The sequence below is a fragment of the Catalinimonas locisalis genome, assembly GCF_038039535.1.
GTDB lineage: Bacteria > Bacteroidota > Bacteroidia > Cytophagales > Cyclobacteriaceae > Catalinimonas.
In genome coordinates this window covers 1-57,671 of the sequence record NZ_JBBPHP010000014.1, presented here as the reverse complement: position 1 = coordinate 57,671, position 57,671 = coordinate 1, and the positions used below count along the sequence as shown (strand labels likewise).

Annotated in this window: 38 protein-coding genes (1 of these 38 running past the window's edge); 4 read left to right on the top strand and 34 right to left on the bottom strand. The window is 41.9% G+C overall.

The window, feature by feature from the left end:
- From WJR50_RS17660 to WJR50_RS17530, 27 genes are all read right to left on the bottom strand, one after another.
- Nucleotides 1-2,461: the 5' portion of a PVC-type heme-binding CxxCH protein gene (locus tag WJR50_RS17660; RefSeq protein WP_341294630.1), read on the bottom strand. The gene continues 581 nt to the left of window position 1, outside the view; the window shows 2,461 of its 3,042 coding nt (coding positions 1-2,461); it begins with the start codon at nucleotides 2,459-2,461; the stop codon falls past the left edge of the window.
- 108 nt (nucleotides 2,462-2,569) lie between these two features.
- Entirely contained in the window at nucleotides 2,570-3,334 is a 765-nt protein-coding gene (locus tag WJR50_RS17655; protein ID WP_341294629.1) for a 3-keto-disaccharide hydrolase, read from the bottom strand.
- 80 nt (nucleotides 3,335-3,414) lie between these two features.
- Nucleotides 3,415-4,731, bottom strand: coding sequence for a hypothetical protein (locus WJR50_RS17650; RefSeq protein WP_341294628.1), 1,317 nt, complete (start codon nucleotides 4,729-4,731; stop codon nucleotides 3,415-3,417).
- Nucleotides 4,732-4,794: 63 nt separating this feature from the next.
- Nucleotides 4,795-6,180: a neutral/alkaline non-lysosomal ceramidase N-terminal domain-containing protein gene (locus WJR50_RS17645; RefSeq protein WP_341294627.1), complete on the bottom strand. Its 1,386-nt coding sequence runs from the start codon at nucleotides 6,178-6,180 to the stop codon at nucleotides 4,795-4,797.
- Nucleotides 6,177-7,496 (bottom strand): DegT/DnrJ/EryC1/StrS family aminotransferase, encoded by a 1,320-nt coding sequence (locus WJR50_RS17640; RefSeq protein WP_445223471.1) that lies wholly within the window; start codon nucleotides 7,494-7,496, stop codon nucleotides 6,177-6,179. The genes WJR50_RS17645 and WJR50_RS17640 overlap by 4 nt, the downstream gene beginning before the upstream one ends.
- Nucleotides 7,497-7,619: 123 nt before the next feature.
- Nucleotides 7,620-8,966, bottom strand: coding sequence for a BNR-4 repeat-containing protein (locus WJR50_RS17635; RefSeq protein ID WP_341294625.1), 1,347 nt, complete (start codon nucleotides 8,964-8,966; stop codon nucleotides 7,620-7,622).
- A gap of 120 nt (nucleotides 8,967-9,086) precedes the next feature.
- On the bottom strand, nucleotides 9,087-10,865 hold the full coding sequence (locus tag WJR50_RS17630) for a RagB/SusD family nutrient uptake outer membrane protein (protein WP_341294624.1): 1,779 nt from the start codon (nucleotides 10,863-10,865) through the stop codon (nucleotides 9,087-9,089).
- A gap of 31 nt (nucleotides 10,866-10,896) precedes the next feature.
- Nucleotides 10,897-13,986 (bottom strand): SusC/RagA family TonB-linked outer membrane protein, encoded by a 3,090-nt coding sequence (locus WJR50_RS17625; RefSeq protein ID WP_341294623.1) that lies wholly within the window; start codon nucleotides 13,984-13,986, stop codon nucleotides 10,897-10,899.
- Nucleotides 13,987-14,099: 113 nt separating this feature from the next.
- The gene (locus tag WJR50_RS17620; protein ID WP_341294622.1) at nucleotides 14,100-16,481 is read right to left on the bottom strand and encodes a glucuronyl esterase domain-containing protein; all 2,382 of its coding nucleotides are present in this window, start codon (nucleotides 16,479-16,481) and stop codon (nucleotides 14,100-14,102) included.
- A 27-nt stretch (nucleotides 16,482-16,508) separates the two neighbouring features.
- Complete coding sequence (locus tag WJR50_RS17615; protein WP_341294621.1) at nucleotides 16,509-17,306, bottom strand: amidohydrolase family protein; 798 nt, start codon at nucleotides 17,304-17,306, stop codon at nucleotides 16,509-16,511.
- On the bottom strand, nucleotides 17,296-18,243 hold the full coding sequence (locus WJR50_RS17610; protein ID WP_341294620.1) for an amidohydrolase family protein: 948 nt from the start codon (nucleotides 18,241-18,243) through the stop codon (nucleotides 17,296-17,298). The genes WJR50_RS17615 and WJR50_RS17610 overlap by 11 nt, the downstream gene beginning before the upstream one ends.
- Before the next feature lie 84 nt (nucleotides 18,244-18,327).
- Nucleotides 18,328-19,803: a RagB/SusD family nutrient uptake outer membrane protein gene (locus tag WJR50_RS17605; protein ID WP_341294619.1), complete on the bottom strand. Its 1,476-nt coding sequence runs from the start codon at nucleotides 19,801-19,803 to the stop codon at nucleotides 18,328-18,330.
- Between the two features lie 19 nt (nucleotides 19,804-19,822).
- Complete coding sequence (locus WJR50_RS17600; protein ID WP_341294618.1) at nucleotides 19,823-22,876, bottom strand: SusC/RagA family TonB-linked outer membrane protein; 3,054 nt, start codon at nucleotides 22,874-22,876, stop codon at nucleotides 19,823-19,825.
- Between the two features lie 614 nt (nucleotides 22,877-23,490).
- The gene (locus WJR50_RS17595) at nucleotides 23,491-23,847 is read right to left on the bottom strand and encodes a high-potential iron-sulfur protein (RefSeq protein ID WP_341294617.1); all 357 of its coding nucleotides are present in this window, start codon (nucleotides 23,845-23,847) and stop codon (nucleotides 23,491-23,493) included.
- Between the two features lie 2 nt (nucleotides 23,848-23,849).
- Nucleotides 23,850-25,958, bottom strand: a complete 2,109-nt coding sequence (locus WJR50_RS17590) for a PVC-type heme-binding CxxCH protein (RefSeq protein WP_341294616.1) — start codon at nucleotides 25,956-25,958, stop codon at nucleotides 23,850-23,852.
- 463 nt (nucleotides 25,959-26,421) lie between these two features.
- Entirely contained in the window at nucleotides 26,422-28,779 is a 2,358-nt protein-coding gene (locus WJR50_RS17585) for an alpha/beta fold hydrolase (RefSeq protein WP_341294615.1), read from the bottom strand.
- Nucleotides 28,780-28,930: 151 nt separating this feature from the next.
- A complete protein-coding gene (locus WJR50_RS17580) occupies nucleotides 28,931-29,998 on the bottom strand; it encodes a Gfo/Idh/MocA family oxidoreductase (RefSeq protein ID WP_341294614.1) in 1,068 nt (355 codons plus the stop codon).
- A 516-nt stretch (nucleotides 29,999-30,514) separates the two neighbouring features.
- The gene (locus WJR50_RS17575) at nucleotides 30,515-31,741 is read right to left on the bottom strand and encodes an N-acetylglucosamine-6-phosphate deacetylase (RefSeq protein WP_341294613.1); all 1,227 of its coding nucleotides are present in this window, start codon (nucleotides 31,739-31,741) and stop codon (nucleotides 30,515-30,517) included.
- Complete coding sequence (locus WJR50_RS17570; RefSeq protein ID WP_341294612.1) at nucleotides 31,689-32,423, bottom strand: glucosamine-6-phosphate deaminase; 735 nt, start codon at nucleotides 32,421-32,423, stop codon at nucleotides 31,689-31,691. The genes WJR50_RS17575 and WJR50_RS17570 overlap by 53 nt, the downstream gene beginning before the upstream one ends.
- 10 nt (nucleotides 32,424-32,433) lie before the next feature.
- Nucleotides 32,434-33,927 (bottom strand): sodium:solute symporter family protein, encoded by a 1,494-nt coding sequence (locus WJR50_RS17565; RefSeq protein ID WP_341294611.1) that lies wholly within the window; start codon nucleotides 33,925-33,927, stop codon nucleotides 32,434-32,436.
- A gap of 26 nt (nucleotides 33,928-33,953) precedes the next feature.
- Nucleotides 33,954-35,015 carry a dihydrodipicolinate synthase family protein gene (locus WJR50_RS17560; RefSeq protein ID WP_341294610.1) on the bottom strand — a complete coding sequence of 354 codons (1,062 nt, stop codon included), beginning with the start codon at nucleotides 35,013-35,015 and terminating at the stop codon, nucleotides 33,954-33,956.
- A gap of 63 nt (nucleotides 35,016-35,078) precedes the next feature.
- Nucleotides 35,079-36,095, bottom strand: a complete 1,017-nt coding sequence (locus WJR50_RS17555) for an NAD-dependent epimerase/dehydratase family protein (protein ID WP_341294609.1) — start codon at nucleotides 36,093-36,095, stop codon at nucleotides 35,079-35,081.
- A 7-nt stretch (nucleotides 36,096-36,102) separates the two neighbouring features.
- Complete coding sequence (locus WJR50_RS17550) at nucleotides 36,103-37,296, bottom strand: Nramp family divalent metal transporter (protein WP_341294608.1); 1,194 nt, start codon at nucleotides 37,294-37,296, stop codon at nucleotides 36,103-36,105.
- A 61-nt stretch (nucleotides 37,297-37,357) separates the two neighbouring features.
- Complete coding sequence (locus tag WJR50_RS17545; protein WP_341294607.1) at nucleotides 37,358-38,578, bottom strand: Gfo/Idh/MocA family protein; 1,221 nt, start codon at nucleotides 38,576-38,578, stop codon at nucleotides 37,358-37,360.
- 363 nt (nucleotides 38,579-38,941) lie between these two features.
- A complete protein-coding gene (locus tag WJR50_RS17540; RefSeq protein WP_341294606.1) occupies nucleotides 38,942-39,979 on the bottom strand; it encodes a Gfo/Idh/MocA family protein in 1,038 nt (345 codons plus the stop codon).
- A gap of 105 nt (nucleotides 39,980-40,084) precedes the next feature.
- Complete coding sequence (locus tag WJR50_RS17535) at nucleotides 40,085-41,419, bottom strand: Gfo/Idh/MocA family protein (RefSeq protein ID WP_341294605.1); 1,335 nt, start codon at nucleotides 41,417-41,419, stop codon at nucleotides 40,085-40,087.
- A 323-nt stretch (nucleotides 41,420-41,742) separates the two neighbouring features.
- Nucleotides 41,743-42,813, bottom strand: coding sequence for a LacI family DNA-binding transcriptional regulator (locus WJR50_RS17530; protein WP_341294604.1), 1,071 nt, complete (start codon nucleotides 42,811-42,813; stop codon nucleotides 41,743-41,745).
- 247 nt (nucleotides 42,814-43,060) lie between these two features.
- On the opposite strand from WJR50_RS17530, the gene WJR50_RS17525 reads away from it, so the two are divergent.
- From WJR50_RS17525 to WJR50_RS17510, 4 genes are all read left to right on the top strand, one after another.
- Complete coding sequence (locus tag WJR50_RS17525) at nucleotides 43,061-43,297, top strand: hypothetical protein (protein WP_341294603.1); 237 nt, start codon at nucleotides 43,061-43,063, stop codon at nucleotides 43,295-43,297.
- Between the two features lie 313 nt (nucleotides 43,298-43,610).
- Complete coding sequence (locus WJR50_RS17520) at nucleotides 43,611-43,928, top strand: hypothetical protein (RefSeq protein ID WP_445223470.1); 318 nt, start codon at nucleotides 43,611-43,613, stop codon at nucleotides 43,926-43,928.
- An 887-nt stretch (nucleotides 43,929-44,815) separates the two neighbouring features.
- Nucleotides 44,816-45,040 carry a hypothetical protein gene (locus WJR50_RS17515; RefSeq protein WP_341294602.1) on the top strand — a complete coding sequence of 75 codons (225 nt, stop codon included), beginning with the start codon at nucleotides 44,816-44,818 and terminating at the stop codon, nucleotides 45,038-45,040.
- 86 nt (nucleotides 45,041-45,126) lie between these two features.
- A complete protein-coding gene (locus WJR50_RS17510) occupies nucleotides 45,127-45,588 on the top strand; it encodes a hypothetical protein (protein ID WP_341294601.1) in 462 nt (153 codons plus the stop codon).
- Between the two features lie 31 nt (nucleotides 45,589-45,619).
- Here WJR50_RS17510 and WJR50_RS17505 read toward each other — a convergent pair whose 3' ends face one another.
- From WJR50_RS17505 to WJR50_RS17475, 7 genes are all read right to left on the bottom strand, one after another.
- Nucleotides 45,620-45,991 carry an enolase-like domain-containing protein gene (locus WJR50_RS17505; RefSeq protein WP_341294600.1) on the bottom strand — a complete coding sequence of 124 codons (372 nt, stop codon included), beginning with the start codon at nucleotides 45,989-45,991 and terminating at the stop codon, nucleotides 45,620-45,622.
- 7 nt (nucleotides 45,992-45,998) lie between these two features.
- Nucleotides 45,999-46,340 (bottom strand): hypothetical protein, encoded by a 342-nt coding sequence (locus WJR50_RS17500; RefSeq protein WP_341294599.1) that lies wholly within the window; start codon nucleotides 46,338-46,340, stop codon nucleotides 45,999-46,001.
- A gap of 92 nt (nucleotides 46,341-46,432) precedes the next feature.
- Nucleotides 46,433-47,887: a RagB/SusD family nutrient uptake outer membrane protein gene (locus WJR50_RS17495; protein ID WP_341294598.1), complete on the bottom strand. Its 1,455-nt coding sequence runs from the start codon at nucleotides 47,885-47,887 to the stop codon at nucleotides 46,433-46,435.
- Between the two features lie 19 nt (nucleotides 47,888-47,906).
- Entirely contained in the window at nucleotides 47,907-51,263 is a 3,357-nt protein-coding gene (locus WJR50_RS17490) for a SusC/RagA family TonB-linked outer membrane protein (protein ID WP_341294597.1), read from the bottom strand.
- Nucleotides 51,264-51,382: 119 nt separating this feature from the next.
- Nucleotides 51,383-52,474: a FecR family protein gene (locus WJR50_RS17485; protein ID WP_341294596.1), complete on the bottom strand. Its 1,092-nt coding sequence runs from the start codon at nucleotides 52,472-52,474 to the stop codon at nucleotides 51,383-51,385.
- A 261-nt stretch (nucleotides 52,475-52,735) separates the two neighbouring features.
- A complete protein-coding gene (locus WJR50_RS17480) occupies nucleotides 52,736-53,362 on the bottom strand; it encodes an RNA polymerase sigma factor (RefSeq protein ID WP_341294595.1) in 627 nt (208 codons plus the stop codon).
- 397 nt (nucleotides 53,363-53,759) lie between these two features.
- Complete coding sequence (locus WJR50_RS17475) at nucleotides 53,760-56,231, bottom strand: ABC transporter permease (RefSeq protein ID WP_341294594.1); 2,472 nt, start codon at nucleotides 56,229-56,231, stop codon at nucleotides 53,760-53,762.
- Between the last annotated feature and the right edge of the window lie 1,440 nt (nucleotides 56,232-57,671).

Sequence of the window (57,671 nt, the reverse complement as noted above, 5' to 3'; positions counted from 1 at the left end):
AAAGGGGAACCCGCTTAGAATCTGATAAAAAAGTATTAACGGCAGCAGTACGCACTTCAGGGGTAAGAGTACTCCACCGCTCCAATACAAGCTGAGAGACCGTTTTATCAGGTATAAGGCTAAGCGCATCCAGCGCTGCAATCTGCACCATAGGCTGCTCCTGTAGGACAACTACATTTTTCAGCAGGTCAGAGTATTCGGCAGGATTTCTTAATTTCAGGAAATTAATAGCTTCTACCCTTTTTTCATCAGACAAGCTTTTGTCTGCCACCAAAGTTGCCACATTTTCCATTGCTTCATTCATCAGGCTTTCGGAGGATATGCCTATTGAACTTATAAGTTGTAAGGAAGCCATGCGTATCTGTTGGGAAGGGTGATTAAAAAAAACATCAACTAACTCATTCTGCTCTTGTTCAGCAATGGATGAGGTTGACTCTCTGTTGCTTATCCCCTGCGCCAATCCATACAATACAAAAGATTGCCACCCCTGCTCATTTCCTGTTTCTGTAGAAGTAGCTTTTTGAATCAGTTGATGAATGGTAGACGGATCTCCACTTGCCCCGACTATAGTTGTCAAGCGTTGCACCAAAGAGCCATAGGCCGCAGATTCTTTATCATAATCATTAAGCACCTCTGTCAACAGAGGAGCGGCCTGTGAAGAAGATGCCGACAAAGCAGCGATCTGTACCCACTGATCATCAATATCCTGAAAGAGCAAGTTTTTACGTACCTGTCCGGCCTGAGGTGAGTCAAATTCTCCCAGCGTACAAAGCAGCTGAAACCTAACCTTAGGATTCGGGTCTTTCTGCATAGCCAACAGGTTTCCCTGCAATTCAGGAAAATCATCCAGATGGAGTTCTGCCAGTTTGATAGCATTTTCTCTTATTCCTGCTACTGTATCTTTTAAAGCCTGCATAATCAGTTCTCTGCTGAGGGCGTTCATACCTTCCAGAGTCCAGAGGGCATGTAGCCTCCCCATGGAGGAGGTGGGATGCTGTGCCATTTTCTCCAGTGCTGGAATTGCCTGAGGATTGGCCTGGTCTACCAACAGTCGTTGTGCATTGATCCGCCACCACTTATTGGGATTGGACAGTTGTGCTACTAACTGTTCAGGCAATGCATTTCCTAATTCTAAGCCCCGCGTCCAATCGGCAGGACCTGCATCCGTCGGAACTACCCGGTAAATTCTTCCCAGGTCTTCTCCATTATAAAGATTAGCAGCTTTGATAGCTTCTTCTGACATCCACTCAGGATGTTCAATGATCTGACGATAAAAATCCACTACGTAAAGGGCTCCATCCGGCCCTACGTACATATTAACAGGACGAAACCATGCATCCGTTGAGGCGAGAAATTCTTTTTCGGGATGCATACGACTGGCGGTAAAGCTTGCGCCATTATCTTTGAGATGATCCACATGAACAAGGTTGCTGACAGGTTCGGCTACAAAAGTCGTGTTGTCATCATAAGGGTCAGGAAAAGCTCCACCCAGGTAATTGACATTTCCACAGGCGGCGGTAATGACTCCCACATTGGTAAGCAGCTGATGATCGGGATTGTGGGTGATGGGAAAAACTTCCGCTGCATCACCATGATCAGAGATAGACTGGCTGGCATTGGAGACCGGCAAATCGGGATTCCGGTTCAGGTAAGGAGCTGCCATCACTTCGTGGTAGATATGATTAGAGTTATTGCCCAGCATATGGCGACCCCAGGCATCAAAATCATGTCCAAACTGGGTTTGACCGGAAGTAGTTTCCAGCTGAAATTGATCAGGCCGAAACCTCACCGTTCTACCTCCTGAAACCAATGGCAAATGGGGGCCTTCCGGCTTTGCCGGGTAATATATATCGCTACCCAGGTCTCCAAACTCTTCTTTGTAGACCTGGTAGGTGCCCCCCGATTCAGAAGTAAGATAAATCCAATTGTCCAAACCATAAATCGGATTACTCACATCCATTTGTGCATTTGACAAAGCAAACCCGGTAAGCATTGTTTCTCTGATGTCGGCCACACCATCGCCGGTCGTATCTTCCAGATACAATATATCAGGTGCATCGGTCACTATTACCCCTTTTTCCCACCGCGAAATACCAAAAGGAAGGACGAGCCCGTCGGCAAAGACTGTACTTTTATCCATTTTTCCATCACCATCGGTATCACTCAGTAGTTTCACTTTACCTGTACCACTTTTATCAAGAGGATAGCCATGCATCTCCAGCACATACATACGGCCAAATTCATCAATCATCATATCAACCGGATCGGAAACCAGCGGTTCAGCCGCTACTAATTCAATTTTAAATCCAGGCACCAATTCAAAAGTAGATAAAGCCTCTTCTGCATCTGTAGGGCTACTAGCTGAATTAGAAGGAGCTTTACAAGCTGTTGTGATAGTATGAAGGATAAGAAATATATAAAGTAGTCGTAGCGAAGGCTTGAGATAATGCTGAATGCACATATAAGGCAGATAAGGTTTTACGGTTTAATAAATCATGTTCAATAGTAGTGGCATTCTGTTAAGCATCTTGCCAAAGTTTGTAAGCATTAGCCAAAAACTGGAATAAGCTTAACTATTTTGCTTTAGACGTTTTATCTTAATATTGCGAAAATAGACCTTGTCATGATGGTCGGTAAGCATAATATGACCATTCGGCACCTCACCATAATTAGGGTAATTTTTAAATTTGGTGTCCATTTTCTTTTGAAGAAAATCCTGACTTCCTCTCTCATAACTGACTACCTTTACTCCATTCAGCCAGTGTTCTACCTGATTATCTTTAGATACAATTCTTCCTTGGTTCCATTGTCCGGGAGGTAAAAGCTTTTTGTTTTCAGGGCTGTACAAAAGATAAAGAGCGGCCGTGGTTACTGTTTCGTCTTTACGATCCTGTATATCAGGATTATCCACATCATCAATAATCTGATATTCTGGCCCGTTCATCACTGTGTCACTACTCTTTTCGTTGGTCAACTCAGCCACATAATACTTAATGCCACTGTTAGCGCCTTCAGTGAGGTTAAACTCAAAGCTTAAGTCAAAGTCACTATACTGCTCTCTGGTTACAATGTTTCCCCCCTCGTTCAATACCAATGCCCCATTTTCTATTACCCAGCCGTTTTCAGGAAAACGGTTGGTCCCCAGTTCCACCCAGTGGTCCGTACCACTACCATCAAATAACATGGTCCAGCCTTCGGACTCACTACTGCTAAACTGCACTTTATCCTCATCTACAGCATTTTCCTGTTGGCTATTCTCCGCATTATTTTCCTGTTGACTGGAGCAGGCTAAGAGCGCTAGGGAAAAAATGAATAATATTAATGTTCTGATCATCTTGTGTTAGGTTATAGTATGGTAAAAGTGATATAATGTTAAGGGTATTGAGATAATTCTTCTTTTCAGGAAATACATGCTTAAGCAAGAGGATCAGCAAATTTTATCAGATCCTGAATCTGCTTTCCCTCATACTCAAATCTGGCAAGCATATAAACATGATCATCTTCACCTACTGCAATGGAATTTACATAAGTAGGGCTTGATCCATCTTTATAAAAAACAGGGCCATGATCCTGGTATTTTTGCTGAGGGATATTGTAGGTCACCAAATGCAAATTCTCTGGCCCTTTTGCTGCGCCTTTCGCGATGGACTTCTTACCCTCAACCCGCTTACCATTTTTGTAGATAGGCCCACCAGTAAGATAATAGATGGTTTCATCATCAGGTGCTAACTCAAATCCCAGATAGCCATAGCTAAACTGATCATACATACCACTTTTTCTGGAAGGTTCTGAGGTAATCCTCTCTACCAGTTCTACTGTCTTTTGAGTAGGATCAAACCGGAACAGGTAGCCTGAGTTACCATGAACTCCATAAGCCACTTTTTCCGGAGGATACCAGAAAATTTTTCTCCAGTTGTAACCCATACTTCCAGGTCTGTTGGTATCATATATTCCAAAATAGTCTCGCCTTAAATTCACCTCCTCCAATTTCTTTATCGTATTAGCTTCCGGGCAAAAGAAAAATATATCCCCTTCAGCAGTAGAAAAATAAACTTTACCATCACGAGGGTCAACAAACAGAGAGCGACAAAGTACCCGATAGTCCTCTCCAGGTACACCGGCTTCTCCGATAGCGGAGACAAGTCCATAGTTTGTCAAATTGTCTTTGCGGATATCATACCTAATAAAATTTCCTTTGGGCCAAGTGATTCCATAAAGCTGTTTTCTCAGCTTATCCATCGTCATGGTGAGAATACCTTCCCCTTCCGGTGCAGTTGCTAAATCTTTGTATTCCCCCCTCTTAAGGTCATATGCTAGAAAATGGCCGCCACCGTATAGTTGATAGCCCGGGGGAGGATTTTCCGGCAGGCGATCCATGCCATCAATCAGTTCATAATATCCAATATGCGTAGCGAAATAGAGCTTACCATCACATTCCTCAAAGTCTACATGACTTTTACCCTGAGGGATTCTCTTCATGTCTTTTTCGCCACATATTTCAGTTAAATCAGCAAGAAAGCTGACCTTATCGGTTTTCGGGTCATAGACATACATTTGCCCACCCACCTCTATGGACTCAGAAGAAAGAATATAATAGATTTTGCCATCACTGGCTGTAGAAATGGCATTGTAGGTATCATGTGCTTTGTCAAATCCAGAGAAATATGCCTCTGCAATAAGTTGATCACTTTCTATCTCACTTACTGCATTTAGGTTGTTAGCTTCAATCATGTTTAAGTAATTTCCCTTTACTTAATGAAGAATGGTAGTACCCTTCTTCTTTTAGCAAATTTTTTATTCATTAATTAATTTAGCTTCAATTTGTTGTACACCGGCCTGATTTGCCAGACCTACCATTCCGCTGATGATTTTAGATTCTATATCCGAAGACCAGGTAGAAGGCAGACCATAAACAATTTGGGATGTTGCTCCTTCATAACCGCCCTCACGTAGAATAGTAGTAGAGGGAATATAAGCCATGACATCGTTGGAATAACCCAAAACCATAATATCATGCCCAAAAACCTGCTTGAGATTTATGGAATATTCCACTACCAACTCACCTCCTAGGGAGAATATAGCCTGATCACCCATCTTCAACACCTGCAGTGGATAAGGATAGGTGTTTTCAAAAGCTTCCTCATTTTCCATCTTTGCAAGCATCCGTTGGGCCCACCTTTTCTGATAAGAGGATGATTCTTCTACCATCTTTTTCAATGTCTCCTCTGTCGGAGGACTGTCCAGTGGCAAATCTATCTCGGTATAAGCTGCGGTCAATTGCGGAGATAATTCCCTCATTTCTTCACTTAGCACGCTCTCTACTGCCGCAGCCAATGTTTGCCCGTACTGCTTTGCCAAGGCTACCGTTCTACGGGGTAGCGGATTCTGATCCGCACCGGCTCCCTGAAAGAACAATGCGGTAGCATTTGGGTATCTTTTTTCTAATTCTATCTGGGCGAAACCGGGATAATCACCAGACCACTGATAAAAACTGAGTACCGTTGGATGACAGGCATACCCAAACGCAATGGCCATCACCTCACCATCTTCCTTCTGCACTTTCATGACGGGTACCGCATAATCGTTAGGGCCCTTAAGATCAGTCTGCATATGCAAAGTAGCAGCATCATTATTTCTCCTGTTTACCTGAAAGCGACTTACGCCATTACCTGAGTAAATTTTTACAGGCTCCAATGATGCTAAAGCCTCACTTACTAAATCCACAATCTGATCTTCCAGAACTGTTGAATAATGTCTCACTTCATTTAACTGTGTTTCATCAAGTGGATAGATATCAGATAAAGATTTCTCAAGTACAGGACCGGAATGAGTATGAGAACTATTCAGCAGAACCTGTGCTCGGGACAAGTTCAGTTTTTCTTCCAGGCGATCTCTGATGCGATCCGATAAATCTTTAGGCATCCCAAGCAAGTCTGTAGATATCAACACTGCACGTTTGCCAGATACATCTTCTATCGCCAGGGCTTTAGCCCATAAATCATGTAACTTACCTTCTGCAGGATGATCTCTTGCACCATATCCGGCCATCCAAAGGTTTTCTTGTGGGGTAATAATTACTTTTGCTACACCTGCCTTCCAACTCTCAGACGAAGATTGTGCATATAAAATATTGGCAAGGAAAGCTGATGCCAAAACTGTTAATATTAGTATCTCTCTCATCCTGCCGCGATATAAGATTTGATTTCACCTGCATGCTGCTGGACCTTCGCAATAGCCGAGGCAATATCATCCATATCAGATTGATTTCCCAGCAACATGCTTTGTGATATCCATACTGCTTCTTCGTTGCATATGATGTCATTTTCAGGGCACTGGTTTCTTTCCAGATAAGCATCAATATCAAGCTCTTCCTGAGTGTACATCCTCTGGAAATTCTTTGTCTTAAAAGCATTTCCCAGGTAAGGCATGTTATTCAGAGGAGCGTAACCTTTGTAGCAGGGTACCCCTTCAGCGCTGAGTGCTTTGAGGAATGTTTCTCTGGGAAGTCCCTGAAAACCTTCTTTTTTGTACCTGAAAGGAAAAAGATGAAAAGCTGCCCGGGTGACATGATCATATAGCTTATAAGGCACAATACCAGGTATATCTTTGATTTGTGCCTTAAGATATTCGGCATTCTGGCTGCGGGTTTCTGTTTGTTCTTCCAAACGTTTTAACTGCGCCAGACCAATAGCGGCCTGATATTCAGTAATGCGCAGCTTAGTGCCCAGCATGATAGTTCCGGCACCCACTTCACCTACTACAGTTCCGTAAGGATTTCCATAGTTATGATAAGAGTAGCACCTGTCCATAAATTCATCATCATCGCTTACGATTGCTCCTCCTTCTCCGATAGGCAGGTTTTTTGAGTTCTGAAAACTAAAGCATCCTGCATGGCCAAAGGTGCCCATTTTTTTGTTATTAATTTCTGCAAGCCATGCCTGACAAGCGTCTTCTACGACTACCAGCTTATGTTTATTTGCAATTTGCATGATCCTCTCCATATCACTAGGTAACCCTAAAATGTGTACCGGCATGATTGCCTTGGTACGGGGAGTGATTTTAGCTTCAATTTTATCGGGATCCATTTGAAATGTTTCTGGATCTATATCAACAAAGACGGGAATCGCTCCGGTTGCCAGGATGGCCTGTGCAGAAGCAATAAATGTATAGGGAGGTAGAATTACTTCATCACCACCCCCAACATCCAGCTGTACCAAAGCTGCTATCAAAGCATTGGTGCCATTTACCACCGCCAAAGCCCGTTTAGCCCCTATAGTCTCAGCCCATTTATTTTCAAATTCTTTGGTTACGTCAGATCTAGACCATACACCACTGCGAAGCACCTCTATTACCCTGTCTTCATCTTCCTGGGGATGCCACTGGGGCCACTCAGGCCATTCTTCTTTTCTCACTGCCTCTCCACCCATCAGCGCAGGCTTACTTGTATTGCTTCTGATATGGTTAAAAATTCCAGCATTTACACTTATTGGTAACATAGCACCCAAGCCAGTTAAGGTATTTTGCTTCAAAAATTGCCGTCTTGAATAATCATTGTTTTTCATGCCACGTTCTATTTTATTTTCACACTTTTATATAACTATCGTTGTCTTTAAGGTCTTTTAAAGGTTATTAGAAATTAGTCCATACACACTCAGATCATAATTGCGATAAGTAGTATATCGCCCTTTCAGCCACAGCAGAACCTCTCTTTTGTCACTACAGACTACCATAGGACGAATATTATCTTCATCTGAATTTTCAGTAATGGCTGTCCACTGCCAGGTAGCTCCCTGGTCTTTAGTGGTGCCACGGAAAATCTCATAATGCTGAGGTCCATTGTCTCTGAGTGGATTTCCTGTTTCAGGGTGTACATTTGTAGAGATATAAACCACATTAGGATCATTAGGATGCAGGCTAATGAGGCCAGTGTATTCATTTTCACCCGCATACAGCCGGGCACCAGCATAGGCAATCTCGTATTCGTGCCACTGCTGTCCATCCCAACGGGCATAATGATAGCGATGGTCAAAGCCCCCTTCTTCGGTATCCTGGGTTTCTCCCAGTTTTATAGGATCTTTGGTCACTGAAAAGCCTACATATGGATAACCACTTTTATCTAATTCAATGTCGCTGGTCCATGCTACATTTTTCCTGGTGGTAGAGTCACCATCATAGATGCAGGTAAAATCATAGGGTTTGAGGCTGCTATTTTTCCTCTTGCCAAGAGCACCTACTTTTTGCCCGTCAGAACCAAATACTTCCTCACCTTCAATATATCCGTGATAGATGCTGTTGTTATAATGCCTGGGATGTTCTTCGGTGGTGATAAAATGAATACGATCTTTATGATTCGTAGTATACCTCAGGTAAGGGCGACCCGGAAAAGAAAACAGCTGCCCACCATAGCTCCAGGTTTCTCCATCATCTTCTGAAACCATATAATTGGGATTGTTGCCAGCTCCTCTGTGGAAGTTATAGGTTTTGCCACTTTCTAAAAGTCTGAAAACGTTTGAATAGGTAGTTCTTCCTCCTGTATCGGCAGTTTTTTCTTCACCCCACGCGCTGATATCGCCAGGATTGGTAGAGATACGGTAGCGCATTTTGGTCTCTACACCATGACCGGCATAAACCGTCAGGTATCTTCCATCTGGTCGTTTGAGTAAGGCCCCTACATTATGGTCATCCGCTTCAAAAGTTTGATCATTGATGACCACAGTCAGCTTCTCACCAGTCTTCATGTTATAGCTGGTCACTGTGTTGGCACCCTCTGAAGTAACACTTGTAAAAAGTAACTGATCCCCATCAATGATGGCTCTGTCATCCTGAAACCAGCACCAACCGGCATTATCATTTAATAGCACAGCCTGTGAAGAAGGATTAGACTTTTCATCAGTTTGCCAGGAATGAGCGAAAAAAGTAAAAAAGCTAGTGAAAAAGTAAAAGAGTAAGATGGTAAGTATATTCATATGTAGGTCGTGGAAAGATTGAATTCAAATGAAAATAGTCATTATCTTTTACAAAAAATATTAAGCTGTAGTGAGGCCTCTCCATTCTTTCAATTGCTTCACCACAGCTTGATATTAAAATTATTCTACATCCGTATTTTCTTCTATTGTTTCCAGAGGGGGAGCATTATTTTCAGCTCCAACATAGCCTTCATTTTGATTGATTACTCCTTTTGTATTGGCTGTAATGACATCCGCATCTATAGGCCAAAGCACATGATAGGGGGCAATTCTTGGACTATTCCCAATAATCACGGGCTGTATTTCGTACATGATGTTATGAGCTATCACCCGATCATACCACCAATTGTTCTCACTGAAGTTCTCCAGGCTGTAACCATCCACTCCCAAGCTAGCCATGATATAAGATGCCCTTACTAATTCTGAATGGCGAGGGGATTCAATGAAAAGTTCTCTTGCACGTTCATCAAAAATATAGTCTATGGTCACATCACCTACAGCCACAGGAACCGCATTAGCTCTTTCTCTTACCATATTGAGGTCACGGGCTGCACTGGCAAGATCACCTTTCCAATAATAAGCTTCAGCTCTCAAGAGATAGGTCTCTGCCAGTCGGAATATGTACCAGTCACCATTTCCTCCCATAGGAACTGCATTTGGATCTTGTTGAGGAGCATAAGTTTTGTAAAAAGGAAAAGGAAAAAGAAGCTGCACTGAATCCTGCGGATCAGCATAATTCATGGGGTCAATGGGCTCACCAAAATCAGCAGACGCAGGATTATTGTAGACCAGTTCATGCTTATCCACCCAATTGGTATCGCTTCTTCGCAAGTCTGGTGTAGTTGACCAGGTATAATCATCGGTAGCCCAAATGTCGTAGTAGCCATAGGGCGTACTTACCAGGTCAGGATTACCTCTCCCCAACGTATCGTACATTGGGCCAGCATCCATGGTACCTGCCAAGCCTTCACTATCACGGTTTCTGCTATGCCACCAGGAGGAATGATAATGTCTCATGGTATAAAGACCTGCTGATTGTGCACCATTAGGTGCCTCAAAACGATCCACTATAGCCAAAATAGTCTCCGTATTTTCAGGGCTATTCTTATTTTCCGGACGATGAAGATCCCAGATGAGATTTCTTACCGGATCATCTGCACTTGTGCCAAACTTTTCGGTCATTAATGCATAAGGCCCGTTAATTACTCTGGTAGCGGCTTCTATAGCCTCGTCAAATTCAAGGTTGGCAAGATATATTTTGGTAAGTAAATGATTACCTGCTCCTTTGGTAATAGCTCCAGGAACAGCCGCTTCAGGTAGATGTTGAACCGCAAATTCCATATCAGCCTGTATCTTATCTAATATAGCCCAGCGGCTGTGAGTGTAGTAGTCCAGCTTGGCTCCTTCTACTTCCTGTCCTACAAAAGGCACATCTCCATAGGCATTGACTAACCAGTAATACCAGTAGGCACGGTGCCAATAGCCTTCTGCTAGTATTGCGTTTTTTTCTTCCTGGCTATCCCATTCAATCTCATCAATGCGGCCAATAAGCACGTTGGTATTTTTGATAAATTCATATGCCTCAGAGAATAAAGGAAGAAAAGTATAATAGCGGTCAAAATAGGGCGTAGTCTGATACCAATCCATCTGAAAAGTAGGAACACCCGCTTCTGACGCTGCCCACTCTCCCACCATATAGTATCTTCTGCTGCCGGTTATGCCTTCGGTGAGTGCTTTTCTCATCGTAACCAGCGCAGCTTCAAATCCTGCCTGATCATTAAAAACACTAGCAGGAGAAAAGAAGGAGAGCGGTTTGGGTTCCAGCAAGTCATCTGAGCAGGAAACCTGCATTAGAAATACCAGGAACAGTACCAAATATCTATTGAATATACGTTTCATAGTTAAGATTTTTTACAGTGATAGCGCTACATTAAAGGGATACATTTACACCAATACTAAATGTCTTGGGCATAGGTCCGTCCATTGTACCACTCAAACCCGTTTCAGGATCCCAGCCGGGCCAGTCTGTGAAAGTGAAAAGATTACGAGCGGAAGCAAAAATACGCAGGCTATTCACATTAATCCGCTCAGCAAGGTTCATTGGTATATTATAAGCCAACGATACATCCTGTACCCTTACAAATGATCGGGACTTGAAGATTCTAAGTCCTCCCCCGTATGCACCGTGGACTTCAGATGTCCGCGCATATTCATCGTTTCCGTTAGTAGGCGTCCAGTAGGGAATGTTCCAGATATTGATCCTGTCATAGGTGGAAGATTCGTGCACCGCGTAGTCAAACTCTCCGATATGCCCCAGGTCAGCGCGAATGAATACTGAAGCCGTAAAGTTTTTCAAAAAGCTAAAATCATTTCTTAATCCCAGCCGATATCTAGGCTGTTCGTAGCCTATGAACTGCTTATCTACCAAAGCATCATAAGTTTTACTATCATCAACGTCCACTGCTTTGTAGTCTCCAGGCACCATGTTGTACTCAGCGGCTTCCGAAGCCTCATCCAGTTGCCATACACCTACAACATCATATTCCCAAACTACATCAATTGCTTCGTCAGGAAACCAAAGGTTGGTATAATCCGGAATTTCTCTGGTAATGGTTTCACCATTTACCTCTACCTCTTCGTAATCGCCAAATAAGCTTTCAATCTTATTCCTGTTCAAAGAAAAGACAAAGCCAGATTTCCAGGAAAGGTTCTGATTGCTAATATTCACGGTATTGATACTTAACTCCACTCCCCGATTGCTCAACTCACCCAGGTTAGAAATGATGCTGGTAAACCCGGTAATCTCCGGAAGTTTACGACTCATGAGTAAGTCTGTCGTCGTCATGTCATATACATTGGCAGAAAGGTCAATCCGGTCATCTAACAGCCCCATATCAATACCAATATTGAAGGACTCTGTTCTTTCCCAGCGCAAGCCAGGGTTGGCCAGTGTATTGTTATATAATCCCATCTGGACATTGGTGCCATCGTAATATAAGACAGAACCTATTTGAGCCAATGCTGAATAGATTCCTATATCTCGGTTGCCATTTACTCCCCAAGACAATCTCAATTTCAGACGATTGACAAGCTCGCTATTGAAAAAGCTTTCATCAGAAATTTTCCAGGCAAGTGCCGCAGCTGGAAAAGTAGCAGTAGGATGTTCTTGTCCAAATGCAGAATAGCCGTCACGCCTTACAGAAGCCGTTAATAAATATCTATCCAGTAAAGTATAATTCAGGCGTGCCATCAGGGCCTCCCCTCCTGCTTCTGTATCATTGGTGCTTACCAGAGGCTTAGCACCAAACTGCAAGCCGTTGTACCCAAGCTGCTGATTGGGTAGAAAAGTTTGATTTTCTCCATAAGAATTGTACGTCTTGGTCTGTTCTGCATTGTAGAGCAATGTAACATCAAAGGCATGAACACCAAATTGTTTGTTCCAACTCAAAATGTTGTCAATCATCCAGGCATTAAGGGTATTATCCTCACGTGTCCCATAGCCGTCCAAATAGGTACGTCCTCCGATGATGGTTTCAGAATCCCAGAAGTTATAATCTTTGGCAAACTCCATACGAGGCTGGAACGATACCCGATAATTAAAGCCAAAGGGTAGTGCTACATCAGCAAACATAGCAGCAAACAGGCTATGGGTCTTCTCATACTTTTCCTGACCATAATAGTTAATAAGCGGATTGGTAACGATGGAATAGCCATGAGGATACCATTCCAGATTACCATCTTCATCATATATTCGGCTGTAAGGACTAATACTGCTGAAATTCATGCTGGCAGGTACTGTACTTTGATCCCGATTGGTATACTGGGCATTGACGCCCACATTAAGCCAGTCGGTAACAGCAAAATCTACATTTAATCTAGTTCGTATCGCGGTAAAATCATCCCCTACAATCACTCCTTCATTATCCACATATCCTATTGACCAGTAGTAATTAAAGTTTTCAGCCCCACCACCAACACTAAGGTCATAGTTTTGTCTTAACCCAGGTCGGATTATTTCATCAAACCAATTCACCGTTTCTCCTGCCAGGTACTGTTCAGTTTCAGTATTAAAAAAGTTGAGTCTTCCCAGATATTCCTGGGTATCATCAGGATTTGGATTGGGGTTAGCATTTCGCCACTGCTCCAGCGTAACTCCACCTCTTAGATCATTAGGATCGTCCCAATACCAATCTTCCCTGTTGGCAATCCCTACCGTTCTGAAGTAATCTCTTCTGAAATCTTCATACTCAGCAGCATTACGAGGCCTGAAATCGTAATTAGTCAGCAAACTAACCCCGGTTTTTGCGGTAAAATTAATAGTAGGCTTCCCTGTATCTCCCTTCTTGGTGGTAATAATCACTACCCCTGAGGCAGCTTTTGATCCATAGACTGCAGCGGAACTTGCATCTTTCAAGACATCAATATGCTCAATATCATTTGGATTGATATCAGCGATATTTCCGTTAAATATCACTCCATCAAGTACAATAAGGGGGTCAGTACCTCCGGTAAGTGAGGTAGGACCTCTCACTTCCATAGCTCCTCCTCCAGCTGGTGATGGGCTCTGATTGGCGTAAATACCAGCTACCTGGCCGGAGAGCATTTCAGTCACTTGTGTATAACTTTTATTTTGTATACTCTCCCCATCCACACGGGATACTGCCCCAGTCAAATCACTTTTTTTCTGTGTTCCATAACCGATGACAACTACTTCATCCAGCTGCGCCTGATCGGCCACCAGGTTTACATCAATAGTATTTGAGTTGCCTACTGTGATTTCCTTTGATACGTAACCTACAAATGAAAATACCAGTACAGACTCAGAAGATGGTACTTCTAAGGAATACTCTCCATTGATGTTGGTAACTGTACCCGTACCAGTACCCTGGACGATGACGTTCACTCCTGGTAAAGGCATGTTATCCTCAACAGAAGTTACTGTTCCGGATATGTTTATTCCCTGACCGATTGCACTATGAGTCAGCAGAATAAAGCATAGTAGGTAGATAAAGTTTTTCATACTGTGATAATTTTGTTTTACAACAATTTTAAGTACCAGGAGACCGGAAGACACCTTCTCTCAAGGTTGATAATAGTATCTAATACCATAGCATCTTCACCAACATGAAAAGGCTATTTCATTCTTATTCTATTAACCATAGTCTGATTACTCATTTTATCCAGCCAGTCCACCAGCATTTCCCTCTGGGAAGCATTTTGTGAAGTAGTGAATCCGCTGAATTCATGAGGTGAGTTAAATTTCAGATGATCTTTTGCATCGTACAGCCCATAAACAGTGGATGCCTCATCTATGCTTTCGCTGACATTATCAAAATCAGCATGACGATCTAATTCCGGTGCGATTACTAATAAGGGTCGGGGTGCAATGGTAGAGATGAGCTCATTATAATCGACTGGTAATCTGTTTTCATACCCCAGGAAAAACCCCAGACGAGGCAGCAAGCCGTACAGATGTGAGTATGCTTTTATTCCTTCCAGGTCTTTATTGGCTTCGGCATCTCTGAGGGGTGTATAAGCACTGACTACAGCCGTGCCAGACACTCTGTCATCAAGCGCAGCGGTAAATAAACTTACCGTTCCACCTAGTGAGTAACCCGCCAGATAAATTTTATTCTGATCTACAAAGTCCAGCGTTTGTAGCGCATCAATGGCAGCCCTTGTGTCGCTCACCATTTTACCCAGTTTAGACCAATGCGGATAGCGTTGGTAAAAGTAGGTCCCCTCTTCTATTCTAGTACCATAGCCAATCATGTCCATGGCCAGCACTGCCATGCCTCGGGATAATATATTTTCAAACAGCTCATTCAATTCAGCATCAAAACCTGTGTTAGCGTATTTATGCAGGTAAATGACCACTGGTAGTTTACCATCAGCCCGGGTCTTCATATCACCCTGCTCATCCGTAGGATAGTAAAGTGACCCGTATAAATAATCGCCCAGGGCATTGTAGGGAGCGATATTCATTTTCTCTCCGTTTGCAGGACTGGGCCGGTTGATGAGGCTGGTGATATAATCTTCTCTTTTGCTGAGTTGCCGGACTGGACTGGCCGACACTCCTGCCGGCGCATCTCCCAATACCCAGTGGATTTGCTCCCGGATATTTTCCTTTTTCTCCTGCCACGCATCAGCTGTTTTAATTTTTTCTCCCTTTAGGTTGGTAAGTACATCGTAGTTTTTTTCAACTTCAGGAAAAGCTCTAGGATCAATGTTTTCTTCACTTATACCCTTCCACTTATCAAATGTATAGTTATAATAAAGCATGTTATCCCAGGGCAAGTCTTTTCTCTCAAACTGTATATCCAACCAGTCCACATAAGCCTCAATATCCCTGGAAGAAACACCATGGCCTCCATCTCTGAGACGAATGCCTAACTTTCCTGGCACATCCAAAAACTCATAGACCTCCTTGAGGGAAAGGTACATTTGTTCTACTGCCCAGGCATCGCCGCCACCTCCTTCTCGTATTGAAGAGCTTAACATTAAAGCATTTGGGGCAATCAAAGCCATTAGTGAATTCTGGTCAATAGGCATTTTATGTTCTCTGCCGGTATAAAAACGTATCCTGGGATGAAACCAATGGGTACGGCGAACATTAAGGAACTCTATAGACTCATTAGAATGTCTTTCATCGGTATAACGATAAGGGAACTCCCCACCGGTTCCTCCGCTACTGGAGATGACTGCATCGATACGATCATCAAAAGCCGCTGCCAAAAGAGACTGCTTTCCGTTACGCGAGTGGCCGGTAATAGCAATTTTGGAAGTGTCTACGCTCGGCAGAGTGTACAAATAATCTACTGCCCGGTGTGCTCCCCAAGCCCTATGCATCAGCGTACTCCAGTCATGGTCTGGGTAGAGCTCAAGATAAGCCTGGGTATCGTCTTTAGCATCCGCTCCTGCATACACCACTCCCATATATCCTCGCCTGAGGGCGATCTGCGCCCAGCCTCTGTGGTTCCACTGCGTCATAAAGACGGGAAATGGCCCTTCGCCAGGAGGTGTCATGATCTCAATGGTAAGCTTTGCCTGATCATTTTTTCCAAACCTCAGCTCTACTATTTCAACTTTCACTCCATTCTCATATTTTTCATCCAGCACTGTAGCGTTGATATTTTCAGGAGCTTCCGGAAAAGAACCGGAAATGATATGCTTCACCTGATCTCTGATCCAGGTTCTTTTTTCTTTCCACTGTTCCTTGGTTTCTACCGGGATATTCTCACCCCCTTCATCTAAAATTAATGGGTCGGGTAAAAAAGGCAAAGACGGCATTTCATCAAAATTAGGAGGCAAAGCACCAGTACGTTCCACCCAGTCCAGCCAGGTAGCATCATGGAGGTTCACATATTCATCATGAGAGGAAGGGCGCTCCTGTAGCTCAATCAGTTCTTCCAGATAAGCTTCTTTTTTGGCCTGATCCTGCTGCCCCTCAGCGGAAGAAGCATAGAAAAAAATAAGACTTAGGGGTAAAAAGATGTACCTGTAAAAACTATGCATAAGTTTTAGTTGTATTAGTTTACTCACTTATATTACTTCTCCTAGTATTCGCTTCGCATTACCATATCTCAAAAGCTTTTTGGTCTCCTCATCAGCTTCTTCTGGCCTAAGAGACTCAATACGCAGAAGCCCGGTGAGGTAATCCAGTATCGGCGAATGAGTACCAAAAGCGAGTTTGTCTTTGCCTAAAGTATCCAGCAAGCTAACGATGCGGTTGATGCCTCTACCTGATGTATCCATGATAACATTGGCATTTCTTATAAGCTCTGTTTCTTCTTCATTGAGTGCTGTGCTTCCCGCTACATTGACAATCATATATTTAGCATCCGGCACTTCACGGATGATAGGCAGCACATCTTTTAAGGCCCATTCGGTTTTTCTTTCCAGGTCCAGCCATGAGCTTGGCCGACTATCAACCATGCGTAGTGAAAATGCAACCGGTAAATCCCGATCACGAGCCATCTTTACAAGCTCCACACACGCCGGATTGGTCAGGTCATAGCCATGATACTTGGGAAACATGCGAATTCCTCTCATACCCATCTGCTGAGTGCTGACTTTAAAGTCATCTTTCCAGCCGCTATAAATCGGATTGATTACCGCAAAAGGAATGAAGCGTTCCTGAAACTCCTGCTTACTCTTGAGTTCTTCGTAAAGCTCTTCATTAGCCGTCTGGGTATTTTTATAAAAAACTCCATTCATATTACTCACCACTGAAACATCGACTCCAAACTGGTTCATTCTACCCAGCAGGGATGTACAGGAGTTATACTCACGATGCCTGAATGGCCAGTGCCCAACATATGCGTTTGTATCAACCAACATGATTACCTGACTTTTTTAAGATGTTGTTATAATTTTCAAAAAAGATCTTCCTGCGCTGTGATTCATTAAGGTCCGCGGAAAGCATGTGACCGACTCCCTGGTAAAAGCTATTATCACAACCAAATAATATCCTGTCTTCGCCTAAATATTTCATGGCAAAATCAATAATATAGGCATCATTGTTACTACCGGATACATCCACATACACATTGGGAGAGTGCTTGAGCGCTTTGACCGCATCTTCCCAGTCTTCTCCACCGGCCAGGTGTGCAAATTGAAACATGGCTTCAGGATACCTTTGAGCAATCTCCACAAAGTCTGCAGGGATAGAAACATTTTCAGGTTCTCCGGGATCATAGGTGATACGGGATTTGCCAATCCCCACATGCATCAGGATGATCATGTTAAGGTCGATAAACTTCTCTATAATTGGATAGAAAAGAGGATCACTGATTTTTACATGATTATATACTTTTAAACCTACCATACCCTGGTCCATACAGCGGTTGATCTCTTCCAGTGACTCTTTTTTGTAAGTAGGATTGAGTGTCATCTGCCCGATAAACCTGTCAGGGTGCTTTTTTACACACTCCAGAATCAGGTTATTACAAGCTCTGAACTCTTCAGGTGTACCTTTACTACCTGGTTCCATAGGCCGGGAAATTACCAGTTTGTCAATTCCAAGACGGTCAGCAAAATCAATCTGGTACGCCGGACTATTTTCTGAAAAATACACATGCGCGTGGGAATCTATTTTGCGAAACTTCATCACCTCATCCATTATGTTATACTTTGAAACAGATGAAGTGGAAAGAGGGGGAGAACTAGTCTCTCCCTTTGTTGAACATCCTATGAAGTTGCTTCCCAACATGAGGCCTGCTGCCGAAATAGCGGTGTCTGTAAAGAACTTCCTACGATTAATTGTTTTTACCTTCATTATTAAATTAATTTTTTTCAACTACCTCTAAATCTTCCCTCATATTATACAGCGCAAGATCAAGCTTTCTGCATTGCTTGGTGGTTAATATCCTTCGTTCTGTGTCAGACCGTCGGTTTCAGAAAGATCTAACTGGTTTTGAGGAATCGGAAAATACCTCTGATAGGGTTTAGGATTAAGGTCCACCACCTGTGGAGTAGCAGTCCCCACATTATAATACCGTTCTACCTCCTCCAGTTCTTCTACAAATCTGTCAGTTCTTACCAGATCAAACCATCGTTCATTTTCAAATGCAAACTCTAGTCTTCTTTCCAGAAGCAGCTTATCCATAAAGCTTTCCATATCTGAGATATCGGACATCTCATAGTTATGGGAAGTATCTCCAAACGCCCTGGATCTCACTTTATTCAATTCAGCCAGTGCTTCTTCGGGCTGGTTTAAATGATACAGTGCTTCTGCTCTAAGCAAGACTACATCAGCATACCTTAATACTGGCAAGTCAAGCCCTGAAGCCCCAGGTGTATGGGGTACTGCAAACTTGTTTACATAAGGATACCAGGCCGGCGGCTCATCTTCCGGACTGGTAGGTGACCTCCAGTATTCAGTAATACTTACTTCTTTACGACTATCCTCATCCTCATAATGCTTATGCAAATCCCATGAAGGGAATGCATTTTCAAGTCCACTAGCAGCAATACCAGTTACTCCGAAGTAAGGCAAAAAGTCTGTTGATAAAACATGATCGTTTGTCACTTCCAGGTATTTTATAGAAAATATTGCCTCATCATTATTTTCGTTTTCCAGTGTCCATAAAGAAGCAAAATCCTCCAACAACCGGTGATTGAAAGTAGACATCATATCCAGATAAGTCATAGCGTTTTCCCAATCCTCATGATAAACATATACTTTACCCAACAAAGCTACCGCAGCGCTTTTATGCGCTCTTCCGAGAGCAATGTTTTCTTTCAACGGCAATAATTCAATGGCACTCTCCAAATCTTCAATGATAAGGCTGTAAATTTCATCTACTGAGGCCCGAGGAGTAGATTTAGCTTCTTCTACCGAAAGTAAATCCGTTACTTTCGGTACTCCACCGAACATACGTACCAGGTCAAAATAAAAAAGTGCCCTCATAAATTTAGCCTCACCCCTCAACTGATCTTTTTGACTCTCAGCATAATCTGTAGGATTATCAATGTAGGCTAAAACAGCATTGGCCCTGAAAATACCATTATACGTACTTTCCCAAAAATCTGCAAATAGAGGGTTACCTGGAGTAAAGGCCAAATTGTTGAGCTCATCAAGTCCGCCAATACTGTAGTATCCAGTCCGGTGAAGATTATCAGTGGGCATTTCCAGAATGGCCCAGTCTCTGGGTAGTCTTGACTGCAAGCGACTATAGATACCCAATACTGCTCCTTCCATGTCATCCGCTGAATGATAAAAATCAGCTTCTGTAAGTACGGATGGGGGTGTTAATTCTAATATTTCTTCATGACAGGAACCCAGCGTGAAGGCCAGCAACACCATGCTTATTTTTAAATAAATATTACTTTTCATATCGTTAAAATTAATTATCTCAAAAGTTTACATTAACACCAAAAGCATATGTACGGTCCACAGGCGATGACCCGTTGTTAAAGCCAGGCATACTATTGATACCGTTTATCCCTCCTTGTGTATAACCTTCCGGATTATAACCATGAAATTCATCTTTGGTGAGAAGAAGCACATTGCTCAGGGAGATATACAACCTGCAGTTATTCAATCTTATTTTTTCTGCTACAGTGGAAGGAAGTGTGTAACCGAAATTGATGTTTCTGATTGACAGAAATGAAGCATCTTCCAGATAATAATCACTGTTGGCGACATAAGACAACTGGCTTAGTGCAGTAGCTGGAGACATGCCATCACCAGGTTCTTCAGCTGACCACCACTGGTCTTCAATTAGTGAGCGTCTCATTGCACTTACGGTAGGCCCTTCGTAGTACAAATTTTCTAAATTGTACCGTTTGGCCCCTAATGAAGCCTGCATAATAATACTGAGATCAAAGTTTTTCCAGGCAAAGTTATTGATTAAGCCCATAAAAGCTGTAGGCTGAAAATTACCCAGTATAACTCTGTCCTCAGGAGTAATGGTACCATCTCCGTTTGTATCCTGATATTTTGCATTACCAGGCTTTGAACCAGGAATCACTGGAGAATTGGCAACATCTTCTTCATCCTGCAATACACCAATCAGTTTGTATCCATAGAAAGAAAACATAGGTTCACCTACCCGTAGTAGCCAGCCCATCCCACGGCTATGAGTGTTGATAATTTCATCCACTCCTCCCAGGCCTACGACTTCATTTCGGTTCCTGGAAAAGTTAAACGAAGTTTCCCACTTAAAATCACCGGTAAAGTTCTTGGTTGTAAGTTCTAACTCTATCCCTTTATTATTTACATCACCCACATTGATGATAGAGTTGGTAAATCCGGTAATTGCCGGTATGGAAACATTATAGAGCAGGTCGTTGGTGTTTTTATTATAATAGTCAAAAACGAAATTGACTCTATTGTTGAACAAACCTAGCTCAACGCCTATATCAAAACTTTCAGTCCTTTCCCACCTTAATTCAGGATTACCGAATGTGGTCTGAGCCTGCCCTTTTACTAATACGCCATCAGGTGAGTAGTAAGTGTCGCTAATGGTTCCTAAGTACTGAAAATCACCGATGTTGAAGTTACCCACTACCCCATAACTAGCGCGCAGTTTCAGCTCACTGACTGGAGATAGCTGCTGCATAAACCCTTCTTCTGAAACTCTCCAGGCGGCAGAAGCAGAAGGGAAATTACCCCAACGATTTTCTGGTCCGAAACGGGAACTGGCATCTGTTCTGAATGATGCAGATAAAAGGTATTTATTCTTATAATCATAATTAACTCTGCTGAAATAAGATACAAGTCCCCATTGTGACTCTAAAGTATAGGATGAAGTAGGTGAAATTATCGCATTGTTTAAGGTCCTGACAATATCATTTCCAAAGCTTCCTGCTTCAGCTCCCATGGTAGCAAATCTTGAAGTAGCTTTCTGGTAAGAAGCTCCAAGTATCGCACTGATATGGTGAGTTTCATTAAAGCTTTTATCATAACTCAGTACATTTTCGTTGATCAGGTTGATATCTCTGGAGTCAGAAGCGGAACCCGAGATCTGATTCCTGCTGGTAGCCATTGCTTCGCGGTAATATTCACTGGTAACAAACGTCACATTTCCCCCTACTGATGTTTTGAACTTTAAACCTTTTGCAATATTAAAATTCAGGTACATTTCTCCTACATTACTCATTGAGGTTGAATAACGGTGATTACCATGCAGTACCGCCAGTGGGTTCATCTGGCCAGAAACTGAATATCCCCAATAATCCAGTGGGCGAGGATACACTCCCTGCTCATTAGGTTCTGTAGAAACAAAAGGAGCAGTTTTTACAATAGATTCCATTCCTACCGGAGCAGTCCTTCGCTTTGAATAGTTAGGGCTAAGCATAAACCCGGTACTGACTACTGGATTAATATCTACATTAACATTTGCTCTGAGGTTGTAAGTTTTATAATTGGTATTCAGAAGTGTACCTTTCTCATTTTTGTAAGTACCCGAAATGTAATAAGAGACATTATCGCTAGCTCCTGAATATGAAAGGTTATAATTCTGTATAGGAGCCGGATTTAATAATTCGTCCTCCCAGTCTACACTTCTTTCCATGATAACAGGATTAACCCGATAAGTAGTAGGCCGACGTTCATCTCCCCACAAAGGCAGCGAAGTATCTCCACCTTCCCAGGCAAAGTCACGGTTTTTGTAGCGTGCCTGATAGTCATAATATTCCTGCCCAAAAATCCAGTCATCATACTTAATCGCGGTGGAAATACCATAGTAGGCATTGAAGTTTAACTGAGGTTTACCAGCCTTTCCTTGTTTGGTAGTAATAATGATTACACCTCCAGATCCTCTTGATCCATAGATTGCAGCAGCTGAAGCATCTTTGAGCACTTCAATGGATTCTACGTCGTTCATGTTCACATTAGACATGCTCCCCCCTGGGAAACCATCTATCACTATCAAAGGATCATTACTGGCAGAAATTGAACCTACCCCTCTTATATTGATTTCAGGTGCTGCCCCTGGGCTACTATTAGAGGTAGTAATATTCACTCCTGCCATTCGGCCTATGAGGGCAGTTTCTGGCCTACCAGCAGGTATCTGATCCAGATTTACATTTTCCACCTTAGAGATTGCTGAGGTAACAGAGCTTTTCTTCTGGGTACCATATCCTACTACCACCACTTCCTCAAGCTGCCCTAGATCTGGCTGAAGACTAACATTGATGACAGCCTCATTTCCTATACTTACCTCTTGTGACATATAGCCTACAAAAGAAAAAACCAATACGGACGATGATGAAGGGACTTCTAGTCTGTACCTTCCTTCAATGTCAGAAATGGTACCTACTGTTGATTCTTTTACCAGTACATTTACTCCTGGCAGTGGTCCATTATCGTCAGATGAAGTAACAGTACCTGTTACAGTGATGCCCTGTCCCATCGCACAATGTACGAGTAAGCCAAAGCATAAGCTGAAGATTAAATGTTTCATAATTGAGAGGTTTAGTTATAGTTACAGTTCAATTGAAGGTTTTGAAAAGCATGTACTTACCCTGGATAAGCCTAATTCAAGGCTTACTGTGGCTTTTCTACTGGTTTTGTTTTACTTACTTCTTTACTTTACGATATATTTTATTAAGATTTTATTCATATTTTCAAGACCTTCCGTATTGCTGACAATAGAATTTCTTTAGAACCGGGCCCAACCCTGGACGCTCGTTCGCTGGTTTCATAGCCACCTTCAGCATACGCTTTTTTGGTAGCAATATAGTCTGGTCAGAATTCCTCGTATGCAGCGCTTACTACTTCACCTTCGGGTCTCATTTGCTGGACTTTCAACTGATACTCTGCAAATAATTCACCGGGTAAATTCAGCCTCTATATTTTCCCAGCTTCAAAGAGAAAACATTTATTAGATTGATTTCTTATGCTTTATCGTCAGGACAAATACTTGGGACATAAAACTTCTGATCATTGATAATAGTATCAGATGCTTACAAGATCTTCAGATCATTTTCTCCTAAATGTTTGCTTTGCAACAACTTTCCAGTTACACGTTTTCCACACTACTCTTCACTGCTGCTCCGAATATCATTGTTTGTATCGTTACACTTTAGGTGCCCAGTATGTACAATACCCTTCCGCATGAACGGGCCCTTTAAACAGCATACATCCCCCACAGGTCTTGTCACCTGGTGGTAAATACAGATTGCAGTTGTTACATTGATTGTCAGCAATAGGTGATTCTGCAACGTAGCCCAGGTTTTCCCTTTTCTGAATTTCTTCAGCACTTACATTACTCAAATCACTACAGGGATCACCGGAATAAGCTGTTACCTGTTTCTCCTGCTCCTGCTTTCCTTCCGTACAGCTACTAATGATGAGCCCTCCTCCCAGTAAGAGGGTACCGGCACGTATATACTGACGAAAGAAATCTCTTCGTGATCTTTTGTGGTTTAGCATAGTCAGATAGATTTATCGTAAAAAGCGTTCAGCTTTTCAATGGCAGCCTTAGGCTCCATTTCAGCATTAGCTTCTATATTTTCAATGATTTTCTGTATTTCTTCATCATCATTTTTCTTTAGTCCCTTAATTAGACCACTGATGCCTGCTTGCTGAATCTCTTCCTGTTTATTTGACAGTAAGCCTAAGCATGCTGCAACCTCCTGTTCATCATTTTTGGACCCAATAGCATAAGAGATATCCTCTACAAAGTTTAATTTCCAGGGTTCAATTTGCTTGAAAAATAACGCATCTTCGCTAATCGTTCTCATGAGGGCAAATGATGCTCCCGGTTCAGAACTGAGAACGGAAGCCTTAAACCAGGGGTCAGCTCCTTTTTCTTTCACCACTTCAGCTAGTGCTGGTACTATCTCATCATTTTCAAAATTGCCTAAACTGAGACTGGCCTGAAAAGCTACTCTTGAAGCACTATCTTTGAGGCATTGTACAATTTGAGGTAACATCTGACGAAATCGTTCTGCCAAAATGATGCTGTGTTCTCTAACGCCAGGATGACTATCATGCATTGCCTGCTCCACATGTTCGGGTTTCAGACTATTCAGTCCTTCCAAAACATATAGGGCATGCAGACGCACTCTGGGATCCTGATGTTGCTGAAATATAGTTTCTATTTTTGGAACTACGCCAAGATCCTGCCTTTCCAGTAAAAGCCTTTGCGCCTGAAGACGCCACCACTGATTCTGATGTGAAAGTAATTCCGCTAGCTTCTGCGTTTCCATCTCTTTCAGGTTGGGAATGATTTTACTTTTTGACTCTGCATTCGCCGGCTTTATCCGGTAGATCCTTCCCATATCACTTCCATTCAGAAAGTCCATATCCTCTTTAAGATCTTCCGGTATTGAGAGAGGAGTTTCTATATGCTGACGATACATGTCAATTACATACAGGTATCCATCCGGCCCTACAGTGAAATTTACTGGCCGGAACCAAGGATCAGTAGAGGCCAGAAACTCCTTGTCAGCTTCTGATTCATGGCGCTGCGCTATAAAAGTGGGACTATCATCCATAGGAGTCAAAACATCTCTGTGAATGAGATTTCCAGCTACATCTCCTGTAAATATATTTCCATAATATTCTCCAGGAAAAGCGTCTCCCGTATATATGGTTCCCCCTGATGCGCCAGTAAAATGATCTTCTGCATATTCAACTCTATCCAGTCCCTGCTCATCATATTGCTTTTGTCTTCTACGCGTACGCTCTGCTCGCCAGTAAGGAGCCGGTGTTTCCTGATACATACGAAGATCATGATCAGAGATATTCAATGCCGCATTGGAAGAAGAGAGGTGAGGATGTCTATCCAGGTATCGTTTAGGAATTACTGCATGACGAATATGAATCGTATTTTGCGTGATAAATCTATGTCCCCAGTCATCAATAGTATGTCCAAACTGCCCTGGACCACTGGCAAGTTCGAACTTTCCCTGGTCAAGACGAAAGCGAAAATCACCACCTCGCATTGACAATTTAGGTGCATCAGGATTTCTGCTAAAGCTTACCTCTCCTGCCTGACCGTGATTAGCAGCATAAATCCAGTTATCTACACTAAACCTGAGGTTGGTTATTTGTGCTTCAGAGTTATTTTCAAAAAAGCCAGTGAACAAAACCTCTTTGGAGTCAGCCTGATGGTCGCCGTCAGTATCTTTAAGGTAAAGAATATCTGGCGCTGAGGTTACCAAGAGCCCATCTTTCCAGGGCAAAACGCTGGTAGCTTCAGATAGTTTATCAGCAAATACTACTGAATCATCTATTTTGCCATCATGATCAGTATCTATCAGCATCTTAATACGCCCTGCCGCTTCACCTTCCTTGGGCTTATAGGGATAATCTGGCATTTCCACGACGTACACATTACCCCTTTCATCAAACACAAGCTCCACCGGATCTTTGACATGAGGTTCGGCAGCAAACACTTCAATTTCAAAGCCTTCGTGCAGTTGGAAACTTCCTAATGCTTCATCCGGAGTGAGAGAATCAGGGTATAGTTTTTCCTGATTACAAGAAGTTGACAGCAGGATACATACAAATATTAATACTGTAGAATTATACTTCATTAGTTTCATTAAGTTGGTTCACACATATAACCGTATTTTACAAAGCACCTTATTAAGGCGGTGTTTCAAACAATAACTCCTCACCCTCCTTTCCATCTGCACGCTCTCAAACCTTTATATACCCTCATCATCTTTCTCCATTGGGCATAAATATATTTGATAGCCAAAAAGTCACCTTGTCGATGAACTCATCGTATATCATTACTCAGGTTTGCGCTTTTTTACATGTACGCAGCTAACTCTCTATCCTCTCCAAAGGTAGATGCGGTATCATCCTCACAGATAATCCCCCCCGCGGCTAGAAGCATATTGGTGTAGATTTCTTGTTATTTCATACTAAGCTTAAATTTTTACGGGCACGTACCCGAATTTAATTAATATTTCTCTTTATCTCTAATTTTTAGTCTTTTATTGTTGAGTTTTTTTGAATGTTACCTGAGGGATTAATTCTCATATAATATCATCACTGTTTATATCGATTAGAATAGGGCTTTTGACTTTCATCCACAAAATTTTCTTGAGCCCACTTTACCATAAGTGCTTTCGTATCGGAAGAAAGTCTATTGTAATCGTCGGGTACCTCTAATTGGAGATTTTCATCAGAATGATACAGCGCAAAGACTTTTTTTGCTTCTAGAACTGTCATCTTTACATCTTCATATGCATTGTACTGGTCCCAATTAGGAGCGATTACAAGCAAAGGCCGAGGCGCAATCGTGGCGAGTATTTCATGATAATCATAAGGTATCCTATCTTCATCATCAGCAAAGAAGCCTAGGCGAGGCAATAGACCGTGCAAATGTGAATAGCCATATATACCTTCTGCTGTTTTCCCTACCCGATTTAGCCGCATAGGAGAAAATCCGCAGACCGAAATCACTCCTGCAATGCGATCGTCTTTCGCGGCAGTGTATAACCCCACAGTAGCTCCAAGAGAATAGCCAGCCACCATCATTTTATCCTTATCCAGAAACTCTATCTGAGACAGCTCATCTATAGCCCAACGAACGTCTGATACCATTCTCCCCAGTTTGCTCCAATGGGGGAACCGCTCGTAAAACAACTTCCCCTCTTCAATGCGACTGCCAAAGCCAATCTGATCAAAAGCATAAACAGCAAAGCCCGCCTCCAGAAACCGCTTGATGATATCGGTAGATTTAACAAACCCTTTAGTGTAGCTATACTCGTGCAGGTAAATGACCAGCGGAAGATCTTTTTTTGCTGGCTTCCCATCTTCCGTATGAGGAAAATACAGCTGCCCAAACGAAATCGCCCTGCTTCCAAAGTCCGGGGGTATATCAGGAAGACCCACCACTTCCCGCATATAATCAGACTGTTTTCCCGGGCCTAGAGAGGGTGGTTCATTTCCCATTACCCAATCCAACCAATGCTCGACTTCTTTCTCTTTCTGCTCCCACTCAGGCACCGAGCTGATTTTCTTTCCTTCCTGATTGACCAATATATTGTCGATTCCTTTTGACTTGTAGGCAAGAGGGTCAATTAACTCTTCCGACAAGCCCAGCCAGCGGGAAAAACTGTAGCTGTAATATTGTTGATTGTGGGGCATGATGCTGCCCCGTCCAAAAATGTAGTCGAAGAAATCCAGGTAGCGCTCCATATCCCTGGCCGAAGGGGCATGCAGCCCATGCCTCAGATCCAATGCAATTTTATTATCAGCCCCCAGAAACTCATAAGTTTTTTTGGTTGACAGGTACGCTTGCTCAATCCCCCAGGGGCCACCTTGTGATTCGGTGATAGAGGAGCTCAGCATGAGCCCCCGGGGTGCGATCAGTGCCATCAATGAATTCTGGTCTACAGGAAGCTTATGCTCTCTGCCAACAAAAAAGCGAATCCGGGGATGTAGCCAATGAGGCTGCCAGCGGCTAAGAAGTTCAATGGTTTCATTATCGTATTTATCTGAGGTGTAGCGAAAAGGATTTTCCCCGCCTGTTCCTCCACTGATCGGCACTACCGCTTTGATCCGCTCATCGTAAGCTGCAGCCCAAAGCGACATTTTTCCATTGCGGGAAAGCCCTGTCAGTGCAATTTGCTCCTGCTCTACATCAGAACGGGTATAGAGGTAATCTATGGTACGCGATACCGACCAGGCCCAGCGGCCAATGGTCGTAAAGTCATAATCGGGCCAGTAGATTTTTGCGTAAGCCTCACTGTCATCAGGATGTCCGTATTTAGGATCAGTTGCTCTGAACCTGACCGCCATATATCCTCGCCGTACCGCAGCCTGAACCCAGTCGTAACGATCTTTTTTCCAGGGGCACATAAATACCGGGAATGGTCCTTCACCTGGAGGAATCAGTAAAGTGATATTTAGTTTTGCCTTATGAGCAGGTCCAAATTCAAGCAATACATCCTGCTCTGTCAAGTCACCAAGTTTCCTTTCATCCACCAGACTGGCTTTCAGGTTGTCAGGTGCCGGTGGCATTGTACCCGTAATCCAGTGCTGTGCCTGCTCCTTAATCCATTGGCGCTTTTTATACCACTGTTCCATTGTTTTGACGGGGATATTTTTCCCTCCTTCGTCCAGTATTAATGGATCTGGCAGAAAAGGTAATGAAGGTAACTGAGTAAAATCAGGCGGTAGTTCTCCGCTACGTTGCTGCCAGCTCGACCAGGTAGAATCAACCGGTGTAGGCGGGGGAGCATCGGACCTCCTTTGGTAGTCAGGGGGTAAGACTGACTTTAGCTGCCTAAGATACTCTTCTCTTCGTTCTAATGTACTTTGAGAAGACTCCTGCGCCAATGCAGGCCGAAATTCCCAACTAAAAAAAATGAAAATGAAAAATAGGCGGTATAGTTTCATCGATATTATTTTTGACCAGGAGAAGATATCCAAGGGGGTAATGTCCTCCAATATATCTTTTTCCAGTTTAAATTTGGCTACCAATTTAGATTTTGAACAAGCTCAGGATATTGTTCAACTTTCCTTGTGAAGTCATGTAATACAATTATCCCTAAGGAGGAGCTTCCAAAATTATTTTTCTGTTTTCCTTATTACTTTTTATTGCAGCTTCAATAATAGCAATCACCTGCATTGCCTGCTCTGCTTTTACCTCAGGTTCTTTTCCTTCACGAATCGCAGCATATATGCTGTCATAATACCCTAAATAAGAACCTGGTAGCGTCTCAACTTCTCCTTGAATATGCAGACCATTTATATCGGTATTAATTCTTCCCCAATGCCCCTTTTCCTCTTGCCCCCACCCTTCTTCCAAAGGTGACCTCCCAGATTTAAGTAATGCCTCCTGAGGGTCAGCGCCATTTTTGATGAAGCTTCCTTTGGTACCATGCATCACATAGCGTGGACCAGGTTCTCTTACCAGATAACTGGATTTAAGGGTCACCTTTAACTGATCATAGGCGAGTATCAACTCAAAGTTATCTTCCACTTTTCCACTCGGACGTTGCACTCTGATATCTGCTTGTACAGATTGAGGGCAGCCAAATAATACCAAGACCTGATCTATCATATGGGACCCTAAGTTATACAAAACACCAGTACCAGGAAGAGGCTCTTCTTTCCAGTTGTTTTCCTCAACGTAGTTGCGATATCGATCATAATGGGCCTCATAATCTACCAACTTACCTAAAAGCTTATTTTCAACCAATTTCTTAATAGTCAAAAAGTCACCATGCCAACGACTGTTCTGGAAGACACTAAGCATCTTACCTTGTTTTTGCGCAAGATCAATCAATTGCCTGGCCTCTGAGGTAGTAGAGGTAAAGGCTTTTTCTACCACCACATGCTTACCTGCTTCCAAGGCCTGGGATGCCATTTCGTAATGCAGGTATTCTGGAGTGTTAACAATAATAAGCTCAACAGCTTCATTATTTAGCAGATCCTGGTAGTTAGACACTACATTAAGATCAGGGTATTTCTGCTTCGCATCATTTTTATTTCTCTGAAGGATTGAATGCAGTTTGAAACCAGCATGTACATGCAGCAAAGGAGTATGAAACACCCTGCCTGACATTCCATAGGCAGCTAATGCTGTGTTAATTACCGGTTCATTTCTTCTCATTATTGTTAGTTTGGATTTCGGGCACGTGCCCGAAAAGATATAAAAAAATTTGAATTAGTTTGCTAATGCTAACATACGAGTACTTTCACTATTAATAGCTGAAAACCATTGTGACACTTACATTTTTACGGGCACGTACCCGAATTTAAATAATTCTCTAAGAGATCAAAAGATTTCACCCTATTTTTTGTGCCTTTTTATTTCCTCCCAGGAAATAAAATTGTATGTGGGCACATAACCGAAAGTATAAAATGTATTATCACATATGACTTTTAGCCTATGTCTGAGCTGTTTTATAATACTTACTAGGAGGATATTAGGTTCCCACTCTTGCGGCTCCCCTTTATGTACAAACTCAAGATACTTTTGCATCACTTTAGAGAAATGCGCTTATCTGCCAAAACACACCTTCAGGATTCTATGGAGGATTGGATATATTCTATTTTTCCGCAGAAGGTTGTACGTTGTAATTCATTAAGTTTAATGAAGATATGTATCCCCATGAATGTCTAAAAATTATCCTTCAAAGACTGTCAGACCTTTTTTAACAACCTGGACAATCTCAACCTTTTTTCCCTGGTTGATTCTAAACACCACCAGATCGGCTGGTTGAGAGGATGCTATGCCAGGGGCCGGACAAGCCAAAAAACTTGCAGGATAGATAGATGCCATTTTCCATGCTTCTGCAAGCTCAACCAACTTCCTGTCCAGTAAATACTGCATATCTTCTATTAAACATTTGGTAGCCCCAGCCAGCAGATCTGGTGAATTTTTCATTGATAGCCTTCCATCTTTTTCCAGCACTACTTCTTCTCCGATATGTGTTTTATACACTCCAGAAGACATTCCTGAAAAACAAGTAGCATCGCTCACTAAAAAAACCTTTTCGCCTTTGGTTCTGATCGCTGTAGTGAGAAATGCATCAGGGAGATGGAACCCATCGGCAATGATACTGGTATAGAGCTTATCCTGGGCCAGCTGCTCCCACAGCAAATTAGGGTGACGAGGCAGCATTAAAGGTACTCCATTACCCAGGTGTGTAGATAAGCTGGCACCAGCGATAACTGCAGAATGAATTTCTTTAGGTGTAGCATTGGAATGTCCTATGGCGACCAAAATTTCATGCGATACACACTGATGAACGAAGTCAGTAGAACCTTCCCATTCAGGGGAAAAGGTCACTACTTTAATTTTACCACCGGATATTTCCTGGCAATGTTTTACCCACTCCCAATCCGGTGCTTTAATATATTTCAGATCATGAGCGCCTCTGGCACCATCTACTTTGGATATAAAAGGCCCTTCCAGATGAATTCCACTCACACAGGCATCAACCACGGGATATTCATGACAAGCACTGACAATGATGTTTATCAGTTGGTAAATATTTTCATCAGAATTAGTGATGAGTGTTGGAAAAAAAGTAGTGACACCTTTGCTCAACAAATATTGGGTAGCTTTTAATACATCTTCAGGCTTTAGTGTAGTATCATTAAAGTCAATCCCATCAATTCCATTGACTTGAATATCAATCAAGCCTGGTCCGAAGAAAGTACCGTCATCATCCACACTTTCAAGCGTTTTGATTTTCTCAACCTTCCCTTTGCTGATTGTCAATCTTTCCTGCTTACCCGATATGCAGTTTACTCCCTCAACAATCTTCACCTCAGCGTACTGTTGGTTACTTTTATTATATGCTTTTACCGTATGATTCAATATCCAGATACATTTTGCAGTGAGCATGTGTTTTTAGAATAGTCGCAGGGCAATCCGTAGAAACTTCCTGATTCAGCGTTTTGTTGACCGCCATTCTCTTGGTTTTGCCTGGCACCACGCAATAAAGAAATCTTCCCTTCATTAGCGTAGGTATAGTGAGGGTAAGTGCTTTTCGGGGTACTTGTGCTAAAGAGGCAAAACAGCCATCATTTACCTGCTGTTGGCGACACTGCTCATCAAGTTCTACTATTTTAATAATTTCCGGATCATCAAAATCAGCTACTGGAGGGTCATTAAAAGCAATGTGACCGTTTTCTCCTATGCCCAGACATACAATATCAATGGGCTTTTCAGAAACTAATGCAGCATAGTTGCTGCACTCAGCATCAATATTTTGATTTCCATCTATAAGATGCACTTCTTTGCAAGCGACATGATCAAAAAGATGTGCTTTCAGAAAGTTAGCAAAACGTTGGGGAGCTTCAGGCGCTAATCCTATGTATTCATCCATATGAAATGCTGTAATGCGATGCCAGGGTATCTGTGATGACTGCCTCAAATAAGCCAGCATTTCATTTTGAGAAGGAGCGGCTGCAAAGATCATCCTAATTTCGTCCTGGGTTTCTAACAACTCCAGGATTTTATTTTCCACAGCTTTACCGGCAGCTTCCCCTATCTCATTACGAGATGCAAAAACCTGAACTTCCATTCTGGAAGTTTTAAATTTTTTTGTAGTGTCGTTCATCATTATTTTGCTGAATTGAAGCTAATAATTTTTTTACACGCTCGGGTACTTCTTTTCTATTGATGTATCCCATACTTATATAGACAATTGTAGAAACGAATACTGGTAAGCCTATTTCTAAAGCCATACTTTCCATCTCTACATTTTTGGTAATGATAAAAGTAATAAGCCCGGCAGCAATGGAAGAAATTGCCGCCCTGGGGCCGCAGCTTTTGAAAGCTGGTAAAAGTCCGAAGAGCATAGGTACAGCGATAGGTCCCAGTAAGGCACCAAACCACGAAATAATCAGACCCACCACCCCTCCAAACCGTTCCTGCTGTAAGGCTACAGTGATGGTCAGAAGAGTAAAGACAAAGGTTGTAATCCGGGCTGTTGTTAGTGACCTTCTTTCATCTTTGAAGCGTGCTGAAACTACTGGCAGTATGTCACGAGTAATGACTGCAGAAATGGTATTGACATCTGAAGAAGTCATTGACATTGTGTTTGCAAATAAGGAGGCTATGACTAAACCAATGAGTCCGGAAGGTAGCAGTTCCAGGGTAAGCGCACCATAAGCTTGCGAAGGATCTTCCAAACCTGGCAAAATAATCGGAGCTGCCCACATAGGGAAAAAAAGTATCAATGGCCATATCAGATATAGAATTCCAGAGAGATAGGCTGCTTTAGAAGCCTCTTGTTCATTAGGAGACGAGATATAGCGGGTGGCCAGGTTCCAGCTTCCACCATTGTAGCTCAGAAAGTTGATAAACAAAAAAGCCAGCGCAAAAGCCACAGTATAGGGCTCATTGAAGAGCTGACTATTTTCCTTTGGTAGTTGCTCCCACACGCTAAAAATAGAGTCAAATCCACCTAACCTTTCCACTACTACCACAAACATGACAATACCTGCCACGACCTGAACTATAAACTGGGTAAAATCTGTGATAATAACTGCCCAAAGTCCACCAAAAGTGATATAGATCAGGGAGATCCCTCCTGAAATCAGAATTCCTGTGCTTAGGGATAAGCCAGTAAATATATTCAACAGTATGGCAATAGCAGCCCATTTGGCCCCTACATCAAATAGCTTAAGCAACACTCCGCTCCAGGCCATGATTTGCTGAGTAAGCACATTGTAGCGATTAGCCAGATATTCCAGCGGAGACTGTATCCTGAATTTTTTGCGCAAGCGTACCCAGAAAACAGGGAATACTCTGGCACTTAAGATAATAGAAAACCCAATGGTAAATGCCCACCAGATGTATAAGGAAAATCCATGTGTGTATGCTAGCGCAGCATAGGCTACAAAAACGGCTCCGCTATAGCCTGACACATGGTGAGAGATACCGGATAACCACCAGGGCAGGTTTCCACCAGCAACAAAGTAGTCTTCTACATTCTTATTTTTAAAATAAGACCAAAAACCAATCAGGAGCATGGTCAGAAAGAATGATCCGATGACAATAAGATCAATGGTACTTAATTCCATCGTAATTTTTTATAATGAATAATTTGTTATCGCAGCCACCTTTCCAGGTTCTCTTTCACAAAAGCATCGTCATTGAGTTCAGGATACGCTTGGTATACTCTAGTAATCTCCTCGCTTTGCCCGGCAGACATACATTCTTCAGGGTTGAGGCACCAGGTACCTTCCAATACACCTTGTCTTCGCAATACTTCATGAAGCCCGGCGATACAGCCTTTGAAGAGGTTGGCTGAATCAAAAAAAGCTGCGTTGGAATCGGTAACTGCAATTCCTTTGGTGAGCATCTCGCCAGGTACAGAATTTCCTTGTTGTCTGATATTTTTGATCTCTTCCAGAAGCTCCACTGCTTTTTGTGTCCATACTGCCCAATGGCCAAGAAGCCCTCCTACAATAGATTTTTCTCTTTCCTCCCCCTGAACCCTGAAGCGATAGGTAGTAAGCAAGTCTGCCACAATATTGTCATCATTACCAGTATATAGTGCTATCTCCTTGTGGCGAGAAGAATGACATACAGCTCTTACGACATCCAGGGTCTGATAACGGTTAAAGGGGGCCATCTTAATCGCTTGTACATTGGGTATTTCAGCAAAATCTTTCCAGAAATCAAAACTCAGTACCTTACCTCCCACTGCTGACTGAAGGTAAAATCCAAATACAGGAATGACTTCAGCGATCTTCTCCGTTCTCTTGATCAGTTGTGCTTCTGAAAGCTCTGCCAAGCCACCGTTGCTCACCAACCCCAAATCATATCCTAGTTCTACAGCAAGTTCTGCTTCCTGCAAAGCCTGCTCTGTAGGTCCTACAATACCTGCTACCTTGATAAATGGTCGGCTAAGTTGTGCCTGCTCAACTTCTTCTGCAGCCAGTTTCAGTATGGGTTTAAACAAGTCAATTTCATTTTTCCTGATTTCAAACTGTGTGGTATGTACGCCTACGGCTATACCGCCGGCACCACTATCCATATAATAACGCGTAAGGACACGCTGTCGCTTCTCATCCATTTTCCTGGATTTATCTAAAGCCAAGGGATGCGCAGGAATGACGGTTCCTTCAAAAAGTAGTTTTCTAATCGCTGGTGCTAATGATTTCATGTGTTAATCGTTAATTCTTGTAGCTCACATGTTCCTCCCAGGAAAATGCATTACTACTTATCTTTAAAAAGCTCCTTTTCTTTCCTGAAAACGGGTGGGTTTATTAATAGTATCTCCTCCACTGCTAAGCCAGATAGTTATAATTTCAATCATAGCCTTCAGGCTTACTTTCGGGTATCCAAATAGCTGATGGGCAGTAGATGCATTGTTGAGCAAAGCTGTAGGTTGCTCTTCGTTGATAAAGCGAGGCTTTTTATTAAAAATTTTCCCAAATTCCTCAGCAGCCCAACGGATGGAAACTGTTTCTGGACCGGTAATATTTAGCTTACGGGGCGGTGATTCGCAAAACCTGAATGATCTCAGGGCATACTCATTGGCATCACCCTGCCAGATTACATTTACATGTCCGGTGGATAGATCAATTTCTTTCTCCTCTAATACCGACTTGGCTATTTCCAACAATACACCGTACTTAAAATCTATAGCATAATTGAGGCGATAAATCAGTGTGGGAATCTTATATAAGCTGGAAAAGTGTTCAAACATCCTTTCTCTGCCAAGGCAGGATTGTGCATATTCTCCTACCGGCCCCGGGGTAGTCTCTTCTGTGGCTCCACCTGAATAAACCGATACAAAAGGATAAATATTACCGGTAGAGAAAACTAAAATCTTAGAATTTCTGAATTTCTCTGCTACTTTTCCTGGCAGATAAGCATTCATCGCCCAGGTAAAAGATTCTTTCCCGGTAGTGCCAAACTTGGTTCCCGCCATAAAAATGACATTCTTTACCTCCGGCAAACTTTCAAGTTGTTTGTTATCAAGCAGATCTGCTTTGATTGTTTGAACCCCCTGACTTTCCAAATTTTGCTGAAGAGTAGAATCTGAAAACCGGGAAACCCCAATCACAGCATTATCTTTGCCGGCAGCTATCAGAGCCTGCTTGGCTAATACTGCCAGACTAGGTCCCATTTTTCCTCCTACCCCTAGGAGTAAAATATCTCCATCCAACGCCTGCATATCACTGATAAGATCCTGGCTCGGAGCTAATAATTGTTTTTCCAGTTTCGCTAAGTCTTTCATAATAATTTTATCTGATGAATTGCAAATAAACCTGGCTGGCTGATAAAAAAAGAAGCAGCCCTAACCCCAGTACCCCTACGATATTTTTCCAGCGATTATTCTTGAACTCTCCCATACGGGCTTGGTCGTTGGCTAACACCAACAAAGCAACCCCTACCAAGGGCGCTATTATAACAGTGATAGCCTGGGCGAATACGATTAACTCTAGAGGTAACCTGCCAAATCTCAGTGCAATAACAGCTCCTATCACCATTACCAGCATAATCATACCCCTTACTTTGGGAGACTTGAGTTGATTCCCTAATGAAAACGCATCTGCCAGTAATGAGCCGCCAATGGTAGCATTCCCAATCAGAGAAGAGAATGAGGCGCCAAATAACCCCAACATAAAAATGACAGTAGCAGTGTTTCCATAAAGAGGTTCCAGCGCTAACCCCATGTCTGTTGCAGAGTTTACCTGTATGCCTTTAGGGTACAAAATAGCCGCGGCATTGATTAAGATAAACAATGAGATCATCCCTAAAACCATCACGCCCACGATAGCTTCTTTTTTTCCCTGCTTGATTTGATTTTTCTTCCAGCCTTTTTCTTTCACCAGATAGCCCTGATAAAAAGCTCCTACCACTGAAAAACTAGAAGCGATCAACGCGATGGTCAGTACTTCAGAGCCGGATGGCAAGACTGGAATCAGGCCTAATCCAATAGCTGCCAAATCAGGACTTGCTAATGTCAGTGTGATCAGAAAAGACAACAACATTACCCCTACCAAGACGATCATCACTCTTTCTAAAACTTGATAAAATGATCTGAAAAAAAGCAGGCTAATCGCTGTAAAAGTAAATGCTACGACCCAGGGCCCCACACTGGTATGAAAAAGCTCAGCAAGTGCAAGACTTGCCCCTACTGTATTCCCCGCCTGGAAAGAGGCAGTGATAGCAAATATGCCTAGACCTAAAATAATGGAAGCTGCTTTACCCCATTTATCTTTTATGATGCTTAGTAGTGAGGATTCCGTAGCAATTCCTATGCGGGCTCCCATCTCTGTAAAATTCACCATAAAAAAAATGGCGCTTACGATCACCCAAATATGATTGTAGGCGTATAAAGAACCCAGTTTAGAGGTAATAGTAAGGCTACCGGGGCCAAAAACAAGAGCTGCTGTAATAATTCCAGGGCCTAAATACCTGAAAAAATGCTTCATATAGCTCCTGGAATTAGAAGGTTTAAGGATGAGGTATACTGCTTGTAAGTCAAGATATAATTTATAAAGAATACTCCGGTTTCCAATACTGATATTTTTCTTCTCGCATAGCGGTATTTCCCATATGTACTGCCACACTTACATCTTTACCAGTATCCACATTGGAGAATGGTTGTTTACCGCTTCTAATACAGTCAGCAAAATCTAACAGAGCATAGGCTGTAGGTGAACGTTCAGCGTTGTCCTCTGATTCAAAATTCAACAACGTTGGTTCTCCCTGTGTCCAGGCTTTAATCGTAGCTCCTGATACCCCATCTACCACGCCCAGTTCAGCCTTATTAGCTTCAGGATATAAATAGGCTTTATCCCGCTGAATTTCTATGGTAGCTTTTGTTCCCAGGATACGGATAGAATACCCTTTATAGGCATTGCTGAGAATCGAGCTTACGGAAGCTTTAACACCATTCGGGTACTCGTAGACAGTCCGTACGTTGTCATAGGTTTCTCTTCCATCTTTCCAGTAATCAATACCTCCCAATCCTGTAACCTTGATTGGCGGGCTTCCAGTCATCCAGTTAATAATATCTATCTGATGAGCACAAAGTTCGGCCATCAACCCACCGGAAAATTCACGGTACATCCGCCAGTTAACCTGTTTTTCATTTTTAGGATCTTTTACTTCCCTCCGCCAGTCATCATTACGATGGTACTGACACTCAAAATGCTTCACTTCCCCACACCATCCTTTAGATAATACTTCATGCACTTTATGATATAAGGCATAGTAACGATATTGATGACCAATCTGAAAGACAAGTTTGGTAGCATTGACTTTATCCACCATTTTCAGTGCCTGAGGAATGTCATAGCTCATCGTCTTTTCTAGGTACACATGTTTGCCCGCCTCCACGGCATGCATGGCCATTGGAAAATGTAAATACAGAGGCGTGGCGATGATAACTGCGTCCAAATTTTTATCGGAGAGCATTTTCTGATAGTCAGTATACGCTTTAGCCCCTTTGGCAGCCATGCTGATTCCTCTCTGTAAATGCTCCGTATTGATATCACAACAGGCTGCTAATTCTACTCCTGGCAAATCTTTCAGGACATGGACAATTCCTCCTCCCCTACTACCTACACCGATGAGTCCAACTCGCACCTTTTCTACATTGGTTGAAAGAGGTTCAAACACAGATGAAGTATTGGAATAACCAAAAGCTGCTAGTCCAGATAGAGCTGTAACATTGGTTAATAAGAATTTTCTGCGGGATGTATTTTTCATTATAGATATTTTTACAAAAGGCACAAAATCACTTTCGGGTACGTACCCGAAATTATTAAGAAAAAACTAAAGTAAAAAAGATTTCATTGAATTATTTAGAATAGAAAATGATGTTCTGTTAAAAATATGAGGTATAAGCTTATCATATGAACTTTTACATTTGTCAGAACGAGCAAGGAGAGCAGCACCGTTAAAGCCAGTTCATTTTTACTGTATTCTACTTTCTTTCCAAAATTGAAAGTTTCTGCTAAGTACAAAAATGATCCCTTCTTATAAATTCAAAAAACGGAACAGCTTTTCAAACTCAAAGATACAATCTGTAGCTTGATTCCTCCTTGCTAATATACACCAAGTACTTGTTTATTACCTGCCTTGCATGGCTGCTTGCGCTTTTTTCATCACATTCTCCACCCTTACTTCCTTACCTCCCTGCCGTTTACTTTCGTCTGCAGCTTCCATAAAAGCAAAAATTTCAATAGTCTCTTTGGGTGAGACAGGGGCTTTCCCAGTATGAAAAAACTTTACTATTTCCACAACCAAGGGTCGGTAACCTGCATAAGGTCCTATTGGAGCAATACCTTCATCTCCAAATGCAGTACCTCCATAACCGAGTTTACCAGTCCGCATACCTCTAAATGTGCCTATGCGACCATCATTCCAGGTACCTACTACTACATCCGTATCTTCAGTATGAGTTCTTTTAACTTTCTCGCACCCTATACCCATCACAGTATAAAGCGTTTCAACACCATGAACACCATACCAGTACAAATCCGGATGTGTTTTTTCCAAATGAGCAGGGCTGTAAGCATCAGCCCCCATTACTTTCCCTATTTTTTCACCCTTGCGAATCTCTTGAGCATTTTCTGCATAACGTAGTGAGGAAGAAGAAAATAGGGGTACTTTGTATTTTTTGGCTGCTTCAAAAATAGCAATCGTATCCGACAAAGAAGCAGCTACAGGTTTGTCAATAAAAACCGGCTTTCCTGCTTTAAAAACTTGTAAGGCCTGCTCAAGATGTCGGCGTCCATCATTAGTTTCCAGCAATACTACATCTACCTTCTCCAGAAGTGCATCCACAGAATCCACTATTTCCACTCCTAGCTCCTGCATTTCTTTGGTATAACCAGGAATCCGGCTTACACTTTTTTCAATGTCCTTACTGCCATGAGGATAAGCAGCCACTACCCTTACTCCAGCAATATCAGTGAGGGCTTCAGGATCGTTTAGCACTTTGGTAAAAGCTACACTATGAGAGGTATCCAGCCCGATGATACCTGCCTTCAGTTCTTTATTTGGTTTGCCTCTCATATTATAAAATGGATAAGAAGCCAAACTGAGTCCCACTGCTGAAACAGCTGAGTTTTTGATAAAATTTCGCCTTTTGATAATATTATTCATTTTAGGTTTTATTTCTGACAAAAGATCTTTTGGCAAGAGGAAAATGCTGATAAAAAAAACTTACTATTATTCTAACAGACATTTTATCGCTTACATCCCTTCAATTTATACACTAGGATCCCATCCGGTTTCATACTCTCTGCCCCACAAAGCCATTGCTTCATCATCACCTATGATTTTTCCATTTTTGGGATCACAATTGAGGACTCGCTTAGTACGATAGGCTATGTTACCCAAATGGCAGATATGTACGCTCTTATTAGCATCTTCAATATGCGACACCGGCTGTTTTCCACTGAGAATACATTCTCTAAAATTATTCAGGTGCCCCTGATCCAGATCAAAGCCCGGTCCGGTTGTATCTAAAGCATTTGTCTGTTTCTGGCTGGCTCTTTTGATTTCTTTATTCCTGTTGTCATACACAACATATCCATTTCCATCAATGACCAGAGTTCCTTTTTCTCCATGAAAAGACGCCCCTGCCGACATACCTTCAAGGTTACGTCGGTTGCAGCTTCTTCCCTCCCAGGATATGCTTTTTTGGTCATCAAAATCGTAGTAGGCAAGCTGCGTATCCGGAGTTTGCCAGTCATCTTGAAACGCATATCTTCCTCCGCCAGAACTTACTCTTATAGGATAATCTACGCCCAACCCCCATCGGCACAGATCAATAAAATGGGTGCCATTATTGAGCAGTTCGCCGGTCCCCCAATGCCAGAACCAGTGCCAATTGTAATGAATCAGATTATCCTGATAAGGTTTACGAGGAGCTGGTCCCTGCCACAGTTCATAATCCAAACCAGCGGGTATCGCCGCTTTCTTACCATAACCTATAGATTCTCTGGAATTAGCATACCAGGCTCTCGCAAAGTATGGGCGCCCAATGATACCATCTTTTAGCTGCTGAATACCCTCTACTACAAATGGCCAAGACCTTCGTTGATTACCCATCTGCACGATTAGATTGGATTTACGTGCGGTATCAACCAGCATTTCACCTTCGCGGGGATTATGGCTACAGGGTTTTTCTACATATACATGTTTGCCTGCCTTTAGGGCCATGATAGCTGCCGGTGCATGCCAGTGATCGGGTGCAGCAATGGCAATGGCATCTACTCCTTTATCTTCCAGTACTTTGCGAATATCTTTCTCTGCCTTAGGCGTTATCTTTTGCCCTCCTTCTTTGGTGGCTTGTATTCCTTTTTCAATAGCCTGATCATCTACGTCACAAATATAGCCTACTTCTGTTCCCTTTAGTTTAGCAAAACCTCTTGCCAGTGCGCTTCCACGGCTATTGGTACCCATCACTGCCACTACTACTTTTTCGTTGGCAGATCCATTGTATTGAATAAATGGAGAAGAAGCGCTTGCCAGACTAGCTCCCAGGCCTCCTACAGCTACTTTTTTAATAAAAACTCTTCGTCCCTTATGTTCTTCCATAAGTTTATTATTTATTTAAGCATTAGTAACTATGATCAGAAGTTGAGACTTACATAATTTTTTTATTTCCCAACTGTCAAAATATCAATCAGAATAAACTCGTAACGACAACCTCACCATTTTTCACTTATTTTAGATAATAGTTTTTGAATGGGTTATAATGAGTTTAAGCGTTACGGGTACGTACCCGTAAAGTAGCTATTTTTTTTATGAATCAAAATCATTATTCAATTTTTTGTCAAATCCCAAAGTAAGCGGTAGAAGCCCACACACTTTTATTACTTTTTAGACCATCTGGAATTAGGGAGATAAGCAGGCTATTATCAGTTACTATAGTAAGCATAATTTTCTCGGGTGATGATGTCAATAGGCATGTAATGAACTTTATCCACCTTACTTGATAAAACAACCTTTTTGTACAACGCCATCACACCCTTAAAGCCTTGTTCTTCTGGTTTTTGACAGATTAGAAAATCGACTGTTTTATTTTTCAGGCACTCAATATTGTCTTTAAGGTAATCGTACCCGACTAGCAATAGATCACTTTTCTTTACTGACTTCAGAAAACGAGCCACCGATGACACCCGGGAATTAGTGGTAAATATCCCCTTAACATTCGGATGTTCTTTGAAAATTGTCTTCAAGGAATCCTGAATAGCCTCATAATTTGTTTGTCGTATATCAACTTTTAAGATTGGGTTAGTAAAAAGGTTGTCTTTAAAATAATCTTTGAAACCTTCTTCTTTTCTTAACAGATGGTGATGATTATCAATTTCTTTGGAAATATTCACTACCAACAGTTTTGCTTTTTCGCCAAGACCATACTTCATTAAATGAGCTGCGAGATAACCACTTTGTTTTAAATCTGGCCCAATGTAGCAAAGGCTTTCCTGATCAGGTATATCAGAGTCAATGAAAACATAGGGTATCTTACGAGCCTTACACTTGTTTACAAACTCTACTGTCTCCTCTATAAATGAAGGCGCCAAGAGAATACCATCAACCGAAGTATCTAATAATTGATTAGCTTTCTTTACAAATGAGGTTTTACTGTTGAGATTATACAGATACTTATTCAAACGAATACCATACTTACTGATTTCTGTCTCAGCTCTATCAATGCCATCCAGCGGTGCCTGCCAGTAGCTTGTCTCTCTAGATACTTTAGGAATTAATATGGCCAAGTTAAAAATTTTCCGAGAGGCTAATCGACTAGCTAATAAATTAGGCTGATAGTTTATTTCATCAATGATCTTTTGAATTTTCTTTCGGGTACTATCCGAAACACCCGTTCTGTTATGTATTACTCTATCTACAGTAGCAAGAGAAACTTTGGCACGTCTGGCTATTTCCTTAACTCCAGCTCTTCGTTGATCACCATTATTTTTGCTCATAAAAGGGTAAAAATTTTAGAAAGAAGTATGATAATACTTTGATAATTATATGTTAGGAGATTTCAGAAGTATAGCAACTTAATAAATTCTACATATAAAAACAGCATCTATTATCAATCTGTACTCTTTCTAATACAATGCTATGTAGAGTTTTATGTAATAACTGATGGTACACAAAACTATCCAAAGTTAAGGGAAAAGCGTTGAGATAGGTATGAAAACCACATTAGATACATAAACAGATTATTTGCTTATCAGCTTTGGGCCTACCACTTCTACCGGATTGAGTAGTATATTAGATGGCGCCATCAGTCATGATGATGTAACGCGCTTTGTGCATAACTTACCTTCAGGCAGCCAAACTCTGTGGCAGCAGGTCAAACCAGTAATCAGACAAGCTGAGCGAGAGTTAGGTACTTTGGAACCGGGCTATCTAATAATAGATGATAGCATCATTGAAAAAGCTCATACCGATGAGAATTGATTAGTATGCTTTTATTACGATCATGCCAAAGGCAGGCATGTCAAGGGGGTTAATTTAGGTTAATTTAGTAAGTATGGTGCTAAAGTTAGACAATGTGAACCTGCCGGTAACCTATAAACTGGTAGTTAAGACGCTGCGTTCGGATTTGATGAGCAGAAAAGTGTGCTGGCGTTCCCAACGTACTAAGAATGAGATGTTTCGGAATATGTTCACCACTTGTATACGTAATCAGCTATGCTTTAAGTAGGGGCTCTGCGACAGTTGGTATACCCATGCTGAGAATATTAACCATATCTTAGCGGCGGGTAAGCACTTGATCGGGACTGCCAAATCCAACTTAGAAGTAGCCCTATCGCTAACGGACAAAAAAGTTAGTAAGTTTATCAAGGTAGGTGAGCTAGCTATGAACCTAGGCTTGAAACAGGTGTACATTCGGCAACTCAAACAGCCAGTGTCTTTATGCAAAGACATCTTCATAAACGGAGATGACAGTCAAGCTCTACAGTATCTATTAACTACAGACTTATCACTCACTTTTCAGCAAGTAATCACTACCTATCAAAAACGATGGGGTGTGGAAGACTACCATAAATTAGTCAAACAAAATGCTTCGGTGGCTGGAGCCCTTTAAAAACAATTGATACCCAGGCTAATTCATCTCTTTGACAGCCTATGTGCCTACATCAAAGTTGAACAGCTGGAGAGCTCACAGCGTATGAACCATTTTTGCGCTGAAAGCCATGCCCTACTTAAAAGAAATACAAGCGGCTTTCAAAGAACTAATACAGCTCGATCTTAAACTTGCGTAACATCAGTTATTCAATGATTTGAGGTAGCTAAACTGGATAAAAACAAGTACTCAGGGTTTGAGAGCTTGTTACTTCTAGTTACTTAATCAAATTACCAATAGTTTTATCTAAAGAAAATAAGAAAGATTAAGACTCAAAGCACATTAAATAATCATAAGCAATTAGGTGACCTATTCGGTGACCAATCCTATTTTTATTTTACAAGTATTTGTTTATCAATTATTTACAAATAATATTCAGGAGCCTCACTCTCTGCGAGGCTCCTGAACCTAAAGGACATTTTACAGCAAAGCCCTCTAAATCATATGATTTTGAGGGCTTTTTTCTTTCTCAGGATATCAAATAGAACCAAACCAATACAAATCATTCGGTGACCAATTCGGTTACCTTTTTAAGCAAATTACTCATTGAAAATGTATGTGGATGATACATTTTGATATATGTGAAAAATAAGGAAGGGATAGCTATATTTATGTATGCTAAGCAGTGTATCCTTAATCAAAGGAATAAGCTTATTGCTCAGTTTTCTGGTAGATAAGAGCTTCATGAACAAGATAACTTTTTATATTTCCTCTGATCCTCTTTCTTAAGCCATCGCAAGTTATACTGAGTAAATACAAAAGCTTTCCTATTACACAGCACAATGAAAGGCTTATGCAGCGGTAGCTTTTAGTATCTGGCGGAAGACTTCATACTCAAAGCATCTGAAATGAATGAGGTGTTAACACAGGCAGATCGCTTCTCCATGACCGAGGCGGAAAGAATAGCACTGCAGTTCTATAGCGAGGAATACCTTTTGACTGCTGAAATAATGCTGGAGCGTTCTGATGAATTGCTAACCCAAATCTCCAGCAACCCTGAAGCTATAAATGATGCTATCAAGCAAAGAAACAGTCTGGAAAGAACTCTAATATCTGATACCCCGATATTTTAACTCTTTAACCTAGCTTCACAATAAAACCCTACTATGCTTTTTATGTACTAGCTTTTACTACAATTGCCTCCTGCCAATCCCCAGAGATGATTGCCCCTCCTGAATATGAAATGAAAATCCTGCTGCATCAAAAAAGATGGAAAGTGGTATCCATGCAGGCGGAAAGAAAAAGTAATGGTGAGATACTGGATTGGTACGCACAACTACCTGCCTGTGTAAAGGACAACATCTTCATTACCGAAACTCCCGGCACAGGAAAAGTTAGGCAATTGAATGCGGAGGAAGGGACCAAATTATGTCAGGAAAATGACCTTACCTATTTTCCACTCATTGCCGGATGGAAGCTCAACGATCAACATACTATTTTCTCAGTCTCTCTTATTGCCTACGGCCATCGCATGCTTTACGGTTATGAAATGGAAGAATCCTATACTGATGAAAACTGGATGATAGAAGAGTTGAATGAGATGTTCATGCAAATCGAAGTGAGTAAGATCTTTAAAGAGCAGGACTATACTTTTGTGGTTGGGTTTGAGGTAATTCGTTAATGATACATTAGCATGTTAACATAAATTGTAATTACGAAAGCCGGTAGACTGACGGGTTTTCACTTCTGATCAGGTCTTCTACAAAATAGGGCTCAAGGTATTCAATCAGGCCTGAGAGTCGTATCGCATCATTCATATCGAGCCGGGTATGAAAGACAATACAACGGTAGGCTCTGAACCCGTCATCCATGGCCGCTCTGGCTTTGTCTCTTAAGCTTGTCTGTCCAGGGTAAGCAGTAGTGTAACATTCAATATGAGCACGGGCTTTGCCTCCCAAAAGCATATGGACCGGTACATCCAAAGCTTTTCCTTTGATATCCCAAAGCGCCATATCCAACGCTCCCAGAGCATGGGTTTTCTCCCGTCCGGCTGATAAAAGTGGCCGCGGTACATGAGCTGCCAAAGGTGCACTATCTGTAAGGGGTTTTTCCTATGAGCAGCCCTGCCATCTGGCTGACAAGGAAGGCAGTACCTCCTTCTCCTATGCCAGTGATGCCCTGATCAGTTTCAACAGTGACGACATGCGCACTTTGATTTAACATAGAACGGGAGGGAGCTTCATAAAAACGTATTCTGGTGATTTTTATACCGCTGAGCGCCTCTTTGGCCTGCGCTCTGTAAAGATTTTCTGCTTTCGGCATATTTACGGAGGGAGCAGCAAAACTAGCAGCACCGGTACCCAGAGCAGAGAGAGTGCCCAGGAACTTTCTCCGGTTCCTAATGGTATCTGCTTTATGAGTTTCTTCTTTCATAAATCTTTTAAAGAATAGAAAGAAAAGCAGAAGGCACAATTTCTTGAAGCCGGATCTGCTTTTCCCGAAGTTGTACTTTGTTGCTTCTTGGGCTAATTATTCAAATTTGGGTTAGCCAGAGTTTCACTGGCTGGAAGAGGAAGATAGTATTGTATAGGGCCCAAAGGTTGTAAATCGTCAGGATGCTTCCTAGCAATTACTTCTTCTACCAACTGAAGTCTTACCAAATCAAACCAGCGGCTGTACTCGCCTGCAAACTCCCAGGCTTTTTCCTGTACGATCTGCTCCTGGGTAGCGGAAGTCCAGTCCATTGAAGCATCAGGGGTATTTGGAGGAAGGCCGTTGGCACGGCGCACAATTTTATTCACCGCTTCCAGTGCGGAAGGATCGGAGGGATCACCGGTCGCCATCACCTGAGCTTCAGCATAGTTAAGGTATACTTCAGCCATTCTTTCCAGCGGTAGGGAGTAGGCATTCAGCCAGTCGTTTTCAGGTCCCTGCAGCTTTTCAAAGTAAGGTCTTCCAGTAGAAAATTCCTGCCATGGCGTGCCATCTGTCAGCTCAGTCATAAAAGTGGCATCTTTCCTAGGACTTTCAGGAAATTCCTCAAAAAAGGTGATTTCAGAGAAATAATCATCCCACCCTCCTTCATCACTGGGGCGGGCAGAGCTTCCGTAGACGGCATTACCGTTGTACCAGGCACCCGCCCAGAAGTTGAGCGCAAATACTTCTTCCTGATTTCCACTGTTTTCTGCCAGCCACAAATCAGCAAAATTTTCTACCAGGCCAAAGCCATAAGTATCCTGATTGTCAATGACCTCTTTAGCTTTGCTGGCCGCCAGTTCATATTTAGAAGCGTCATTGAGTGGCCATCCTGCCATATTGAGATACACCTCCGCCAGCACAGCTTTGGCAGTTCCTTTATTGACTCTGCCCGGGGCAGGTTTAGTATCTCCAAGTAAATCTTCTGCCATGCTCAGGTCAGCAATGATCTGTTCATAAATTTCTGCCACTGAGCTTGATTCTATCGATAACATTTCTTCATCAAAAATATGGGTGTTTAGCACCAAAGGCGCCTCGCCCCACAGACGTACAATCCAGAAGTAATTATAGGCTCTGAGAAAAAATGCTTCTCCGGCAATCTGTTGGATTACAGCCTGGTCTCCGGTAGCATCTTCATAATTGGCAATGATGTTGTTAGCGCCCTGAATTGACTTATAAGCTCCGCTCCAGATAAACGGAAGCCTGCCATTTTGCTGTGCTACTTTGAACTGGTCAAATTCTCTGAAGTCTGCTTTGTTGCTGGCCTTATGCGTGGTAAGGTCATCACTTCCCATCAGTACTGCCTGCGTGGAGGCATTGCCCAGCCCTGAGTTCCAGGTGTAGGTTAAAGGTTTATAAGTTCCGGCCAATGCGGCAGTTAATCCGCTTTCATTTTTCAGCGCTCCACTTTCAGAAGTAATCTGAGCGGAGAGGTCCTCTTCCAGAAAATCTGAGCAGGAAGATACGCTCAGGATAAGGATTGATATGATCAGTATATTTTTCATGGTTGTCATATTTTTCTCATTAAAAAGTTAAGTTGATTCCCAGCGTCCAGACTTTGGCGTTAGGGTATGAACCGGCGTCAGCCCCCCGGGCTTCACCCTCTCCTCTGTTGGAATAGGATTCGGGATCTATGCCCCGATAATCAGTGAAGGTAGCCAGGTTGTTCCCGCTGATCATGATTGATCCGTCTAAGCCGTTTATCAATCCTTCAGGAAGGTTGTAGGTAAGACTGATATTTTTGAGTCTGATAAAATCACCAGGTTCTACAAAGCGAGAGGACTGGATTTCCGCTACATCCGATTCACTGAAGGCAGGAATGTCGCTATCCTCATTTGATCCTTCCACCCATCTGTTCAGTATATCTACGTGTGTTACTTCTCGGGCATCAGCAGCTGCCAGTACGGCCTGGGCATAGGTAAAATTCCATTTATCATAACCCATCATGGATTGTAGAAAAACGTTCAGAGTAAAATTCCTGTAGGAAAAAGTGTTGTTCCAACCTAGTAAGCGAGTAGGAATGGCATTTCCGATAATCTGATAGTCATCGCCGCCGATGGTGCCGTCATCATTAAGGTCTTCATACTTAGAATCGCCAGGCACATTTCCATATTCGGCAGCCTCTGCTGCTTCATCGGTTTGCCAAACGCCCAAATAATTTAATCCCCAGTAACTGGCCAGGCTGTTACCCGGCATAATGACCATTTCAGGCAGGTTGGTTAAGCCTGCTCCGGCATCTCCATCTGAGAATATCTGCTCTCTGTCGCCTATGCTCACTACCTCGTTATTCAGGAAGGAAAGGTTAAAACTGCTGTACCAGTTAAAACTACCATTATCAATAACAGTACTGGTTAGGCCGAACTCAAAACCGGAGTTTTCCACTTCGCCCAGGTTGCGAAAGATTGCCCCACCTCCCGAGTATTGAGGAAGCGGTTCGCTGAGCAATAAGTCAGTAGTGTTTTTCTTGAAGTAATCGGCTGTTAACCCTAATCTTCCGTTCAGCATCTGCATGTCCAGCCCAAAATTTATTTGTTTGGTAGTTTCCCACTTCAAATTAGCGTTACCCGGATTCCCGATAATAATTCCTGAGGTCAGCTGACCATTTTCAAAAGATGTTCCTGCTCTTTGGTCATCGGTATAGAATGTGGTAACTGTACCAAAAACAGGTACCGCCTGGCTACCGGTGATACCATAGCTACCCCTGAGCTTGAGGTCATTTATGAAATCCAGACCTTGCATGAAATCTTCCTCAGACAAGCGCCAGCCCAAGGCTAAGGATGGAAATGTACCGTACTTATTGTCGCCCCTGAACTTGGATGATCCGTCAGCTCTTACAGCAGCGGTAATGAGGTATCTGTCCATCAGGCTGTAATTGACTCTACCGATATAAGACCGGATCGTTTGCTTTTCCTTGTAGGCCTGAGAGGTGACAGAACCGGCAAGTGTAATATTGTCAAATCTGAGGTCAGGAAACTGTAGCCCCACGGCGTTGGTACCAAACTGGTCTGATTGTAGTAACTGATGCTCAATAACCCCGGTTATGGTAAGGTTATGAATGTCGCTGAAGACTTTATTGTAATTTAGAGAGTTAGTATTCTGTAAAAAAATCCTTTCATCTGACCCTCGGTAGGCACTTGGGTTATCATTAATAAGAGATGCCGTAAAAGTTTTGGATTGCGTATTGATGTAGCTGATACCGAAGCTTACATCTGCGGTAAGTCCATCAACAATCTCATAGTTAAACCCACCATTTGCATTCAAGGTGTTGCTTTCGCTGATGTTATCATTTAATGCCAATTCAATCGGATTTGATTTAATGGACGAAATAGGATCACGAACCGTAAGGAAGCCATTGGCATCTCTTGCTGGTGTAGTTGGGGCCCAGGCCAGTGCTCCGGCTAATGGCCCGCTGGTATTGCCTCCTCCGCCAGTATTGTTATTTTCTCTCCTTACAAAATTCATTTTCAGGTTAGCACTCAGCTTTTCCGATAGGTTGGCATTGATGTTTGTCCGAAGGGAGTAACGCTTAAAGTCGGAGTTGATCAATATACCTTCCTGATCCAGGAAGTTACCGGAAATAAAATAGGTTACTTTTTCACTTCCTCCTGAGTAATCCACCTGGTATTCATGCCCCATACCTGTTCTTAGCAGTTCCTCCTGCCAGTCAGTACCGCCATTTTCTCTGAATTCAGCAATTTCTGCGTCGGTAAACGGACGGTTGGTTCCCAATGCATCTGCCCTTTGGTTGGCCACTTCCGCGAAAGTAGTGGCGTCCAGCAGGTCCCAGGTATCCAGGATCTGAGAGCTGGAAAAGCGTGCGGTAACTGATAGTTTAGGCTCTCCGGCCTTTCCGCTCCTGGTGGTGATCAGCACCACACCATTGGCACCTCTGCTGCCATAAATAGCTGTTGCCGAAGCATCTTTCAGCACCTGTATGCTTTCTATGTCGCTGGGGTTCACATCCCTGAAGTTAGCGCCTACAAAGCCATCTACCACGTACAGAGGTTCGTTGCTGCCGTTGATTGAGTTAGCTCCTCGGATACGGATGGATACTGCACCACCGGGAGCGCCGGAAGCATTGGTGACGTTCACACCGGGGGTACGTCCCTGTAAAATCTGGTCAAAGCGGGTGACAGGTTGGCTCTCAAAGTCTCTTTGATCTACCGTAGCTATGGAGCCGGTTACATCTTTCTTTTCCTGAGTACCATAGCCTACTACAACGATTTCCTCAAGGCTCTGAACATCCTCATCCAGGGAAACATTGATCTCTGATCTTCCGTTAACCGCTACTTCTTTCGTGGCAAACCCTATAGATGAAAAAACCAAAGTACTATTTTCATCAGGTACGTTGATATTATAATTACCATCTATATCAGTCACTGTTCCGTTGCTGCTTCCTTTTTCAATGACATTTACCCCAGGTAAAGGGTCTCCATTTCCGTCATCGGTAACTTTACCAGTGACGTTTAGCTGGGGTGCGATTTGAACCTCTTCTTCCTGTTTTGAAGGATTTCCTTCTTTTTTCGCAGCGGTTATATTCTTGCCTACCTGCTTAAATTTGATGCCAGTCTGTCTGGAAATGTCTACCAGAATATCGTACAAGGTTTGATCGGTGTAATTTCCACTGATTTTCTTGATAGCTTTGAGGTCGGATTCGTTGTAATCAAAAACAAAATCTGATAGAGATTCAATTTTTCTAAATGTCTTAAAGACATTCTCATCTTCTAAAGAAAGGGTTAAGCGCACATTCTTTACGCTGTTCGCATCCTGTACTTTACTGTCAGCAGCCCATGATATGCTTACTGAAATAATCTGAACCAGGAAGATATAGAGCGTGTACCTGGTGATCTTGAGTAGGTGTTGTAAAAATAAAGTTTTCATAAACTTTTAGGTTGTGTATAACATATGATTAAGCACTTGAATTATTTTTAGTAAAAAATCTTAGAGCAAGTACATGTAATGGGTTTAGGTTTAAGAGGTATCTTCTTGCATAGCATGATTCATTTATAGTTAATAATTACTTCTTTTTGAGTGATTTCATATTCAAAGTTCATGGCAAAAGCCATAGACAAGAGTACATACTCCAAACTCTTTTTTGCGAATGTTCCGGTATAGTCCCAATCCTTTTTTGTGCGGTTCGTTTTTTTGAATCTGACGCCGTACCACTGCTCCAGTGTATTGAAAACAGTGAATTCATCGGCATTCTTGAAGTAGATAATGCCTTCTTTCCAGGAGAGTACTTGTTGGGGGTTGAAATGATATTTGGATAAGCCTTTATCCGATTGAAAAGATGCACCTTCACCCGGATGAAGCAGTAAGCGTGCCTTTGTATCAGCGGTAATGTCAACACTAACTTTACCTGTCACTAATGCCACTTCTACCTGGTTGGTATCATAGGCATGCACATTGAATGATGTGCCTAAAGCTTCGGTAATAACTCTGGCAGAAACAACTCTGAAGGGTCTTTTAAGGTCTTTGCTTACCTCAAAGAAGGCCTCTCCATGAAGCGTGACCATACGCTCATTTTCAGCAAAATCTTTTTTATACGCAATACTGCTGCCGGCATTAAGATGCACTTCTGTACCATCACTTAAATAAATAGTAGAACGTTGTCCCCATGAATTCACTTTTGTTACGAATTCACTTTCCTTGTTTATTAGTAATAGCTGCCTGTCCATTTCTCCAAAGAAATAGCTCAAGCAAAAAGCCAGGGCAATCAATACGGAAGCTGCAACTCTCCCGCTTCTGGTATAACTCCACTTTTGTTGGTGTTTGGAAATATGTTTCCTCAAAGTAGCATCGGCAGAAAATGGGATTACTTTATCATTGGATGCCGGTGAGCTATCATTTCCACTGGTGATCTGATTGATACTGTTCCATAGAGTTTCTATTTCATCTATTGGCAGTTGCTGTTTTTCATGTGATAAATGGCGTAATAGCATCCGGGCTTCATCAAGCAGAGGAGCTTTGTTGGGGTGATCAGCAAGCCAACTTTCCCAGAAAAGCTTGGTTTCGCGATCTGAATCCAGGACCCATTTTCTGAACCAGGGGTCTAAAGCGAAATCTTCTACTGTATAATCTTGGTAGTTCATTCATGTTTTATTTCAATCTATAATGGAATGAACCTCCAAAAGTTATCCTTCAAAAAACTTCTTTTTTATTAAAATTATAATTCAAGCATATTATTGATAAATTTATTGGTATGTATGTTAAAATATCATGTTTTTAGTAGAAAATTTGTAAGTAACCGATTAATGAAACCAATATGATGCGTGGAAAGAGGTCTTATTCTCGGAGTATTTACTTACCAAAAGATGTAAGCACGGCAAGAGAATGGGTACATCTCTCATAAGCTAAGACAGTAGATAGCCTATCCAAAGCACGATTAGCGTAATAAAGTTAGTCAGGGTTTTTCTTAAAGATGAGAGCGCTTTCCATGCTAAAGTGTACACAGAGCGGACATTGATCGCCATGATTTCAGAAACCTTTTCATAACACAAACCCTCGTAGAAGAGTAAGTGAATGATTTCTTTTTGTCGGTCAGGCAACTTTTTGATCGCTTGTTTTAGCTTTACTTGCTGTTCTTCCTGCAATTGATTCTGTATGAGTAGAGATTCGTGAGGCAGTACCATTTCTACAGTTAAAGCCTCTCCCAGATCATGAAAATGATAGGTGAACTCCTTCTTCAGGCGGTGGTTGATCTTGAACTTAAGCGCTTTTAACAGGTAAAACTTAATGTTGTTAGTGGAAGACAATTGAGCTCTGCTCTTCCAAAGGTCAACAAAAAGTTCCTGTATACAATCCTTAACTAGATAAGGGTGCCCTTTGATTTTCATACCATAGTGATAAAGATCGTTGATGAAATGCCGATAGATATACTCCAGTGCTTCTTTATCACCATTATTAAATGCTTCCCATATAAGCTCATCATCAGTAGACCACCATTTATTATTAGGTGAAATTCTATCTTGGAGCGGCATATGTTTTCTGAACAGATTATAAAAAATACCTATATAATATAGCAAATATTATTAATGCTTCAAATAAACATCTTGATATTACTACTTATAAATGAGTTATATACTCGGAAATTTTAGATTAATAATCCAGATTTTGATTCAAGGAAATCCTAACAAATTAACTCAATGCTAAATAGTGGAACTAGAACGTAAAAGCATAAATTATCGCTCTCTTTTTTGCTTAAAAAAGAACTTGATATTGGTTATTCAGATCACCAATCTAAAGCCACTATCTACCGTTTAAAGAGTGGCTAAGATCTGTTAATAGATAGTAGTGTATCTTATCCTCTCCTTAAAACCTCCCTATTTCGCACCCCCTACCCTACTCTAACATGAGTTATTAAGTTTTCAATAATACTTATTCATACCTCAGAGAATCCACTGGATTGCCTGAAGCAGCTTTAAAAGCTTGGAAAATTACTGATAAAGCAGATACCCCTATGACGATAAAAAGAGGGAATATCATCATCCACCAACTTAGATCTATATGAAAAGCGTAATTGGATAACCACTCCTTTAAAACCAAGTAGGCTATCGGAGTGGCTATTAAGCCAGAAATAAGAATAAGCTTAAAGAAGTCCAGGGAGAGCAATGTTAGAATACTTCTCACCGAAGCCCCAAGCACTTTGCGGATGCCTATCTCCTGGGTTTTCTGTACAGCCATAAAAGAAACTAACCCTGCTAATCCTATACATGCAATAAAGATGGCCAGGCCGCTTGCTGCTGTGAATACTTTGCCAAACTGCTCTTCGGCCCGATACTGGGCATTGAAATACTCGTCCAAAAAGAAATAATCAAAAGGATTACCATAGAAGTGAGCTTTATATAATGCTTCTATACTGGCAACCTTCTCCTGTAAGTGAGATAAATTATCCAGGCCAATGGTAAAATAATTGAACTGATCAAAGCTGTTATATCCCCTCTCACCACCTGGAATAAATATTACTCCGGTCTGCTCAAGCGTTAAAGAATATAAGCTAATGTCTTTCACAATACCAATCACTTGCACTTCCTTATTCAACCAGTTTGTACCCAGATATAGAGTTTCCAGTAAGGCTGTTTCTACCGGTTCAAAACCTAGTTCTAATGCCACACCTTCAGTAATGACTACGGCATCTTGATCCGCGGGAAATTCAAGTGTAAAGCCCCTACCGTGCTGGAGCTCTATATCATAGGTTTCCAGATAATCATAGTCTACACCGTTGATTGAAAAAATCTGACCTTTCTCTGGATTTTTCTTACTAGCCACAAACTGATCTCCTTTGCCCCGAGGATCTCCGGGTGATAGATAAGAGGCCGTTATCTGCTGGATGTCGGGTAGCTGTTGTAAGGCTGTTTTAAAATTTTCATATTGCTGCCCGTAGTTATCGCTAGTGATTCCTGGGGCTCGTACAATGAGTTTCTGCGACATATCATACCCTTTCTCATAGTCTTTCATGAATACCAGCTGCTGATACACGCAAAACGTACCTATGATCAACCCTACCGAGATCATGAATTGAAACACGATAAGACTCTTACGAAATAGCAGTCCCCGAGCCGAGGTAAAAAACTTTCCTTTCATGACACTCACTGCCTTAAAGGAGGAAAGCACAAAGGCGGCATATCCACCTGACAGCAAGGTACCCAATAACAACAGTAGCCCAATACCTATCAATAAGGAAGGGGCTTTTATCAGAGAATTTATTGGGATATCTCGTTGCACAAGTTGAGTAAAGGAAGTATAGCACAACTGATACATGGTACCTGCTAAAATCAAGCTCAATAGATTGATCAGGAAAGCTTCCAGCAGGAACTGGGCGATCAACTGCTTTCGCGCTGCTCCTACTACCTTTCTAATACCTACTTCCTTGGCTCGTTTTACAGCCCGTGCTGTAGACAGATTGACATAATTGATCCAAGCTAACAGTAGGATAAAACAGCCTGAAATGAGCAGAAACTGTACTGTTGTCGCATTTCCTCTTATTTCAGTTTCTTTCTTAAAAGTGGAAGAATACAGATGAGCCTCTTTTAGCGGCTGTAAAGAAATAACGACCGAGGCATTATGTTGCTTCAAAAATTCTCCCCAGTGTTTGTCCTGTACTTGCATAAGCTTCTCCTCCAGCTCCTTTATATCAGCACTGGGATCAACTTCAAAGTAAGTTAAGAACCCATTATGCCCTTCCGTATCATAATGATAGGTAGAAGCCAGAGTGGGAAGGGACAATAGCACCTCAAATTTGAGGTGTGAGTTTTCTGGTACATTTTGTACTACTCCGGTGACCATAAACTCTTCTTTTCCGTTAAGGGTTATACTTTTTCCTACCGGCTTGCTCATCTCCCAGTTTGTTCCGAATATCTTTTCTGCCATTTTTTCCGATAAGACCATCGTATTAGGTTGCTGTAGCGCTTGAGCATCTCCCATAATCATGGGAAATGAAAATATTTCCAGGAAAGAAGGATCTGCATAATATACTTTACTTTCCATCAATTCCTGAGGACCTCCACCCTCTTTGGAATGAAATGAAAAAATAAACTGATTCACAAACCCCTTGCTTATTCTGGCAGAATTTACTATTTCAGGACATTCTTCCTTCACCATGGGTGCAAAGTCAGAGGTCATATTATGTTGGGGGGATTCTTCAAATCCGTTTATAGTAGCTTGGTTAATTACCCGATAAATACGATCAGCCTTTTCATGAAAACTGTCATAACTATTCTCAAACTGTACAAACTGAAAAATGAATAAGGAAGCTGTAATACCTATGGCAAGGCCCACAATATTGATCAGGGTGTAAAACTTGTTATGCCAGAGAGTACGGAAGGTGATGAGCAGGAAATTGCGTAGCATAGGCCGTAAAAGTTAGAAGGTGTTACTATAACTTTTATCAAAATAATGCCAAGTCGGTTTCTTCTCTAATTTAGGTTTATTATCTGTGTTTGGACTCAAACTTTGTTTCATTTCAATACATAGATATGTACCACAATGAAACATTTTATTGTACAAAGAACCTCCAAAACTGCTGTTGTTCATTCTGTTTTGACTATGGTTGCTGAAGGGATTTTATGCTTGGCAACCAAAAACAATCAAGCAGATTGTATTCACAAAATGCTTAACTCAACCCTCTCTCCTACTCTACTTTTTTAATGTTACCTAAAAAAAAGTTTAGCTACCGAGTGCGCAAACCCAGTCCATTATTCATAGTACTAAATGGCCCTAGTGAGCATGAGTTTACCAACCTTCATATGTGAAGCTGTGCATGTCTAAATGTAATTACATTGGAAAGTCTGTTTGAAGAGTAAAATATTAAAAAATTAACCCTCGTTTAATTGGTAATGATAATTTAATGAAAATCAGAAAATCACTTACTATAAAGTGCTTATTATCATAAATAAATTTTCTTATTTAGGTTTTCTTCCAATTCCTAACAAATGAGTCAAAATATAGCCTAACGAACTTTTACTTAGCTTCGTCCATTGCATGGCGTGTCTCTTCCATTGATCAGGTTCTAAAGAAAAACAAAGCTAATATCCTTCATCTTGCTAATGAGAAAAATTTAGGAAAGGTATCTGGAAAAGTCTCCTGGAAGCAGAGAAGGATTGGTTAACTCATTGAAGAACTCAATAAGGGAGATGTAATTCTATTAAGTGAATTTTTCCGCTTATAAAGGAGCATGCTTGAATGTATGTAGATCATCTTCATTGCCATGCAGATAGAAATCAGTTTTTGCACCGTCAAAGGTAACTGGCAATTGGATAATTCCATTCAAAGTAAAGTCATGGCGGTCATACCCGACTGGGAGCCACCCTGGCGAAGATTTTTTCTATGGCTTCCGAAATAGAGCAAGATTTCATTAGCAAGCGGACTCGTTAATCCCTCAAAGCCAAAAGACTAGCCAGTGTAAAACTGGGTAGACCTAAAGGTCCTGGTAAAAGTAAACTGGATGTCTATCGTCCTGAAATTGAAGCTTTACTCTCTAATGGCTCTACCCAAAAGTTTATTGCTAATCGCTACAAGGTCACGGAAGCCACTTTGTCCAATTTGAGAATGGTCGCTGCATCAAAAAAAACGAGATAGCAGTTCAATATGCAGGATATCTTTGCATATTGAACAGTGATTTAATTATGAAACTTTTTAGATCGTCCTAAAAATAGTCTACAGAGGGGTTTTTAGATCATTTATCCACAATTAATTAGAATGATGATGAAACGTGAAAAACCTTATTTCCCTCTCAGAACCAAGAAAAAAGCAGTTCAATTTGTGGCTACGGGCTTACTTTCTGAAGAAGAA

Coding starts and splice junctions, on each gene's coding strand:
- WJR50_RS17655 (WP_341294629.1), bottom strand. CDS start 3,334: ATGATCAGAACATTAATATTATTCATTTTTTCCCTAGCGCTCTTAGCC.
- WJR50_RS17650 (WP_341294628.1), bottom strand. CDS start 4,731: ATGATTGAAGCTAACAACCTAAATGCAGTAAGTGAGATAGAAAGTGAT.
- WJR50_RS17645 (WP_341294627.1), bottom strand. CDS start 6,180: ATGAGAGAGATACTAATATTAACAGTTTTGGCATCAGCTTTCCTTGCC.
- WJR50_RS17640 (WP_445223471.1), bottom strand. CDS start 7,496: ATGTTACCAATAAGTGTAAATGCTGGAATTTTTAACCATATCAGAAGC.
- WJR50_RS17635 (WP_341294625.1), bottom strand. CDS start 8,966: ATGAATATACTTACCATCTTACTCTTTTACTTTTTCACTAGCTTTTTT.
- WJR50_RS17630 (WP_341294624.1), bottom strand. CDS start 10,865: ATGAAACGTATATTCAATAGATATTTGGTACTGTTCCTGGTATTTCTA.
- WJR50_RS17625 (WP_341294623.1), bottom strand. CDS start 13,986: ATGAAAAACTTTATCTACCTACTATGCTTTATTCTGCTGACTCATAGT.
- WJR50_RS17620 (WP_341294622.1), bottom strand. CDS start 16,481: ATGCATAGTTTTTACAGGTACATCTTTTTACCCCTAAGTCTTATTTTT.
- WJR50_RS17615 (WP_341294621.1), bottom strand. CDS start 17,306: ATGTTGGTTGATACAAACGCATATGTTGGGCACTGGCCATTCAGGCAT.
- WJR50_RS17610 (WP_341294620.1), bottom strand. CDS start 18,243: ATGAAGGTAAAAACAATTAATCGTAGGAAGTTCTTTACAGACACCGCT.
- WJR50_RS17605 (WP_341294619.1), bottom strand. CDS start 19,803: ATGAAAAGTAATATTTATTTAAAAATAAGCATGGTGTTGCTGGCCTTC.
- WJR50_RS17600 (WP_341294618.1), bottom strand. CDS start 22,876: ATGAAACATTTAATCTTCAGCTTATGCTTTGGCTTACTCGTACATTGT.
- WJR50_RS17595 (WP_341294617.1), bottom strand. CDS start 23,847: ATGCTAAACCACAAAAGATCACGAAGAGATTTCTTTCGTCAGTATATA.
- WJR50_RS17590 (WP_341294616.1), bottom strand. CDS start 25,958: ATGAAGTATAATTCTACAGTATTAATATTTGTATGTATCCTGCTGTCA.
- WJR50_RS17585 (WP_341294615.1), bottom strand. CDS start 28,779: ATGAAACTATACCGCCTATTTTTCATTTTCATTTTTTTTAGTTGGGAA.
- WJR50_RS17580 (WP_341294614.1), bottom strand. CDS start 29,998: ATGAGAAGAAATGAACCGGTAATTAACACAGCATTAGCTGCCTATGGA.
- WJR50_RS17575 (WP_341294613.1), bottom strand. CDS start 31,741: ATGCTCACTGCAAAATGTATCTGGATATTGAATCATACGGTAAAAGCA.
- WJR50_RS17570 (WP_341294612.1), bottom strand. CDS start 32,423: ATGGAAGTTCAGGTTTTTGCATCTCGTAATGAGATAGGGGAAGCTGCC.
- WJR50_RS17565 (WP_341294611.1), bottom strand. CDS start 33,927: ATGGAATTAAGTACCATTGATCTTATTGTCATCGGATCATTCTTTCTG.
- WJR50_RS17560 (WP_341294610.1), bottom strand. CDS start 35,015: ATGAAATCATTAGCACCAGCGATTAGAAAACTACTTTTTGAAGGAACC.
- WJR50_RS17555 (WP_341294609.1), bottom strand. CDS start 36,095: ATGAAAGACTTAGCGAAACTGGAAAAACAATTATTAGCTCCGAGCCAG.
- WJR50_RS17550 (WP_341294608.1), bottom strand. CDS start 37,296: ATGAAGCATTTTTTCAGGTATTTAGGCCCTGGAATTATTACAGCAGCT.
- WJR50_RS17545 (WP_341294607.1), bottom strand. CDS start 38,578: ATGAAAAATACATCCCGCAGAAAATTCTTATTAACCAATGTTACAGCT.
- WJR50_RS17540 (WP_341294606.1), bottom strand. CDS start 39,979: ATGAATAATATTATCAAAAGGCGAAATTTTATCAAAAACTCAGCTGTT.
- WJR50_RS17535 (WP_341294605.1), bottom strand. CDS start 41,419: ATGGAAGAACATAAGGGACGAAGAGTTTTTATTAAAAAAGTAGCTGTA.
- WJR50_RS17530 (WP_341294604.1), bottom strand. CDS start 42,813: ATGAGCAAAAATAATGGTGATCAACGAAGAGCTGGAGTTAAGGAAATA.
- WJR50_RS17515 (WP_341294602.1), top strand. CDS start 44,816: ATGAATGAGGTGTTAACACAGGCAGATCGCTTCTCCATGACCGAGGCG.
- WJR50_RS17510 (WP_341294601.1), top strand. CDS start 45,127: ATGATTGCCCCTCCTGAATATGAAATGAAAATCCTGCTGCATCAAAAA.
- WJR50_RS17500 (WP_341294599.1), bottom strand. CDS start 46,340: ATGAAAGAAGAAACTCATAAAGCAGATACCATTAGGAACCGGAGAAAG.
- WJR50_RS17495 (WP_341294598.1), bottom strand. CDS start 47,887: ATGAAAAATATACTGATCATATCAATCCTTATCCTGAGCGTATCTTCC.
- WJR50_RS17490 (WP_341294597.1), bottom strand. CDS start 51,263: ATGAAAACTTTATTTTTACAACACCTACTCAAGATCACCAGGTACACG.
- WJR50_RS17485 (WP_341294596.1), bottom strand. CDS start 52,474: ATGAACTACCAAGATTATACAGTAGAAGATTTCGCTTTAGACCCCTGG.
- WJR50_RS17480 (WP_341294595.1), bottom strand. CDS start 53,362: ATGCCGCTCCAAGATAGAATTTCACCTAATAATAAATGGTGGTCTACT.
- WJR50_RS17475 (WP_341294594.1), bottom strand. CDS start 56,231: ATGCTACGCAATTTCCTGCTCATCACCTTCCGTACTCTCTGGCATAAC.